This is a genomic window from Rhizobium oryzicola, from assembly GCF_030504645.1.
GTDB classification, from domain to species: Bacteria; Pseudomonadota; Alphaproteobacteria; order Rhizobiales; family Rhizobiaceae; genus Neorhizobium; species Neorhizobium oryzicola.
This window is the reverse complement of the sequence record NZ_JAUKWQ010000001.1, coordinates 563,263-619,269: the sequence shown is the minus strand read 5'-3', so window position 1 is coordinate 619,269 and position 56,007 is coordinate 563,263. Positions and strand designations below refer to the sequence as shown.

The 56,007-nt window shown below is 58.3% G+C and carries 58 protein-coding genes (2 of these 58 cut by a window edge); 17 read left to right on the top strand and 41 right to left on the bottom strand.

Annotated features, from left to right (window positions below):
* The 7 genes from Q2T52_RS03060 to Q2T52_RS03030 form a co-directional block, all read left to right on the top strand.
* Window positions 1-711 carry the 3' portion of a glutamine synthetase family protein gene (locus tag Q2T52_RS03060; protein WP_302075197.1) on the top strand. The gene continues 699 nt to the left of window position 1, outside the view, so only the last 711 of its 1,410 coding nucleotides appear in the window; its start codon lies off the left edge, out of view; the stop codon is at window positions 709-711.
* Between the two features lie 9 nt (window positions 712-720).
* Window positions 721-2,007, top strand: a complete 1,287-nt coding sequence (locus Q2T52_RS03055; protein WP_302075196.1) for an NAD(P)/FAD-dependent oxidoreductase — start codon at window positions 721-723, stop codon at window positions 2,005-2,007.
* Between the two features lie 96 nt (window positions 2,008-2,103).
* The gene (zwf, locus tag Q2T52_RS03050) at window positions 2,104-3,576 is read left to right on the top strand and encodes a glucose-6-phosphate dehydrogenase (RefSeq protein WP_302075195.1); all 1,473 of its coding nucleotides are present in this window, start codon (window positions 2,104-2,106) and stop codon (window positions 3,574-3,576) included.
* A 4-nt stretch (window positions 3,577-3,580) separates the two neighbouring features.
* Window positions 3,581-4,279, top strand: a complete 699-nt coding sequence (gene pgl, locus Q2T52_RS03045; protein WP_302075194.1) for a 6-phosphogluconolactonase — start codon at window positions 3,581-3,583, stop codon at window positions 4,277-4,279.
* A gap of 91 nt (window positions 4,280-4,370) precedes the next feature.
* Window positions 4,371-6,191, top strand: coding sequence for a phosphogluconate dehydratase (gene edd, locus Q2T52_RS03040; protein WP_302075193.1), 1,821 nt, complete (start codon window positions 4,371-4,373; stop codon window positions 6,189-6,191).
* A 4-nt stretch (window positions 6,192-6,195) separates the two neighbouring features.
* Complete coding sequence (locus Q2T52_RS03035; RefSeq protein ID WP_302075192.1) at window positions 6,196-6,570, top strand: nuclear transport factor 2 family protein; 375 nt, start codon at window positions 6,196-6,198, stop codon at window positions 6,568-6,570.
* 132 nt (window positions 6,571-6,702) lie between these two features.
* Window positions 6,703-7,335, top strand: coding sequence for a CatB-related O-acetyltransferase (locus tag Q2T52_RS03030; RefSeq protein ID WP_302075191.1), 633 nt, complete (start codon window positions 6,703-6,705; stop codon window positions 7,333-7,335).
* A 71-nt stretch (window positions 7,336-7,406) separates the two neighbouring features.
* On the opposite strand, the gene Q2T52_RS03025 is transcribed toward Q2T52_RS03030, so the two are convergent.
* Window positions 7,407-8,138 carry an SDR family NAD(P)-dependent oxidoreductase gene (locus Q2T52_RS03025; protein ID WP_302075190.1) on the bottom strand — a complete coding sequence of 244 codons (732 nt, stop codon included), beginning with the start codon at window positions 8,136-8,138 and terminating at the stop codon, window positions 7,407-7,409.
* 82 nt (window positions 8,139-8,220) lie between these two features.
* Between Q2T52_RS03025 and Q2T52_RS03020 the strand changes: the two genes are divergently transcribed.
* Window positions 8,221-8,613 carry a winged helix-turn-helix transcriptional regulator gene (locus tag Q2T52_RS03020; protein ID WP_302075189.1) on the top strand — a complete coding sequence of 131 codons (393 nt, stop codon included), beginning with the start codon at window positions 8,221-8,223 and terminating at the stop codon, window positions 8,611-8,613.
* A gap of 82 nt (window positions 8,614-8,695) precedes the next feature.
* Window positions 8,696-10,051 (top strand): metallophosphoesterase, encoded by a 1,356-nt coding sequence (locus Q2T52_RS03015; protein WP_302075188.1) that lies wholly within the window; start codon window positions 8,696-8,698, stop codon window positions 10,049-10,051.
* 22 nt (window positions 10,052-10,073) lie between these two features.
* Here Q2T52_RS03015 and Q2T52_RS03010 read toward each other — a convergent pair whose 3' ends face one another.
* The 6 genes from Q2T52_RS03010 to Q2T52_RS02985 form a co-directional block, all read right to left on the bottom strand.
* Entirely contained in the window at window positions 10,074-10,430 is a 357-nt protein-coding gene (locus Q2T52_RS03010) for a hypothetical protein (protein ID WP_302076015.1), read from the bottom strand.
* A gap of 140 nt (window positions 10,431-10,570) precedes the next feature.
* Window positions 10,571-11,659: an ABC transporter ATP-binding protein gene (locus Q2T52_RS03005; RefSeq protein WP_302075187.1), complete on the bottom strand. Its 1,089-nt coding sequence runs from the start codon at window positions 11,657-11,659 to the stop codon at window positions 10,571-10,573.
* Between the two features lie 21 nt (window positions 11,660-11,680).
* Complete coding sequence (gene bglA / locus Q2T52_RS03000) at window positions 11,681-13,336, bottom strand: beta-galactosidase BglA (RefSeq protein WP_302075186.1); 1,656 nt, start codon at window positions 13,334-13,336, stop codon at window positions 11,681-11,683.
* 29 nt (window positions 13,337-13,365) lie between these two features.
* Window positions 13,366-14,526, bottom strand: coding sequence for a carbohydrate ABC transporter permease (locus Q2T52_RS02995; protein WP_302075185.1), 1,161 nt, complete (start codon window positions 14,524-14,526; stop codon window positions 13,366-13,368).
* A gap of 2 nt (window positions 14,527-14,528) precedes the next feature.
* A complete protein-coding gene (locus Q2T52_RS02990; protein ID WP_302075184.1) occupies window positions 14,529-15,542 on the bottom strand; it encodes a carbohydrate ABC transporter permease in 1,014 nt (337 codons plus the stop codon).
* A gap of 132 nt (window positions 15,543-15,674) precedes the next feature.
* Window positions 15,675-17,036: an ABC transporter substrate-binding protein gene (locus Q2T52_RS02985; protein WP_302075183.1), complete on the bottom strand. Its 1,362-nt coding sequence runs from the start codon at window positions 17,034-17,036 to the stop codon at window positions 15,675-15,677.
* 258 nt (window positions 17,037-17,294) lie between these two features.
* Here Q2T52_RS02985 and Q2T52_RS02980 point away from each other — a divergent pair, with 258 nt between their 5' ends.
* Window positions 17,295-18,317, top strand: coding sequence for a LacI family DNA-binding transcriptional regulator (locus Q2T52_RS02980; RefSeq protein WP_302075182.1), 1,023 nt, complete (start codon window positions 17,295-17,297; stop codon window positions 18,315-18,317).
* 21 nt (window positions 18,318-18,338) lie between these two features.
* Here the strand turns inward: Q2T52_RS02980 and folD are convergent, their stop codons facing one another.
* From folD to Q2T52_RS02855, 25 genes are all read right to left on the bottom strand, one after another.
* On the bottom strand, window positions 18,339-19,238 hold the full coding sequence (gene folD, locus Q2T52_RS02975) for a bifunctional methylenetetrahydrofolate dehydrogenase/methenyltetrahydrofolate cyclohydrolase FolD (protein ID WP_436799479.1): 900 nt from the start codon (window positions 19,236-19,238) through the stop codon (window positions 18,339-18,341).
* 113 nt (window positions 19,239-19,351) lie between these two features.
* Entirely contained in the window at window positions 19,352-21,199 is a 1,848-nt protein-coding gene (locus Q2T52_RS02970; RefSeq protein ID WP_302075181.1) for a GumC domain-containing protein, read from the bottom strand.
* Between the two features lie 95 nt (window positions 21,200-21,294).
* On the bottom strand, window positions 21,295-21,903 hold the full coding sequence (locus Q2T52_RS02965) for a hypothetical protein (protein ID WP_302075180.1): 609 nt from the start codon (window positions 21,901-21,903) through the stop codon (window positions 21,295-21,297).
* A 223-nt stretch (window positions 21,904-22,126) separates the two neighbouring features.
* Window positions 22,127-22,666: a hypothetical protein gene (locus Q2T52_RS02960; RefSeq protein ID WP_302075179.1), complete on the bottom strand. Its 540-nt coding sequence runs from the start codon at window positions 22,664-22,666 to the stop codon at window positions 22,127-22,129.
* Window positions 22,666-23,031, bottom strand: coding sequence for a hypothetical protein (locus Q2T52_RS02955; RefSeq protein WP_302076013.1), 366 nt, complete (start codon window positions 23,029-23,031; stop codon window positions 22,666-22,668). The genes Q2T52_RS02960 and Q2T52_RS02955 overlap by 1 nt, the downstream gene beginning before the upstream one ends.
* A gap of 24 nt (window positions 23,032-23,055) precedes the next feature.
* The gene (locus tag Q2T52_RS02950; protein WP_302075178.1) at window positions 23,056-23,613 is read right to left on the bottom strand and encodes a rod-binding protein; all 558 of its coding nucleotides are present in this window, start codon (window positions 23,611-23,613) and stop codon (window positions 23,056-23,058) included.
* A gap of 121 nt (window positions 23,614-23,734) precedes the next feature.
* Window positions 23,735-24,145 (bottom strand): hypothetical protein, encoded by a 411-nt coding sequence (locus tag Q2T52_RS02945; RefSeq protein ID WP_302075177.1) that lies wholly within the window; start codon window positions 24,143-24,145, stop codon window positions 23,735-23,737.
* A 7-nt stretch (window positions 24,146-24,152) separates the two neighbouring features.
* Window positions 24,153-24,905, bottom strand: coding sequence for a flagellar biosynthetic protein FliR (gene fliR / locus Q2T52_RS02940; protein ID WP_302075176.1), 753 nt, complete (start codon window positions 24,903-24,905; stop codon window positions 24,153-24,155).
* A complete protein-coding gene (gene flhA / locus Q2T52_RS02935; RefSeq protein ID WP_302075175.1) occupies window positions 24,902-26,989 on the bottom strand; it encodes a flagellar biosynthesis protein FlhA in 2,088 nt (695 codons plus the stop codon). Before flhA ends, fliR begins: the two co-directional genes overlap by 4 nt.
* Before the next feature lie 107 nt (window positions 26,990-27,096).
* A complete protein-coding gene (fliQ, locus tag Q2T52_RS02930; RefSeq protein WP_302075174.1) occupies window positions 27,097-27,363 on the bottom strand; it encodes a flagellar biosynthesis protein FliQ in 267 nt (88 codons plus the stop codon).
* 57 nt (window positions 27,364-27,420) lie between these two features.
* Entirely contained in the window at window positions 27,421-27,915 is a 495-nt protein-coding gene (gene flgD, locus Q2T52_RS02925; protein WP_302075173.1) for a flagellar hook assembly protein FlgD, read from the bottom strand.
* Window positions 27,906-28,355, bottom strand: coding sequence for a flagellar biosynthesis repressor FlbT (gene flbT, locus Q2T52_RS02920; protein WP_302075172.1), 450 nt, complete (start codon window positions 28,353-28,355; stop codon window positions 27,906-27,908). Before flbT ends, flgD begins: the two co-directional genes overlap by 10 nt.
* On the bottom strand, window positions 28,352-28,702 hold the full coding sequence (flaF, locus tag Q2T52_RS02915) for a flagellar biosynthesis regulator FlaF (RefSeq protein ID WP_302075171.1): 351 nt from the start codon (window positions 28,700-28,702) through the stop codon (window positions 28,352-28,354). The genes flbT and flaF overlap by 4 nt, the downstream gene beginning before the upstream one ends.
* Before the next feature lie 34 nt (window positions 28,703-28,736).
* Window positions 28,737-29,834 (bottom strand): flagellar hook-associated family protein, encoded by a 1,098-nt coding sequence (locus Q2T52_RS02910; protein WP_302075170.1) that lies wholly within the window; start codon window positions 29,832-29,834, stop codon window positions 28,737-28,739.
* 3 nt (window positions 29,835-29,837) lie between these two features.
* A complete protein-coding gene (flgK, locus tag Q2T52_RS02905; RefSeq protein ID WP_302075169.1) occupies window positions 29,838-31,310 on the bottom strand; it encodes a flagellar hook-associated protein FlgK in 1,473 nt (490 codons plus the stop codon).
* A gap of 36 nt (window positions 31,311-31,346) precedes the next feature.
* Window positions 31,347-32,570: a flagellar hook protein FlgE gene (locus Q2T52_RS02900; RefSeq protein ID WP_302075168.1), complete on the bottom strand. Its 1,224-nt coding sequence runs from the start codon at window positions 32,568-32,570 to the stop codon at window positions 31,347-31,349.
* 227 nt (window positions 32,571-32,797) lie between these two features.
* Window positions 32,798-33,469 (bottom strand): transcriptional activator Rem, encoded by a 672-nt coding sequence (gene rem, locus Q2T52_RS02895; protein WP_302075167.1) that lies wholly within the window; start codon window positions 33,467-33,469, stop codon window positions 32,798-32,800.
* Between the two features lie 283 nt (window positions 33,470-33,752).
* Complete coding sequence (locus tag Q2T52_RS02890; RefSeq protein WP_436799478.1) at window positions 33,753-34,316, bottom strand: transglycosylase SLT domain-containing protein; 564 nt, start codon at window positions 34,314-34,316, stop codon at window positions 33,753-33,755.
* Window positions 34,267-35,721: a flagellar hook-length control protein FliK gene (gene fliK, locus Q2T52_RS02885; RefSeq protein WP_302075166.1), complete on the bottom strand. Its 1,455-nt coding sequence runs from the start codon at window positions 35,719-35,721 to the stop codon at window positions 34,267-34,269. The genes Q2T52_RS02890 and fliK overlap by 50 nt, the downstream gene beginning before the upstream one ends.
* Complete coding sequence (gene motC / locus Q2T52_RS02880; protein WP_302075165.1) at window positions 35,718-37,001, bottom strand: chemotaxis protein MotC; 1,284 nt, start codon at window positions 36,999-37,001, stop codon at window positions 35,718-35,720. Before motC ends, fliK begins: the two co-directional genes overlap by 4 nt.
* Window positions 37,002-37,003: 2 nt before the next feature.
* Window positions 37,004-38,359, bottom strand: coding sequence for a MotB family protein (locus tag Q2T52_RS02875; protein ID WP_302076011.1), 1,356 nt, complete (start codon window positions 38,357-38,359; stop codon window positions 37,004-37,006).
* Window positions 38,350-38,994 carry a hypothetical protein gene (locus Q2T52_RS02870; RefSeq protein ID WP_302075164.1) on the bottom strand — a complete coding sequence of 215 codons (645 nt, stop codon included), beginning with the start codon at window positions 38,992-38,994 and terminating at the stop codon, window positions 38,350-38,352. The genes Q2T52_RS02875 and Q2T52_RS02870 overlap by 10 nt, the downstream gene beginning before the upstream one ends.
* A 265-nt stretch (window positions 38,995-39,259) precedes the next feature.
* On the bottom strand, window positions 39,260-40,228 hold the full coding sequence (locus Q2T52_RS02865; protein ID WP_302075163.1) for a flagellin N-terminal helical domain-containing protein: 969 nt from the start codon (window positions 40,226-40,228) through the stop codon (window positions 39,260-39,262).
* A gap of 258 nt (window positions 40,229-40,486) precedes the next feature.
* Window positions 40,487-41,428, bottom strand: coding sequence for a flagellin N-terminal helical domain-containing protein (locus Q2T52_RS02860; RefSeq protein ID WP_302075162.1), 942 nt, complete (start codon window positions 41,426-41,428; stop codon window positions 40,487-40,489).
* Between the two features lie 428 nt (window positions 41,429-41,856).
* A complete protein-coding gene (locus Q2T52_RS02855) occupies window positions 41,857-42,801 on the bottom strand; it encodes a flagellin N-terminal helical domain-containing protein (protein WP_302075161.1) in 945 nt (314 codons plus the stop codon).
* A gap of 401 nt (window positions 42,802-43,202) precedes the next feature.
* Here Q2T52_RS02855 and Q2T52_RS02850 point away from each other — a divergent pair, with 401 nt between their 5' ends.
* From Q2T52_RS02850 to Q2T52_RS02820, 7 genes are all read left to right on the top strand, one after another.
* Complete coding sequence (locus Q2T52_RS02850) at window positions 43,203-45,041, top strand: O-linked N-acetylglucosamine transferase, SPINDLY family protein (protein WP_302075160.1); 1,839 nt, start codon at window positions 43,203-43,205, stop codon at window positions 45,039-45,041.
* Window positions 45,042-45,054: 13 nt separating this feature from the next.
* Window positions 45,055-46,137, top strand: a complete 1,083-nt coding sequence (locus tag Q2T52_RS02845) for a GSCFA domain-containing protein (RefSeq protein WP_302075159.1) — start codon at window positions 45,055-45,057, stop codon at window positions 46,135-46,137.
* Complete coding sequence (locus tag Q2T52_RS02840; protein ID WP_302075158.1) at window positions 46,130-46,858, top strand: hypothetical protein; 729 nt, start codon at window positions 46,130-46,132, stop codon at window positions 46,856-46,858. The genes Q2T52_RS02845 and Q2T52_RS02840 overlap by 8 nt, the downstream gene beginning before the upstream one ends.
* 125 nt (window positions 46,859-46,983) lie before the next feature.
* Window positions 46,984-48,510 (top strand): CDP-glycerol glycerophosphotransferase family protein, encoded by a 1,527-nt coding sequence (locus tag Q2T52_RS02835; protein WP_302075157.1) that lies wholly within the window; start codon window positions 46,984-46,986, stop codon window positions 48,508-48,510.
* A gap of 2 nt (window positions 48,511-48,512) precedes the next feature.
* Window positions 48,513-49,187 carry an HAD family hydrolase gene (locus Q2T52_RS02830; RefSeq protein ID WP_302075156.1) on the top strand — a complete coding sequence of 225 codons (675 nt, stop codon included), beginning with the start codon at window positions 48,513-48,515 and terminating at the stop codon, window positions 49,185-49,187.
* Entirely contained in the window at window positions 49,163-49,828 is a 666-nt protein-coding gene (locus Q2T52_RS02825) for an NTP transferase domain-containing protein (protein ID WP_302075155.1), read from the top strand. Before Q2T52_RS02830 ends, Q2T52_RS02825 begins: the two co-directional genes overlap by 25 nt.
* 30 nt (window positions 49,829-49,858) lie before the next feature.
* The gene (locus tag Q2T52_RS02820) at window positions 49,859-50,593 is read left to right on the top strand and encodes a class I SAM-dependent methyltransferase (RefSeq protein WP_302075154.1); all 735 of its coding nucleotides are present in this window, start codon (window positions 49,859-49,861) and stop codon (window positions 50,591-50,593) included.
* 41 nt (window positions 50,594-50,634) lie between these two features.
* Here Q2T52_RS02820 and fliP read toward each other — a convergent pair whose 3' ends face one another.
* The 9 genes in view from fliP to flgC are tightly spaced (at most 20 nt apart) and all read right to left on the bottom strand, a layout consistent with a single transcriptional unit that may run on beyond the window.
* Window positions 50,635-51,372 (bottom strand): flagellar type III secretion system pore protein FliP, encoded by a 738-nt coding sequence (fliP, locus tag Q2T52_RS02815; RefSeq protein WP_302075153.1) that lies wholly within the window; start codon window positions 51,370-51,372, stop codon window positions 50,635-50,637.
* Window positions 51,369-51,911 carry a flagellar basal body-associated FliL family protein gene (locus Q2T52_RS02810; RefSeq protein WP_302075152.1) on the bottom strand — a complete coding sequence of 181 codons (543 nt, stop codon included), beginning with the start codon at window positions 51,909-51,911 and terminating at the stop codon, window positions 51,369-51,371. Before Q2T52_RS02810 ends, fliP begins: the two co-directional genes overlap by 4 nt.
* 20 nt (window positions 51,912-51,931) lie before the next feature.
* Window positions 51,932-52,642, bottom strand: coding sequence for a flagellar basal body L-ring protein FlgH (gene flgH / locus Q2T52_RS02805; RefSeq protein ID WP_302075151.1), 711 nt, complete (start codon window positions 52,640-52,642; stop codon window positions 51,932-51,934).
* Window positions 52,639-53,172, bottom strand: a complete 534-nt coding sequence (locus Q2T52_RS02800) for a MotE family protein (RefSeq protein WP_302075150.1) — start codon at window positions 53,170-53,172, stop codon at window positions 52,639-52,641. The genes flgH and Q2T52_RS02800 overlap by 4 nt, the downstream gene beginning before the upstream one ends.
* Before the next feature lie 11 nt (window positions 53,173-53,183).
* Window positions 53,184-54,302, bottom strand: a complete 1,119-nt coding sequence (locus Q2T52_RS02795) for a flagellar basal body P-ring protein FlgI (RefSeq protein ID WP_302076010.1) — start codon at window positions 54,300-54,302, stop codon at window positions 53,184-53,186.
* A complete protein-coding gene (gene flgA / locus Q2T52_RS02790; protein WP_302075149.1) occupies window positions 54,302-54,784 on the bottom strand; it encodes a flagellar basal body P-ring formation chaperone FlgA in 483 nt (160 codons plus the stop codon). Before flgA ends, Q2T52_RS02795 begins: the two co-directional genes overlap by 1 nt.
* Window positions 54,785-54,802: 18 nt before the next feature.
* Complete coding sequence (flgG, locus tag Q2T52_RS02785) at window positions 54,803-55,591, bottom strand: flagellar basal-body rod protein FlgG (RefSeq protein ID WP_302075148.1); 789 nt, start codon at window positions 55,589-55,591, stop codon at window positions 54,803-54,805.
* 18 nt (window positions 55,592-55,609) lie between these two features.
* Complete coding sequence (fliE, locus tag Q2T52_RS02780) at window positions 55,610-55,951, bottom strand: flagellar hook-basal body complex protein FliE (RefSeq protein ID WP_302075147.1); 342 nt, start codon at window positions 55,949-55,951, stop codon at window positions 55,610-55,612.
* On the bottom strand, window positions 55,948-56,007 hold the final stretch of the coding sequence (flgC, locus tag Q2T52_RS02775) for a flagellar basal body rod protein FlgC (protein ID WP_302075146.1). 363 nt of this gene lie beyond the right edge of the window; only the last 60 of its 423 coding nucleotides appear in the window; the start codon falls outside the window, past its right edge; it ends in the stop codon at window positions 55,948-55,950. Before flgC ends, fliE begins: the two co-directional genes overlap by 4 nt.

Genomic DNA, 56,007 nt, shown 5'->3' with positions numbered 1-56,007 from the left:
CGTCACGGCGACCCGGTACAGCTGGCGGACCAGGTGTTCCTGTTCAAGCGCACCATCCGCGAGGCAGCGCTGAAGCACGGCATCTACGCAACCTTCATGGCAAAGCCCATGCAGGGCCAACCGGGATCTGCCATGCACATCCACCAATCCGTGGTGGATGCAAAGACCGGCAAGAACATCTTCTCGAACCCAGACGGTTCGCCCTCGCGCGAGTTCTTCCATTTCATCGGCGGCATGCAGAAATATGTGCCAAGCGCGCTGGTGATGCTGGCGCCTTACGTCAACTCCTATCGCCGCCTGACGCCAGACATGGCCTGCCCGGTCAACAATGCCTGGGGCTATGACAATCGCACGACCGCCTTCCGCGTGCCGATTTCGGATGCCGCGGCAAGGCGTGTCGAAAACCGCCTGCCGAGTTCCGATGCCAATCCCTATCTCGCGCTTGCGGCCTCGCTCGCCTGCGGTTGGCTTGGCATCATGCGGGAAATCGAACCGACAGAACCGACCTATGACACGGCGAACGAAGGTTCGATCGATCTGCCGCGCGGGCTGCTGGAAGCCGTTGCCCTGCTGGAAGATGAACCGGCTTTCGAGGAAGTCTTCGGCAAAGAGTTCATCGGTATCTATGCAGGCGTGAAGCGTGGAGAATTCGAAACCTTCATGCAGGTGATCAGCCCTTGGGAGCGGGAATTCCTGCTGCTGAACGTGTGAGGCCCTGAAATGGCATGGCAGAGCCCGATTGCGCCCGGCATTTCCTGGTACCAGGAGAGCGCCGGGGATAGACCCACCTATCCCGCGCTGGATGGCTCGATCTCTGTGGATGTCGCCATTGTCGGCGGCGGCTTCACGGGATTGCAGGCTGCCTATAACCTCGTCAAGCGCGGCGTGTCGGTGGTGCTGATCGAGGCCAGCCGTTTCGGCGACGGCGCATCCGGCCGCAATGGCGGACAGCTTGGTTCCGGCCAAAGGGCCTGGCCGGACGAGTTGGAGCCGGAACTGGGCTATGAGCGCTCCCGCGCGCTGTTCGACATGGCAGAAAATGCCAAGCGCCATCTCCTGGAATTTGCTGAAATCCATGGCATCGACATGGAGTTCATGCCAGGCCAGATGAACGTTGCGCACAAGCCGGGACATGAGGACGATTACCACCGCGTGGCCGACATGCTGGCGACGCGCTACGATTATCCGCATGTCCGCTTCATGGATCGGGAGGAGACATCCGAAAGGCTCGGCTCCAGCCGCTATCATCATGGCGTGCGCGATGCCGGCACCGGCCATATCCACCCGCTCAAGCTGCTGATCGGCCTCGCCCGCGTGGCATCAGAAGCGGGAGCGCGTCTTTGCGAGATGACGCCTGCGACCGGCATCACCCAAGTCTCGGGGAAGACGCGCATCGACACCCCGAAAGGCACGATTACCGCAGACCGGGTGCTGCTCGCCACCAATGCCTATATCGGCAATCTTGAAAGAGAGACGGCGGCGCATGTTATGCCGATCCGCTCCTTCATCGGCGCAACCGTGCCGCTCGACCGCTTTCCTTCCATCATTCCGGGCTCGGAGGCCGTGGCAGACTCGCGTTTCGTGGTGCGCTACTTCCGCAAGAGCCGCGATGGACGCCTGCTATTTGGCGGTCGCGAAGCCTATACGGCTGACAGTCCCCGCGACATTTCGCGGCACATCCGCAAGCAAATCGCCGAGATCTATCCGGAACTGAAGGATATCGAGATCACCCATTCCTGGGGCGGCTCAGTCGGCATCACCATGCCGCGCAAGCCCTTCGTGCGGGAGGTGATGCCGGGCGTCACCTCGATTGCCGGCTATTCCGGTCATGGCGTGATGCTGTCAAATTATGCCGGCAAGATGTACGCCGATTCCCTTGTCGGCAACACCAGTGAACTCGAACTGTTCAAGGAGTTGAAAATACCGCCATTTCCGGGCGGAGCGCGCTTTCGAAGCCCGCTCCTCTTTCTCGCGCTTACCTGGTACGCCCTGCGCGACCGGCTCTGAGCTTCTCCAGCCAACGTTTTGGCCCGCAAGGGCTGGCGTTTTTAAATCGATTAGATTATGAGTGTCCCCAACCTCGAGACTTCGAAAGAGTTAGGCATGAGCAGCCAAATCATCCCCGTTGAGCCCTTCGATTACGTCGTCTTCGGCGGCACCGGCGACCTGGCCGAACGCAAGCTTCTGCCTGCGCTTTATCACCGCCAGATCGAAGGTCAGTTCTCCGAGCCAACGCGCATCATCGGCGCTTCGCGCAGTGCGCTTTCCCACGAGGATTTCCGCAAATTCGCCAATGATGCCCTGAAGGAACACCTGAAGTCCGGCGAATATGACGAGGCGGAAGTGGCGAAGTTTCTCGCCCGTCTCTTCTATGTATCCGTCGACGCAAAGGCCGACAGCGGCTGGGACCAGCTGAAGAAGCTGCTGGATGACGGCAAGGACCGCGTACGGGCTTTCTATCTCGCCGTTTCCCCCGCGATCTTCGGCGCGATCTCCGAAAAGATCCGTGACCACAAGCTGATCACAAAGTCCACCCGCATCGTGGTGGAGAAGCCGATTGGCCGTAACCTTGCCTCTGCGCTGGAACTGAACGACACGATCGGCAAGGTGTTCAAGGAAGAGCAGATCTTCCGCATCGATCACTATCTTGGCAAGGAAACGGTGCAGAACCTGATGGCGCTGCGCTTTGCCAACGCGCTCTACGAGCCGCTGTGGAATGCTCAGTATATCGACCATGTGCAGATCTCCGTCGCAGAATCCGTCGGCCTCGAAGGCCGCGCCGGTTACTACGATACGGCTGGCGCCCTGCGTGATATGGTGCAGAACCACATTCTTCAGCTGCTCTGCCTCGTTGCCATGGAAGTTCCTTCCTCCATGGACTCTGAGGCTGTCCGAGACGAGAAGCTGAAAGTGCTGCGCGCCCTGAAGCCGATCACCTCGGACAATGTCGAGCAGATGACCGTGCGCGGCCAGTATCGCGCCGGCGCCTCCTCTGGCGGGCCGGTCAAGGGCTATCTGGAAGAGCTGGAAGGCGGCGTTTCCAACACGGAAACCTTCGTCGCCATCAAGGCCGAGATCAACAACTGGCGCTGGGCGGGCGTACCCTTCTACATCCGCACGGGCAAACGGCTGGCGAGCCGCATGTCCGAGATCGTTATCACCTTCAAGCCGATCCCGCACAACATCTTCGACGCTGCCGCTGGCCGCATCGTCGCCAACCAGCTGATTATCCGCCTGCAGCCGGATGAGGGCGTCAAGCAGTCGCTGATGATTAAGGACCCCGGTCCGGGCGGCATGCGTCTGCGCAATGTCTCGCTCGACATGAGCTTTGCCGATGCCTTCGGCGTGCGCAACCCGGATGCCTATGAGCGCCTGTTGATGGACGTGATCCGTTCCAACCAGACGCTTTTCATGCGCCGCGACGAAGTGGAAGCCGCGTGGAAGTGGGTCGACCCGATCCTGAAGGGTTGGGAAAGCACGAACCAGCCCGCGCAGGGCTACACCGCCGGCACCTGGGGCCCGAGCCAAGCCATCGCGCTGATCGAGCGCGACGGTCGCACCTGGCATGAAGGTTGATCGCATGACATCACGCTTTCATTCCTTCCCGGATGCAGGTGCCTTGGCTGAGGGTTTGGCCGACACGGTTGCCGCCAAGCTTTCCGAAGCCATCGCAGCTCGTGGAACAGCCTCCATCGCCGTTTCCGGCGGCTCAACGCCGAAGCGCTTCTTCGAAGCGCTTTCGGGCCGTGATCTTGCCTGGGACAAGGTGACAATTACGCTTGTGGACGAGCGCTTCGTGCCCGCAGACAATCCGCGTTCCAACCACTTGCTGGTCGCGACGCACCTTCTGAAGGACAAGGCCGCGCAGGCGACCTTCCTGCCGCTCTTCCGCAATTTGCCTTCTGCCCTGCAGGCAGCGGCGATCGCCACCGACGAGACCGCTGACATCGGCAACCCGTTCGACGTGGTCATTCTCGGAATGGGTGGCGACGGCCATACAGCCTCCTTCTTCCCCGGCGGCAATCATCTAGAGCGAGTGATTGCTTCCGACGTGCCGCGCGGCGTGATGACGATGATGGCTGACGGTGCCGGTGAGGAGCGTCTGACCTTTACCTTCTCTAGCCTTGCGGATGCCCGTTTTCTAGCGCTCCACATCGAGGGAGAAGGCAAGCGCGAAGTGCTGGAAAAGGCACAGAGCGGCACAGACGAGCTGGAGATGCCGATCCGCGCCGTGCTGAACCGTGCATCGACGCCGCTCGATATCTACTGGGCGCCCTGAGGGCGCCAGCGGGAGAGAATGCTTCCGCGAGAATGACGACTGCTTGCTGGCGGGACCCAAGCCGCCGGCGGTGCTACTGGAGAACAGGATCATGGCCGCCCATTCGACGATCGAAGCCATCACCAAGCGCATTGTGGAACGCTCCAAGCCGACGCGCGAACCCTATCTGGAGCGCGTTCGCAACGCTTCCAGTAAAGGCGTCAGGCGCAGCGTGCTTGCCTGCGCCAATCTCGCGCATGGCTTTGCCGTCTGTTCCCCCGGGGACAAGGCGGCGCTGGCCGGCGACATTGTCCCCAATCTCGGCATCATCACCGCCTATAATGACATGCTGTCGGCTCACCAGCCTTTCGAGTATTTCCCCGATCTCATCCGTAAGGCGGCGGCGGAAGTGGGCGGCGTGGCGCAGGTTGCAGGCGGCGTTCCTGCCATGTGTGATGGTGTGACGCAGGGCCAGCCGGGCATGGAACTTTCGCTGTTTTCCCGCGATGCGATTGCCATGGCGGCGGGAATTGGCCTCAGCCACAACATGTTCGATGCAGCGGTTTTCCTCGGCGTCTGCGACAAGATCGTGCCCGGCTTGATGATTGCCGCACTGGCATTCGGGCATCTGCCATCCGTCTTCATTCCCGCAGGTCCCATGACATCCGGCCTGCCGAATGACGAGAAGAACCGCATTCGTCAGCTCTATGCGGAAGGCAAGGTTGGCCGCGCCGAGCTGCTGGAATCGGAATCCAAATCCTATCACGGCCCGGGCACCTGCACCTTCTACGGCACCGCCAATTCCAACCAGATGCTGATGGAAATCATGGGCTTTCACATGCCCGGCGCATCCTTCGTCAATCCTGGTACGCCGCTGCGCGATGCACTGACCCGCGAAGCGACCAAGCGGGCGCTCGCCATTACTGCTCTCGGCAATGAATTTACGCCCGCCGGCGAAATGATCGACGAGCGTTCGATCGTCAATGGCGTGGTTGGCCTGCATGCCACGGGCGGTTCGACCAACCACACCATGCACCTGATTGCCATGGCACGCGCGGGGGGCATCCAGCTGACCTGGCAGGATATTTCCGACCTCTCCGATGTCGTGCCACTGCTCGCTCGCGTCTATCCGAACGGCTCTGCGGACGTAAACCATTTCCACGCCGCCGGCGGCATGGGCTTTTTGATCAAGCAGCTGCTGAAGGCGGGGCTGGTGCATGATGACGTGCGCACCGTCTATGGCCATGGCCTTGCCGCCTACACCATCGAGCCGCATCTGAATACAGATGGCACCGTGCAGCGCCTGCCCTCGCCGGAACAGAGCGCCGATCCGAAGGTGCTGTCGCAGATCGAAGCGCCTTTCCAGCCCAATGGCGGCCTGAAAATGCTGACCGGCAATATGGGCAAGGCCGTGGTCAAGATTTCAGCCGTGAAACCGGAGCGGCACATCGTTGAGGCACCTGCCGTGGTTTTCCACGATCAGCAGGAGATGCTGGATGCCTTCAAGGACGGCAAGCTGAACCGCGACTTCATTGCCGTGGTGCGCTTCCAGGGGCCAAAGGCGAACGGCATGCCGGAACTGCACAAACTGACCCCGTCGCTCGGCGTGCTGCAGGACCGCGGCCACAAGGTGGCGCTGATTACCGACGGGCGCATGTCGGGTGCTTCTGGCAAGGTGCCTGCCGCCATTCATGTGACGCCTGAGGCTGTCGACGGCGGACCGATTGCCCGTATCAAGGATGGCGACATGATCCGCCTCGATGCCGTGGCCGGCACGTTGGAGGTTCTGGTGGACGCAGTCGAATTTGCTGCGCGGCCACTCGCCCAAGCCGATCTCTCCGGCAACGAGTTCGGCATGGGCCGCGAACTGTTTGCGCCCTTCCGCCACCATGTCGGCCGGGCTGATACCGGTGCCAGCGTGTTTTTTGGGTGAGGTCATGAGCGTGTCCGATCAGGACATCGTACACCCTGTCCGAATGCAGCTCGATGCCTATAACGCACGGGACATTGAAGCCTTCATGCCGTGGTGGGCGGATGATTGCCTCTACTATGCCTTTCCCGAACAGCTTCTAGCCTCGGGCAAGGCCGCCATCCGCGAGCGCCATGTCGAGCGCTTCCGCGAGGCGAACCTCTACGGCAAGCTGCTGAACCGCATGGTGATGGGCAACATGGTCATCGACCACGAAACCGTAACCCGCACTTTCCCGGAAGGCCCGGGCGAAATCGATGTGATCTGCATTTATGAAATTGCAGACGGCAAGATCGCCCAAGCCTGGTTCAAGATGGGTGAGAAGCGGTTGAGCGCCTCATAAGTCGCTCGGCGAGGACTGTTGGCGAGGACCGTTTCGCATCAAATCTATTCATCGTGTCGATAGCCGCCGGATGATGGATTTCGCTGACGAAGATCCATAGCGTGGGCCCAAGTTCGGACCGCTGGAGTTTCCATGGCTCTTCTCGACGCAGACGCCCGTCACCCGATTACCTTGCCTGATGGCACCCTCTATCGGGATACTGTTTACCTGAAAAACGTCATCGATCATCCGCGCATCAAGGTGGGCGACTTCAGCTACTATACCCATTCCGGAAAGCCCGAAGATACGGCTGCAATCCTTGCTCCGTACCTGGGACATTCAGTCCGCGAAAGGCTGGTCATCGGAAAGTTCGTCCAGATTGCCAGGGGAAGCTACTTCATTACCAGTTCGGCCAATCATCCGATGACAGGCTTCACCACCTATCCGTTCCGCATCTTCAAACCGGAAACCTTCGGTTATAAAGACCTGCCGGTAAGGGATACGGTCGTTGAGCACGATGTGTGGATCGGCCACAATGCGGCGATCATGCCGGGCGTTAGGATCGGGACTGGTGCTATTGTCGCAGCGGCCTCAGTGGTGGCCCGAGATGTGCCGCCTTATGCGGTGGTCGGAGGAAATCCCGCATCTCTGATCCGGATGCGCTATTCCGACGACATCATCAGTGAACTGCTTTCCATCGCATGGTGGGATTGGTCGCTCGACAAGATCGAAGCCAACCTTGACGCTCTGACCCTTGGCGACATGGAAGCCCTTCGACGGGCGTGACGATCGTCGCCGATGACAGCGCCAGAGCAGAACCCGACCCGCTCGGATCGGGTACTGCCTTTCAATTGGCTTCAGACCTGCCCCAAGCCGCCGTCGACACAGAGTTCGGCACCGGCGATGTAGCTTGCCTCTTCGCTCAACAGGAAAAGTGCGGCGGCTGCCACTTCAGAGGGCCGCGCCATGCGCCCCATGGGAATGGGCGAGACCAGCGCCGCGCGCATGTCCTCCGGCACTGCCGCCATCATTTCCGTATCCGTTGGTCCGGGCGCAACCACATTAACGCGTATGCCCTTGGGCGCCAGTTCCGCGGTCCAGGTGCGGGCGTAGGAACGAACGGCCGCTTTGGTGGCGGCATAGGTCCCGTAGGTCGCATAGCCTGCACTATCGGCGATGGACCCGACGAGGACGACCGAGCCGCCATTCGTCATTGCGGGCAGCGCCGCCTGAAGGCCGAACACCATTCCTCGGACGTTGACATCGAAGTGGCGGTAGAAATGGTCAGGCGTGATATCGAAGATGTCAGCAGGTTCGGAAAGACCCGCGTTCAGCACAAGCGCATCAACACGGCCGTATGCTGCGCGTACGCTTTCGACCGCCTTCACCATATCCTCTGGCGCGCTGGCATCGGCGGCAATGCCGACTGCCTCATTACCTATACGGCTCGCTGCCTTCTCAGCGTCCTCGCTGCGACGACTGGTGATGAAAATCTTCGCCCCTTCGGCAGATAACCGCTCTGCAATTGCCAAGCCGATACCCTTGGCGCCCCCGACGATCAGGGCCACCTTATTACTCATTCGAGCCATCGTGAATTCCTTTCAATGGATGGTCCCGACATGATATACGCTGGATATCTGATATCAATTACGCACCTGGAATAGCCTAGATATGAACGAGTATACCGACCTGGAAGCACTATCTCTGTGCGCCTTTGAGGACATGGCGAAGGTTCGCCCAGTGCTGGACAAGATCGCCGACAAATGGACGATCCTGATCCTCATCGTGATCTGTCCCAAGCCATCGCGATTCAACGAGATCAAGCGGAGACTCGATGGGATAACCCACAAGGCCCTGGCCGACGCGTTGAAGAGGCTGGAGCGGAACGGCCTTGTGACGCGCACCGTCCTGCCCACACAGCCGATCGGCGTGGAATATGCCATCACCCCGCTCGGCCATTCCCTGCGGCAACCGTTCGAAGCTCTGTGTGCATGGGCGGCCGCCAACGGCGAAAAGGTTGAGGAAGCGACGCTGCGCTATGACAATGCGGGAATGAGACGCTGACTTCGCCTGTCCCGAACCCTTGCGTCACACCCCTGTAGCAGAGCATTGTTAGGCGCGGACATATCAGAGAAGGATTGCCATCATGATGCTGAAGCGCCGCGCCGCCCTCGCCCTCCTATCCTCCACTGCTCTGCTATCCCTGGCAGGTATTCCGGCGCAGGCCGCAGATCCGGGTGTCGATCTCATCATTCTCTCGGACCTGCATTCGGCCTATGAGCGGATGGCCGAGCTTCTACAGGCGGTGCAGGCGCGGATTTCCGCGGCCAAGCGTCCGCAGGTCATTCTCTTCAACGGCGACCTGTTCGAGTCCGGCAATGTGGTGACGACGCGCTCCGGCGGCGAAGCGGACTGGGCCTTCCTCGGCGCGCTGGCGAAACTCGCGCCTGTCGTGTTCAACATCGGAAACCACGAGCCGGATCTCGACAATGATCTCGCGCATTTCGTCGAGCGGGCGCGTGGCGTTGGCGTCACAGTGCTGACCAACATCATCGACAAGCGCAGCGGCAAACCTTATGCGGACGCCGGGACCACGCTTTCCACCGGCAGCGTGACGCTAACTATCGCAGCACTTGGCACCAATGCACTCGGCACCTATCCGAAGCCGACGCGTGAGATGCTGGATATTCCGCAACCGGTCGAATGGGCGCGCGCCAACCTGCCATCCATGCTGAAGAGCGACGGCATCAACATCGTCATGAGCCATGCGGGCGTGGTGCCGGATCGCGATATCCTGCCAATGCTGCCGGATGGCACGCTGATGATCGGCGGCCATGACCACCTGACGCTGGTGCATGAACAGGGCAAGACACGCTATGTTCATACCGGCTCCTGGGCCTCGCTGTTCACAGTCGCCACCCTTGCCGGACCGGGCGAAGCCGCCAAGATCGAACAGATCGCGGTCGAGCGAGATGGATCTGCGGCACCGGATCTGAAGGCGGTGATTGCGACTGTTCTCGCCAAGCATCTGACCGACGAGGACAGAAGCGTCGTGGCGCACACAGTGAAGGCGCAGACGCTGGGCGAAACCGCCCGCTTCACCGCTTCCGCCATTGCCGCCAAAGTGGGTGCCGATATCGGCTTTATCGGCCATACCTCGTTCGGCACCGGCCTGCCGAAGGGCGATGTGACGCGCTTTGACTATAACGCCGCCGTGCGCTTCGAAGGCAAGATCATGAAGGCAGAGGTGGACGCGTCCGTGCTCGCCGACATTCTCAAGCGCTGCAACCAGGATGGCAATGTGGCCCTCTCCGCCCGCACAGGCGATTTCCTCTACGCCGTGCCGGACAAAACGGGTGACAAGAAAACCTATGTGATTGCCTGCAACGACTGGTCGGCGATCAACCGCAAGGCCTATTTCGGCCGTGAGGATCTGGCATTTACCGAAGTGCCGGATTTGAAGTTGAAGGCGCTGGTGGCCGAGGCGCTTAGCAAGACGTAAGCGAGAGGGAGCGGAAGCTCCCTTACCAGGCTCTCACATCCAGCTTCTTGTCCTTGTGCGCCGGATGCGTCGAGAAGATGAAGATGCGGTCCAGCTCCTTTTGAGTCAACAGGCGCAGGAAGCGCACATCGATCGTATTGTTGGCATTCTGGCGCATCAGCACGCAGCCGATCTTCATGATGCGCGCATCCGGAATATCGAGAACAAATTCCTTAGGCAGGTTGGTCTGGGTGAGAAGCGCCAGAACCGCGCCGCTCATGGAAATGCGGATGACATCGCAACGGCGCGCCGCCATGTGCATGACGTGCTTCTCGGTGAATTCGATGCGGCCGGCGTTCATCGTGTCTTCCATCTTGAACCGCGCTTCGCGGTCATACATGAAGGACTCTTCTTTTTTGAGATAGGTCATCGCAGCCTCGGAACTCATTACGCATCCTAGGGCCTTGACTGTAGGTGCCGAACCTTAATTTTGAGTATGGAACGAGAGGGTCAAGTCTTCATGACCCGCCGGCCGCAGATTCAGCGTCGGTAGCTTTGACCATTCAAATCAAACAGATGCATCTTGTGTGGATCGGCCGTGAAGCGAACGGATGCCCCCTTCTCCACCTTGGCGATGCCGGGAAGCTTGGCAATGATCGGCTCGTCGCCATCCAGCCCGTCGATATAGAGCAGCGTGACTTCCCCCAACGCCTCGACGATGGAAATGCGTCCTTCGAAGAGATAGTCATCACCTGTCGCAATCGACAGATCCTCCGGCCGGATGCCGAATTTCGCCGGCTTGCCTTCCTCGCCTGAAGGCGTTGCGATCGGCACAGACACGACCTTGCCGCCCTTCAGATCAACCTCAGTGACCGCGCCGCTCACCTTGACGGTCGCCGGTATCACGTTCATGGCGGGCGAACCGATGAAGCGGGCAACGAACAGGTTCTGCGGGCGTTCGTAAAGCTCCAGCGGTGCGCCGACCTGCTCGATCTTGCCTGCTGAGAGAACGACGATCCGATCTGCCAGCGTCATGGCTTCCACCTGATCATGCGTCACATAGATCATGGTAGTATCGAGCATGCTTTCCTTCAGCTTGGCGATCTCGATGCGGGTCGCGACGCGCAGCGCCGCATCGAGGTTCGAGAGCGGCTCGTCAAACAGGAACACCTTGGGGTCACGGCAGATGGCACGACCGATCGCAACACGCTGGCGCTGGCCGCCGGACAATGCCTTGGGCAGCCGCTCCAGATATTGCGTGAGTTGGAGGATGTCGGCAGCGGCACGAACCCGTCGATCGATTTCCTGCTTGTTTTCGCCGGCAATGCGCATGCCGAAAGCCATGTTGTCATAGACGGTCATATGCGGGTAAAGCGCATAGGACTGGAAGACCATGGCAATGCCGCGCTTGGAAGGCGGCACTTCGTTGACGCGCTGCCCATCAATCAGCATGTCGCCGCTGGTGATTTCCTCCAGCCCTGCAATCATCCGCAAAAGGGTGGATTTCCCACAGCCGGAGGGGCCGACAAAGACCACGAATTCGCCTTCCGCGATATCGAGGTCGATGCCATGCAAAACCTTCACTTGGCCATAGGCCTTGCGAATATCTTTCAGAACCACTCCGGCCATGTCTCTCTCCCCTTTTGTCTCTTATGCAGATCGCGCGAAGAAGGCGCCCCAGGCGGGCAGATGCACCGTCCGGCCTTGCACATCGCTTTCCATGCCATGGCCGACGAGAACCGACCAATCGCCATCCGGCAGTTCACTTGCGACTGGTTCGGCGCTCATGTTGAACAGGCACAGAACCGTCTCATTGCCGAAGGAGCGCGTGTAGCTGAGCAGCGATCCGCTGACCGGCTGGAACTCGATGTCGCCCTTGGCAAAGGCCAGATGCTGCCGACGGAAGGCCAGGAAGCGGCGATAATGCTCCAGCACTGAGTCCGGATCGCCATACTGGGCGCTCACCGCGCGCAACTGATGCTCGACCGGGATCGGCAACCAGGTTTTTTCGGAGGTCGAGAAGCCCGCCTGCAGCGCCTGCGCATCCCAGACCATCGGTGTGCGGCAGCCGTCGCGGCCCTTGAATTCCGGCCAGAACTGGATGCCGTAGGGATCCTGCAAATCAGCATAGGCGATATCGGCTTCCGTCAGGCCCAATTCCTCGCCCTGATAGATGCAGATGGAGCCGCGCTGGGTCAGCAGAATGGCCGCCAGAAGCTTGGCATAGGCATCGCGATCCAGAACCTCGGCACCCCAGCGGCTGACATGGCGCACCACATCATGGTTGGAAAAAGCCCAGCAGGCCCAGCCTTCAGGGGCGGCAGCAGAAAAGGCCTGCTGCACTTCCGCCACGCGCTCGGCCGTCAGCAAGTCCGGCGCCAGGAACTCAAAGCCGTAGCACATCTGCATCTTGTCGCCGCCGGAGGTGTATTCGCCGACGATCTCCAGTCCGCGCTGGCTATCCCCCACTTCGCCCACGGCGGCAATCGCCGGAAATTCGTCCAGCACGGCGCGGAAGCGCTTGAGGAAGGCGATGTTTTCCGGGCGGTTCTTGTCGTAAAGGTGTTCCTGGAAGTTATAGGGATTGACCGCCGGCGCCGTCGAGGCATTGCGCCGTTCCGGCGCCAGCGCCGGGTTGTCCCGCAATTCCCGGTCATGGAAATAGAAGTTGATAGTGTCCAGCCGGAAACCGTCGACGCCGCGCTTCAGCCAGAACCGCACCACATCCAGCAGCGCATCCTGAACCTCCGGGTTGTGCAGGTTCAAGTCCGGCTGCGAGGTCAGGAAGTTGTGCATGTAATACTGCATGCGCGTCGGGTCCCAATGCCAGGCCGACCCGCCGAAAATGGACAGCCAGTTGTTGGGCGGCGTGCCATCGGGCTTCGCATCGGCCCAGACATACCAGTCCGCCTTGGGGTTGACGCGGCTGGAGCGGCTTTCGATGAACCAAGCGTGGTGATCCGAACTGTGCGAGATGACGAGATCGATCATCACCTTGATCTTGAGCCGATGGGCCTCGGCGATCAGCGCATCGAAATCGGAGAGCGACCCGAACATCGGATCGACATCCGTGTAGTTCGAGACGTCATATCCGAAATCGCGCATGGGCGAAGGGAAGAAAGGCGAGATCCAGATCGCATCCGCGCCGAGTGCTGCGATATGCGGCAGGCGAGCGGTGATGCCCTTGAGGTCACCAACGCCGTCGCCGTTGGAATCCTGGTAGGAGCGCGGATAGATCTGGTAGATGACCGCGCCACGCCACCAATCGGCATCGGGGGTGTCGGTCGTCTGGGAAGAGGCAATCATGGAAGGACAATCCTGAGTGAAGGCGATGTTCAGCCGCCCTTGACCGAACCGGCAAGGAGACCGCGCACCAGATAGCGTTGCAGGCAGAAGAAAACGAGAAGCGGAACGATGATGGTAATGAAGGCGGAGGCGGTGAGAATTTCCCAATTGCCGCCGCGCGAGCCGAGCAGCGCGTTCAGCGCACCCGTCAGCACCAGCTGGTCACGACCAGTGCCGAGGAAGACGATGGCGACCAGAAGGTCGTTCCAGACCCAGAGGAACTGGAAGATGGCGAAGGAAGCGAGTGCCGGAAAGGACAGCGGCAGCACGATCTTGAGGAAGATCTCGAAATCGGAGGCGCCATCCACGCGCGCCGATTCCATGATCTCCTTCGGTAGCCCTGCGATATAATTGCGCAGGAGATAGATGGCGAGCGGCATGCCGAAGGCGGTGTGCGCCAGCCAGATGCCGGCATAGGTCTTGGACGGAACCCCGAAGATGTTGCCGATCTCGTTATAGAGACGAAGCAGCGGGATCAGCGACATCTGGAGGGGCACGACGATCAGGCCGACGACGACGGCAATGATCAGCGCGCGGCCGGAAAACTGCATCCAGGACAGCGCATAGGCCGCAAAGGCGGAGATCAGGATCGGGATGATCGTTGCGGGAATGGTGACGGTCAGCGAATTGATGAAGGCTTGGCCGAGCCCTTCCGAGTTCAGCACCGTGCGGTAATTGTCGAGCGAAAAGGTCGGCGGCACGGTGACCGTTAGATAGATGCGCTTGGGCCTCCCTTCAAAAGCCGTGGCCTTGCTTTGCACATAGGTGCCGTCACCGTTGATCAACAGGCTTTCGCCCTCACCGAGATCAACCGTCTGGCCGACCTTGTAAGCAGCAGGTTCCTGCACGCGGGTACCAAAGGCCTGCACCTTGCCGGTGGCACCATTTTCGAAGACAGAGCCCGATATGACGAACTTGCCGCCCTCCTGCTTGGCGGTTGCGGGATCGCCGAGGCGCACGGCCGAGGTTTGCGATGAACCGACGAATGCCGTCCACCAGCCAGACGTGGTGATCTGGTTCTTGTCGCGGATGGAGGTGACGAGAATGCCGAGTGTCGGGATCAGCCAGAGGATGACGATCAACAGAACGGAGACATGGACGATCAGGCGCGGCAGGCCGATGCGGCGAAGTTTCAGGCTGATGGCCGTCATGATCAATGCCCCCCTGCGTCGCGATTTGCCTGGCGGATGTTCCAGATCATGATCGGTGTGACGGCCGCCATGATGACGAGCGCTATGACGGCACTTCGCCCGCTATCCCCACCGCCGCGGAACATCCAGTCGAACATCAGGTTGGCCAGCACCATCGTATCCCACTGGCCGTTGGTCATGGTCAGAACGATATCGAAGACCTTGAGGACCAGGATGGTGATGGTGGTCCAGACGACGGCGATCGTGCCCCAGATCTGCGGCACCATGATCTTCCAGAAGATCTGCCAGCCATTGGCGCCATCGATGACGGCAGCCTCGATGGTTTCCTCGGGAATGCCGCGCAGGGCTGCCGAGAGGATGACCATGGCAAAGCCCGTCTGGATCCAGATGAGGATGACCATCAGGAAGAAATTGTTCCAGAACGGCATGGAGATCCACACCTGCGGATTGCCGCCGAGCGAGGTGACGATGGCGTTGAGGAGGCCGATCTGGGCATCATTGCCACCGCGATACTCGTAGATGAACTTCCAGATGACGGAGGCGCCGACGAAGGAGATCGCCATCGGCATGAAGACGATGCTTTTCGCGATATTGCCCCACCAGATGCGGTCGGTCAAAACGGCAATCACAAGGCCGAAGAAGGTGCAGGCGGCCGGCACCACGGCAAGCCAGAGAATATTGTTGAAGATCGATTGCCGGAAACCGGCATCAAAGAAGGCCCAGCGGTAATTGGCGAAGCCGACGAAATCCTGCCCTGCCCGATCGTAGAAGGACAGAATGAAGGTCGCGATGACCGGATAGACCAGATAGACGCCGAGCAGAATGAGGGCTGGGCCGAGAAACAGCCAGGGCCGAACCGCAGCGCGTCGGTTGAGATTGCGCGAAGCGCCGATGACATCGCCATCGCGGACCGGAAAAACAAGCTGCAGCGCCTTGTCCGACAGCCAGTAATAGAGCGCGCAGATAAACACACCGACGACCATCACGCCGACGGCAGACAGGATCTGTGCAAACATTCCCCCTCCTCTGCGGCCTTGTCGGCCACGCCGCTACCCAAGCGGATTTCCGGTTTTTCTACCGGACAGTTTTCTTGGCTCTGATATGCGCGCCGCCGGTCACGGCAGCGCGCATCCGGAGTTTGCCAGCGCTTATTTCAGGCCGTCCCAGGCTTTCTGGATGTCGTCGCCAACCGCCTTTGCGGACTTGCCACCCACGAAATCGACCATGCCCGTCCAGAAGGCACCCGCACCGATCTTGCCCGGCATCAGGTCTGAGCCGTCGAAGCGGAAGGTCGTGGCCGAGGTCAGGATCTGGCCCTGCTTGCGCAACGCATCATTGCCGTAGGCCTGGAGATTCACCGCCTTGTAGGGCGTCAGGAACCCGGACTGGGCCATCCAGACCTCATGCGCGATCGGGGTTTTCAGGAATTCGACGAAAGCGCGAGCCGCTGGCGAATCTTTGGTGATGGCAACGAGAGTACCGGCACCAAGGACAGGCGTTCCAAGCTCCGGCTTGGAGGCGTAGGTGGGCATGTAGAAGAAGTCCGCATCCGTGCCGAGCTTGGTGCCCTGCGGGAAGAAGCTCGGAATGAACGAGGCCTGGTGATGCAGGTAGCATTTCGGGGGAATGCCGAAGAGACCCTTTGGACTGTCGCGGAAGTCAGTCGAGGCGACGGCAGCAACGCCGCCGGACACATATTTGTCGTTCTTGGCGAACTTGCCGAATTCCTCGATGACGCTGACGACCTTCGGATCATTGAACTTGACCGAATTGTTGACCCAGCCGTCATAGGTCTCCGGCGTGTTCATGCGCAGCATCAGGTCTTCCACCCAGTCGGTGGCCGGCCAGCCGGTGGCACCACCAGAACCCAGACCGATGCACCAGGGCGTGCCGCCATCCTTGACGATCTTGTCGGAGAGCGCGATCAGCTCTTCCATCGTCTTCGGCACCTTGTAACCGGCTTCCTCGAAATTCTCCGGCACGTACCAGACCAGTGACTTCAGGTCAGCCTTGTAAGGGAAGGCGAAAAAGGCAGACTTGCCGTCCTTGCCCTTATAGGTACCGTAGCTGATCCAGCTCTCACCCGCGCCATAGTTCTGCTTGACCCAGTCGCTGTACTCATTGCCCAGCGGCACGAGGAAGCCCTTGGCAGCGAGGTCCTGAAACAGGCCTGGCTGCGGCAAGATGGCAATGTTCGGCGGCGAGCCGGCCTGGGTATCAATGACAATCTGCTGCTCGTAGTTTTCAGAAGAAGAATAGGTGGCGTTGGCCCCCGTCGCGGCATTGAAATAAGCGAGAACGCTCTTGAACAGAACTTCGTCATCGCCGCGCCACGGCCCAAAAATGGTCAGCGTCTGGCCCTTAACATCGGCGTGCTTCGCCTTGAAGTCATCATAGCTCTTCCAGTTGAAGCGAGCCTCCTGGCCCGGCGCAAACTTCAGGTCGGCAGCGGATGCGGAACCAGCCAAAAGCCCAAGCGCCGCCACGCCCATCAGCAGATATGTCTTCATCAATAATCCCTCCCGTCCAGATTACGGTCTTCCTACCAGGACCGCTCAAAAGCTTTCAAAGCGCTTTGAATGTAATCAGCCATGGCGATGCCGGATGAGTCAAGAGGATTTGCAAATTCCCCCCACTCACCTTGTTCATCATCATCTAGGGCGGGTTTTGCGAAGTTCCACTTGCCTATTTTCGAACGTCTCAGAGCCTGATAGTCTTCAAAGCGCTTTGGGTGGGAGGATGTCTGAAGCAATTGGGAGCAGCATTCCTTGAACTTGAAACAACTGTCCGAACGTCTCGGACTTTCACAGACGACGATCAGCCGTGCACTGAACGGATACCCTGAGGTGAACGAGGACACACGGCGCCGAGTGATGGCGGCAGCCACCGAAACGGGTTACCGACCGAACCGTGCTGCACGGCGTCTTGCCACCGGCAAGGCCGGCTCGCTCGGGCTGGTGATGCCCGTTTCCAGCGGCATGGCATCCGACATTCACTTCGCCGAGTTCCAGGCGGGTCTCGCAGAGGAATGTCTCAATCACGAATTCCACTTCGTGATCGTGCCGGCACAGCCGAATGCAGAGGCGCAGGCCATCCGGGCACTTGTCTCAAGCGGCAGCGTGGACGGCTATTATCTCGCCTATATGCGCGAGAATGATCCGCGGCTGGAAATGGCGAAGTCATTGCCCTTCCCGTTTATCGTCCATGGGAGATCGCTGGGGGCAGAGGAGAACTACCCCTACCTCGACGTCGATAACGAAGGGGCATTCCGACAGGCAACGCAATTACTACTCGATCTTGGCCACCGCAAAATAGCGTTGCTGAACGGACCGGAGGATCTGGATTTTGCCCAGCGCCGCAGGTTGGGCGTCGAGAAGGCACTTGCAGCGGCGGACCTTGCACTCGATCCGAAGATGACGAGCCACACATGGATGACTGATCATAACGGGCATGCAGAGATGGTGCGGCTGCTCGGCAGCGCCGAAAGACCAACCGCCGTGCTCTGTGCCAGCACAGTCCTGGCGCTCGGCGCGGTGCGCGCCATCCAGCAGGCGGGTTTGCGGCTGGGCAAGGATATTTCCCTGATTGCCCATGACGACGAGTTGATGCTGCTAAAGCCGGAAAACTTCACCGTGCCGCTGACCACGACCCGGTCATCCCTCAGGGAAGCCGGGCGGCGGATCGCCCAGCGCCTGATTGCCGCCATAGAGGAACCCGAAACGCCATCGCCGCTGGGCGAAATCTGGCAGGCGGAATTGATTATCCGTGCCTCGACGGGACCTGCCCCCTGAGATGGGCAGGCCTTTCTATTTTTAGAACGTCGGGCTCGGACGCCCAAGCGAGCGATAGGCTGCGACGACCGTATTGGCCATCAGCATGGCAATTGTCATGGGACCAACGCCGCCCGGAACCGGTGTAATGGCACCGGCGACGTCTGCGCAGGCTTCGAAGTCCACGTCGCCCACGAGGCGGGTCTTGCCCTCCCCCTTTTCCGGCGCATCAACACGATTGATCCCGACATCAATGACCGTGGCGCCGGGCTTCAACCAGTCCGCCTTGACCATTAACGGGCGGCCAACAGCAGCCACGAGAATATCCGCCTGACGGCAGATGGAGGCCAGATCCTTGGTGCGGGAATGGGCCATGGTGACGGTCGCGTTGGCGGCCAGCAGCAGCAGGCCCATGGGCTTGCCGAACAGGTTGGAGCGGCCGATCACGACAGCATTGAGACCGGACAGATCCTTCCCGTGAATGTTCTTCACCAGGATCATCGCGCCCGCCGGCGTGCAGGAGATCAGACCGCTTTCCAGATCACCCGCCGCAAGCTTGCCGGCGTTCACCACGTTCAAGCCATCGACATCCTTTTCCGGCAGGATCATCTGGATGACAGGCTCGGAATTGAGATGGCGCGGCAGGGGAAGCTGCACCAGAATGCCATGCACGGCAGGATCCGCATTCAGCTTGGCCACCAACGACTCCAACTGGTCCTGCGTCGTCGCTTCCGGCAGTGTATACTGCATGGAGTTGAAGCCGCACTGCTTGGCCATACGGCCCTTGGCGCCTACATAGGCATGGCTTGCCGGGTCATCGCCGACAATGATGACCGCCAGACCGGGACGAATGCCTGCTTCACGCTCCAACCGTTCGGCGGCTTCAGTGACGATACCGGTAACAACCGATGCGGATTGCTTTCCGTCGATAATAACTGCCACGTTCCTGTTCTCCCGACTAAGCACCAGCCTCAAGCGCTCAACCCGTTGCTCTGTGTGTTTACACAGCCGTATGGGGGCAAAAGGAGGTTATTGCAAGAGCGGCAGAGTGCTGTTCAGGCAGCGCGATCCTGGCTTCCGTAATGCGACAACTCGCGACGAAGCCGCTGAAGCTCCTCATGAAGATCGCGCAGCTCCTCCGGGTCCACGCCCGCCGGTGCGGCATCATGCGTAGTCTCCCAATCATTCTCCAGCTGTGAGGCCGGAACCAGATCCCGGTTCAGGATACCTGCGACCAGCGATGGCAGTGGTGCGGCGAGCGCATCCGCTTGTTGGCGGTTCTCCATCAGAACCTTCTTGATCTGCTCGGTCAGCGGCAGGTCGTTTGCCATCACGCGCTGCTCCATCTTCTCGATGGGACGGCTAATCGGCGGCGTGAGAACCGGTGCAGCCGCTGGTCTGGCTGCAAGCGGCTTGGCCGGTGCAGGTACACGGGCGCTGGGCTCGCGCCTCAGTGACTGGCTTGCCTGCTTCATTGCCGGCAATTCAACAGGTGGCAGTTGATGCGGCGATGTCTGGGAGAGTTTTGGAAGAGCAACGGGCTTGGGCTGTGACACGGGCTGAGGCTCCGTGCGAGCGTGTGAAACGGAGACACACGGAACGGAGCGCGTTTTCAGCATGAGCAGGAAAAATGCTCCCAGCGAACAGACAAGCCCTGCCCATAGACTGTAGGCCCAGAATGGATAACCCCGCGCAACCGCTGCCTGCGCGCGCGCCGGAGCAATTACGGTCGAGGAAATGACAGGCGTTTGACCCGCAGCTTCCTCGCGGCGCAACGCTTCCAGATAGGTCTTACGGGCCGTATCGACAGCTGCCTCCAATTGAGCCCGCTTGCGCATGGCCTCCGAGACGGGTTTTGCCTCAAGGCTTGCAAGCTTGGCATCCAAGGCCTGTTTTTCCTGAGAAAGCGCCGCCTCCTGCTGCTTCAGGCTCGCCGTCAGCGCCTTCATGGTCCGTTCAATGCCCGCATCGGCATCATCAAGGGCGGCCTTGGCGGCAATGAAGCGTGGATGCCGCGGCCCCAGATCGACAGACATCTGGTCAAGCTGCAGCTTGGCGTCGGCGCGCTTGCGGCGAGCGAGATCAAGACTTGAGCCGTTGAGCGTGTCTGGTAGCCCCTTGGCAATGACATCCGCGATCTTCAGACCGGAAATGGCAGTCATTTGATCGGCGAGGCTTGCCGAGCGCTGATCAAGACGGGCCTTCTCCTCATCCAGAACACGTCTTTCCGCCTCGGCACGGCGCATGGCCGCAAGAGCTCCCTCATCGGCTCCATCAGCATCGAGAGCGGATTGCGACGTCTCCAGCGCCACCCGCGCCTTTGCAACAGCATCGCTTTCCTGGCGCGCCGAGGTTTGCGCGATCTCGTCCTGCAACTCCTCTGCCACCAGATTGGCGATACGGGCCGCAGTGATAGAATTTGTGGAACGACCACGAACCGCTAAACCGGTATTGCCAGGAACGATGTCGATCCTACCGGAGACTCGCTCACGCAGTTCCTGCTCGGCGGCTTTGACCGTCATTTCACGCCGCGAGAACAGCTCGGAAACGAAGCGCCATGTGGTGGGTGTTGCAGAAGCAAATTCCGGATCGCTGCCCAGATCCATTGCATGAATGATACGATCGAGATGATCTGCGTCGCGGACCTTGCCGGCGGCGGCAGTCATGATCGCCTGCCGGTTGGCCTTGGCACTAGCCTCGGCACGCACCTCAAGCCGCGTTTCGGCAGTGTAGCTTTCGAACATGTCAGCGGGGAAAACCAAAGGAAGCGCGGCGCCAAAGAGGCCACACATGATCACGATCGCGAGATGCGCAGACGAGAGGGTCGCACGTAAGCCTTCCTGCCCTGCGGAGGGCACCGCAAGGCGGCCGGAATAAGCCTGGGGCAAATTGGAGACATCCATGGCGCTCAACCGTTTCTGCAGCACGTCAGCGACGAGCCTAATGGTTAAGCCATGCTAAAATTTTTCGGCAAACAAATCGTTAATAACATCAGTCTTTAGGTATCAAAGACACGGCCTGCGTGCAGAACGAGCCCGTCGTGACGAAATGCCAGAAAGCTGTCCAGGCGCACTTCCGACTGCCAGTCTGCGGAGTCGACCAACAGGATATCGCAATCCGCACGTTCCAGGATCTCATCCGAATGGGAACGTCCATGCCTGTCGAGGTTCTCGGGAAGAACGATCACGGTAAAACTATGCCACGGTGCATGCTTTGCAAGGGCATTACCCGCTCTCTCCAGCCGTTGACGATCGCCCCCCACAAGAGCGATCTTTCGCCCTTCCTGCATGTAGGTCAGAAATGACCGCACAAGCTGGCCAGGCTCAAAGGCGGCCCAAGCTTTTCTGGGAGACATGAATTGCAGACCAACTGCGGCCAGCCGATCTGACGGCAGCAAGATCCGCCGAGCGAGAAGTGAGCGGCAACGCCGATCAAGCAACGCCCTTGCAACCATCGAACGATTGACGAAGGTGACAGGCCGGCAGCCAAGCCGAACATTCGCGGCCGCATCCAGCAGGGCCAGCGTTTCTCCCCACCCCATTTTTACGGCGCGATGGCGGCGAAGGTCTTGTTGTTCAGCCGTCTTTGCCTGGACAAGCGCGTTCACGCGAAAGCCCTCCCACTGTCCCGCAAAGGAACGGAGTGTCGTCCGTTATCGGATTTGAAAGTATTTTTGCAGGCGTGCCTTGGCATGGACTGTCTCAAAAAGGGCGAACCAGGAGTACGATTGCCCCTGACTATATAACAGCCCTCTGAAACTCGGCTTAAGGGTCAAACTCGAATCCGATGCGATCGATTCGACAATTGTTAATCCATGCGCTCGGGAAATGTCAGTGCCCGGCCTTTTCGGGCTCCTGCACCTTCACGCCCTCAACAATCTTCGTTGCCTTAACCTGCTTGGATGGCGGGCGCTCGCCGTTGTTGCGGATGTCGTCCTTGGAGAGGTAATCCAGTTGTTCGACCAGCACTTCGTTGATGTAGGCGTCACCCAGCTTCTTGTTCAAGCCTTCCTTCACCATGCTGCGGAAATCGTCCAGCTTGAAGGCGGCCGGATTGCTCAGGTTGACCATCTTGTTCCCCACCAGAAGCGTAAACAACTGGTCCGTCATCAATTCGGTCACCGGCAACTGCACGTCCTTCACCTTCTCCTTATCCATCATGAAGGAGATGCGCGTGATGAAATAACCCTGTACCGACCCGTTTGCGAGCATCGGCACGTTGATCGTTTCACCTTTCACCAGTTGAGACTGCTCCTTCTTCAGGGCAGCCTCATCCACCGGCGGCTTTGGGGCCGACATTTGCACAGAGAAATACACCGCCCCGAGCGTGACAGCACAAACCCAAAGGCCGGTGAGAAGGAGCTTGATCATTACGTCTCGCTGTACAGGAACTGTTCCTGGGTGTAGGTGCCGTCGCCATCGGCGTCGCGCGCAGCATTCTTCAGGAGGTCGGCGACAGTACGCACGGCATGCAGATGAGCTTCAACGCGACGCGCGTTCAAGGCCAGCTTGTCCTTGAGAGAGTGCATCTGCTCGATGTGGTTGACGGCAAGATCCTGCGGATTTGTGGTGCGAAACAGCATCGTCAGTTCGTACAGGCAGCGGCTCTTGTGCGCATTCGATACCTTCAGATCAAACTGAGGATCGTTCCCGATACGCTCGTTTTCATTATCAATGATCATCTCAAGTCGACCAAGCACCGTCTTGATGCGATAATCATTCGAGATCATTTCCATGTCTTCCGCCCCGGTTCTTGTCATTTATGCCTCGCTGCGTTTTTCAGCGGGTGCAAGGTCGAATACCTTGCGTTCAAAATCATTGAGCATGCTCATGGCACGACTGCGGTCGTTTTCGTCCGTCTGCGCATTGACAACGCCTTCATTGCGCACCTTCTGAAGCGATTGCGAGAACACCTGCTGAGCAATGCCGATACCGCCACTCTTGGAGATTTCGTCGGCAATTTTTTCCGACATCATGCTTTTCCAGAAGTCGCCGGCAGAACCTTTGCCGTAAACATCTTCGCTATTGCTCGGCATCATCGAATTCACGAAGTTCTGCAGCACGGTTGCCTCGAACTTTCGGTACTCTTCTGGCATCTCGGCTGATTTCGCCTTCGTGGCGCGGCCCAGACCAGCCTTGGTGGCAGCGCCATCAAGAAGGTCGACCGCCGCATCAAATCCCTTGCCTGCCGCCGCAAGACTGCTGGCGGCGAAGCTTGCCTTGTTTGCTTTCAACTTTGCCTGGGCAGCCTGGACCTCTGCCGGGTCCGCAGCACGCAGGACATCCATCACCAGATCGGTTGCAGGAGAAATCGCCACGTCAGTTCCCTTTCATTCAAGTGGGGGAACTATGCTTTTTGAACCTTGCTGCAGGCTGGCGTCATCCCCCTCAAATTTCATGAATTTTTCACGAGAAGGAAAAGAATGGACGAAAACTGCGTCAGTATGTTTTGCCTTTGCCGGGCAAAAGCGTGATTTCCAGCAGATCGTAGATCGCGTTGTCATCCCTTTCGCGATCCTCGAGCGCCCTTGCCTCTTTCATATTGTCCTCAAGGCGATCGCCCTTGGTTCGCTCCTGCATCACCCGCATTTCCTGCACCTGCTGCATGCCCTCCAGCTGACGGTCCCTTGCCGTCAGCCGCTGCATGCGCTCGGCGTAAAGCTTCGTAAAGGGTATGTGTTCGGGGGACATGGAGGCAATTGCAACGGAGATGTTCGAGATCGTTTCGGTAATTTCCGACCGCTGGCGAGTGAGTTCCGCAAGCTCACCCTCCGCCATCTTTTCAATATGGCGCTGCACGGTCACGAGGCGCTTCAGTTTCTTGGACCGGGATTGCTGATCGCCTGCCATGAGCACCTCAGAAGGCGTTGAAGACGGTTAGGAAACCATCGGAAAACTGACGAACCATGGCCGCGATGGCGAGATACAACATGAACAGTCCCCCCATGACCAGGAAGGGTGTCGAGATGAAATACACGGGCACCTGCTGCGCAAGCTTGTTGATGAGGCCAATCGCCACGTTGAACAACAGACCGTAGACGAGAAAAGGGCTCGCCAAGCGCAGCATGATGAAGGTCGAGGCCCTCAGCGTGTCCGTCATGGTGATCAGCATCTTCTGCGGTTCCATGATGGCACCGACGGGCGTTGCAGAATAGGAATCAATCAACGCGCTGAAGACGATGTGATGGAAATCCAGAATGAAGAGGAGCATCAACCCACAGAAGGTCACGAGGTTGGTGACAGCCGTTTCCGATGTCTCTTCGAGAAGATCGTGACCGGCCGGCGACGTCAATCCGATGGACATCGTCAAGATCGAGCCAGCGAACTGAAGGCCAAGTACATAGAGCCTGGCGATCATCCCGTAGGTCGCACCGATCATGGTTTCTGTGGCGACGAGCCCGAAATAGGTGGGGCCTGGCGACGAGGCGCGCGGATAAATCACATCCCACAGGATCGGCAGCATAGCCATCGAAACGGCGATCGCCATCAAAAGCCGGACATTCCCCGGAAGCCGCGCGCTGGAAAACCCAGGCATCACCATAATGCACGCGCCCACCCGGCAGAACGCCAGGAAGAGCGCGAGAATGGTGCCCTGAGGGTCAGGTATCATGAAATTGAGCCGAGTATCTTGATTTCCAGGCCTTTCGCCAGTTCGACATGCGACAGAACAGGCAAAGTGGCGAACAATCGTTCGATGATCATCCTGACATAGGAACGCGTTTCAGGCGAGGTCACAAGAACGAAAGGCAGGCCCTTATCCATAAATTCCCTGATGACGCGGCTGGCCTGTTCGCTGAACTCTTCCAATGCGCGCGGATCGATGTCGAATTCCACGACGTCGCCCTTGGCATCGCGCTTGAGTGCCTGATGGAACAGCAGATCCCATTTGGAGCCGAGACGCAGGACGCGCAGCACGCCGTTGTCCGCCAGATCGCCGCAGAGCTGCTGTGACATGCGCACGCGTACATGCTCGACGATCTGTTCCGTCTTGCGCACATGGGGTGCGAGTTCGGCCACGGCTTCCAGAATAAGGTGGAGGTTGCGGATAGACACGCGTTCCGCCAGCAACAGCTTGAGCACCGCCTGTAGGCCCGAATAGGACATGTGCGAGGAGCAGATCTCGTCGGCCAGCTTCTTGTATTCCGGATCCATGCGATCGATCAGGATCTTCACGTCCTTGTAGGACAGCAGTTGCGGCAGATTGTTTCGCAACACTTCGCTGACATGCGTCAGAACCACCGAGACGTTATCGATCGGATGGAAGCCTTCGCGCTTCAGATCTTCAGCAAACGCTTCCAAAATGGAGACGGCGGGCATGCCGAAGGCGGGTTCGCGGATCTCGTCGCCGGGAATGCTGGGTTTGCGGCCTGAGCCGGTGACAACAAGAACTTCGCCGACGCGCAATGTATTGGACGCAATTGTCGTACCGTGGATGCGGATCTGATAGGACTTCTCCGGGATGGAGATATCGTCTGCCACCTTGATTTCCGGAACGACGAACCCGTATTGCGATGCGAACTTCTTGCGCATCTTGCCAACACGGAAAGCCAGCTCCTGATGGGCGCCGAGAAGACGGGTCGACACCTGCTTGCCAAGCGCGAGCTCGATTTCCGCCGTCTTCAGAACGGACTTGACGGAATCCTTTTCGGCCTCCTTGGTCTGGTTGACCTTGCGCTCTTCGCTTTCGCGGCGCGCCTTGCTCTCGGCCTCGGCACGGCGCGGAACAATCCAGGCGCCAAAGCCCAGAACACCGCCCAGAAGAACGAAGGGCACCAAAGGCAGGCCGGGAACCAGCGCCAGGATGCCCATCAGGCCTGCCGATACAGACAGAGCGCGCGGATAGCCACCCAGCTGATTGATGACGGCCTGGTCTGCAGTACCGGGCGTACCCGTGCGCGATACGAGCATACCGGCAGCGAGAGAAACGATCAGCGCCGGAACCTGCGAAACGATACCGTCACCGACGGAGAGCTTGACGAAGACGTCGGCTGCCTGACCGATCTGCATGCCATGGCGGAAATAGCCGATGATGATACCGCCGAAGACGTTGATCGCCGTGATGATCAGACCTGCGACCGCGTCACCACGAACGAACTTGGATGCACCGTCCATGGCACCGAAGAACATGCTTTCTTCTTCGAGTTCCTGACGGCGACGCTGAGCCTCCTTTTCATCGATGATACCGGCCGAGAGGTCTGCGTCGATCGACATCTGCTTGCCAGGGATAGCATCCAAGGTGAAACGAGCGCCAACTTCCGCGATACGCGTGGCACCCTTGGTGATGACGATGAAGTTGACCGTGACCAGGATCAGGAAGACGATCACCCCGATCATGAAGTCGCCGGACATGACGAGCGATGCAAAGCCCGCAATCACGCCGCCCGCTGCGTCATGCCCTTCATGCCCGTGCGAAAGGATCACACGTGTCGTTGCAATGTTCAGCGACAGGCGGATCATCGTTGCGATCAGCAGAATGGTCGGGAAGGAGGAGAAATCCAGAGGGCGCTGGATCCACAAGGCAACCATCAGGATCAAGACCGAGAAGGCGATGGAGATTGCCAGGCCAATATCGATCAAAAAGGGCGGGATCGGCAGGAAGAGAATGCACAGGATGGCTATGATGCCAAGCGCAAAGCCAATATCGCGACCACTCGGATTAACCTTGGGCAGGGAGAGTGCAGGTGGTTGTGCCATGATGCATCCGTCTCTTCATGAGAAGGCGGCAGAACGATCATGGTCCTGCCTATTCCGCATCAGCCTTAGCAGCCGAAGCTTGCGCGAGGATGGGCATTCCGGGTACGTCAGAACCCGGATTGCACTCGCGAAAATACGAGCTGTGAGAAAAGGTATATCTGGCTGCCAATGAACGGCGCGGCCAGACCGATGCTGAGCAGGATGGCAACGATCTTCGGCACGAAGGTCAGCGTCATTTCCTGGATCTGCGTCAGCGCCTGCAGAAAGGCGATAGCCACGCCCACCACCATGGCAGCGAGAACGGCGGGGCCGGATGCGATGAGAACGGTTCTCATCGCTGCCTGCATGATTTCAAGTGCATCGGCCTCGTTCATCGAGCCTCTCTACCCCCGAATCATTCGGGGTCCAATTCGTCAGCCGCTTTTACGCGTCTAGTTGCCGGAGGTCGAGTTGGGATTTGCCGCAGTGTTGGTGCTGTCGGTCTTGGCCGCCGCCGGTACCGGGATCGGCGAATCGGAGACGATGACACCGGCCTGCACCAGCACCTTCTTGCCGCCGTCCGTTACAGCCATAAGACCGTCAGAGTAGACCTGGGCTTGGGTAACCTTGCCCGTGACGCTATTATCGGCGCTCATAATGTACTTGCCGACCAGATCGCCAGCGCGCGTCAAGGCTTCGGCCTGCAGCATGCTCTTCAGATGGTTGTTCGTCTGGATCGTCTGCTCGACCTGCGAGAAAGATGCCAGCTGCGAGATCTGCTGGGTGGCATCCATAGGCTTGGTCGGATCCTGGTTCTTCATCTGCGCGATCAGAAGCTTCAGAAAGCTGTCGTAATTGACGCTCGCCTTGTTGGCGTCAGTCGTCGATGCCGCGGCATTCGCCCAAGGGTTCGCCGAATTGACAGCTGATGTTGCGTCTACCGCCATGGCGCAATCTCCTTGCGGATTTGCTCCACCGTTGCCGGCGTCATTTCCTGGTTGTTCAAGATGCGATCTTCGATCGGGTAGAGCGAGCGGATAGCCTTGAGAGCATCGAAGGCGCGGTCGGTGGCGACCATGGCATCAATGCGCTTCAGCTCCGCCAGAACCTCTTCGTCCTGGAAGCAGGTGAGCAGCATGGTGATCGACTTGCGGAACATGGCCAAAGATTGTTCCTTGCCCGCCGGGTTGATCAGCATCATCTGTGCGATGAAGTACAGCTGGCGTAGCGGCGTGGTCGCATCCTCGAGCTGGAGAACATGGTTTTCCAGAAGAAAAGTCACGTCATTCAGAAATTCGAGTGCGACCTTACGATCGACGCGCAGAACCGCTCCGTTGATAAAGATTCTTTCGCCAGATTTCAGCGAGATGCGCAGCGTACTTTTCATTTAAGTCCATCCCTGATGATGGTTGTCACGTCGATAATGCCTTGGTAGTTCTCGGACTCGCGCCGGCGGACCTGCTCACATTCCTTGAGGATCCAGATAGCGATCGAGATCAGATTGGCCCGCAGCTCTGTATTGAGTTCGTTTTCGGGCTGTCTGAGATCCTCAATGAAGCGGATCCACACACGCCGCGTGTAAAAAAGCGCCTCGATGGCGGCGCGCCCATAGCCACCTTCATCATCACGAGCAGCTTTGAGTAGTTCTATAGACCGGTCCAGTGCTTGCCGTTCACGAGTTTTGGCGTCAGCGACGTCATCCTCCATGATCTCGGCATATGAAAACTGGTACATTCATGTATCCTTCATTTTCACCGAACTCCTCCGATCATCGGAGGTAGTTGACAAGGCTCAACTGTTGAATTCGCGATGTCAGTGTGTAGGCAGCTTCCAGCAACGCCTTGAGCGAGCTCACGCGGGTTGAAGCTTCGTAGGCATCGACACCCTGCAGATCGTTCAGGTGGGTATCGATAATCTTCTTCTGGGCGTCGAGTGAGTCATTGGCCACTTTCACTCGCTCTGCGGAGAGACCAAGCGCCGAACGCAGCGCGATGATACCGCTTCCAGGGTTGTTGGCTCTGCCGATGGCATTCGTCGCGGATGCCGCAACGACCGAGCGTACATCCGATGGGATCGCTTCCGTCAGAAACTTGGTCGCAATGACAGAGCCGAACATGAAGTTGCGAAAGGCCGGATCATTGGCATTCGTCGATGTCTGTACGACTTCGGTGCTGCTGATACGGCTGGTCATGTTCGTATCACTGGCATTCGAGACATAGGTAGACCAGAAATCCTTACCCGCCATGCCGGCATGCGGCGGATCGGTCAACATGGTCTTTCCGTCAAACTTGTCTTTCAGGTCCGAAAGGAAGGAACTCATCTGCGCCGGGGTCATGGCCGAAGCCGAAGCAATACCATTGCTGGAAAGGTACTGGTTCAACTCGTCGTCGACAGCCTGCGAGAAAGTCGAGCCAGCTTCCGTATATGAGGCCATCGGCTTGATATCGGTATTGGTGCCGGCAAACAAATATTCACCGCCAACCGCGGTGTTGGCACGATCCGTAAACAGGTTGATGGCATTGTTGATTGATTGCTGCAAGCTGCCGAGCGTCTGCGTGCTTCCGGTCAACGAGGTCAGTGCGGCCTGGACCTGCTGGGCGGCGGACGACATGTCGGCAAGCGCCTTGTCGGAATTGTCCAGCCGGTTGGTCGCAACCGAATTGCTCGTCTTCTGCGTTTCAATCCGCAGAACGTCGCGGCTGAGATCGAGGCTGCGGGCGGTCTTTTCAGCAAGCGCCACACCCATGTCCGCATGGACACCGGTCGTCACTTCCTTATTGGCCTGCACCAGATCCTTCTGCGCCTTGGACATGGCTGCGAGAAGACTGGACTGAACCGACAGGCTGGAATTGAACGAGGTTTTCATCGATTACCCTACCGAGGAAAGAAGAGACTTCAACATCTCATCAATTGTGGTGACCAGTTTCGATGCCGCCTTGTAAGACTGTTCGATGTCGAGCAGCAGTGACAGTTCTTCGTCGAGACTGACGCCGGTCTTGCTGGAATAGGCTTCCTGCGCACGTGTCTGCATGGCCGACTTCGTCTCGTTGGCGGAAGTCGCTGTGCTGCGCAGGGTTTCCAGCCAGGACGCCGAGTTGGAAGAAAGGCTCATCAGACTGGTGGTGCCGCCAATATCCGTGGCTGGATCGACCGTTAGCGGCGCCTTCATGTTCTGGGCATACTTGTCCAGCAGCTTGGAATAGCCAGCGTCACCCTTCGTGTTGACGATGTAGGCCGAGGGGGTTGCCGGATTGCCGTCGTCGTCGTTGATGCCGCCATCACGCAAAAGGCTCGGCTTGTCCTTAACCGCCTTGTTGACGGAAATGGTATAGGCAAGACCGGCCACGACCGTTCCCGTCGTATCAACGGTATCATCAACCCCATTGGTGAAAAGGCCAGCCTTGGCCGGAAGTGTGCCGTCGGGACCGGTTTCCGCGAAGGAGACGATCATGCCGCGGGCAATTTCATCGAGCTGACTCTGGAACTTCGGTGCGATATCGTCGCGGATCTGCAGAAGTGCCTGAAGCTTGCCGTTCGCGGTCGTATCACCACCGTTTCCTGTCGGCACAACCACACCATCGATGAAAATGGAGTTGCCGGTGGTTTTCGCATCATAGGTCTGGGTGGGCGCAAAGCTCACGGTACGCGCCTGCTTCTCGAACAGCACCGTGCCGTCGGAAGTGTACAGCGCCATATCGCCGTGCTCCCGCGTTACGGTCGAGACACCGACAATGTCCGTGATCTGCTTCAGCAGCGTTTCACGCGTATCGAGCGCGTTGTTCGGGTCGCCGCCCGTTACGTTGGCACCGACCACCTGGTTGTTCGCTGCCTCGAACTGCTGAAGAAGACCGTTCAGCTTGTCGACCTGCAGCTTGATTTCGGCATCGGCACGCGTGCGAATGTTCTGCACCTCCTGGGAGGTGTTGTTGAGCGTATCGACGGCGTCCTGTGCCGACGACACGACGCTTGATGCAAATGTGCTGCTGCTTGGCGAACCGGCATAGGACTGGAGCTTGTTGAACAGCGTCCCGAGCCTGGTGCTCATCGCGTTTTCATAGTCGTTGCCGCCCATGATATCGCGAATTTCCTGAAGTCCGGAAAGAAGCCTCGTCTGACCGGATGCAATCGAATTGCTCTCGACGAACTGTCGCAGAAGCGATGTGTTCTGCGACCGTTCCGTAAGTGCCACCTGCGCACCATTGCCCGCAGTCGTCAGCACCGCCGTACGCTTTACGTAATTGGCGTTCTGTGCGTTCGAAATATTCGTCGATGTCACCGACGTTTGAATGCCGGTGTTGTTGAAGATCGACTGGGCTGTAGACAATGCAGTGGAAAGCGACATGATTTATTTAGCCTTTGCTAAAATTCTTACGCAGCATTACCTCTTGAGGTTCACGAGAACGTCGAGAAGTTCGGAACCGGTCTGGAAGACCTTGGAGTTGGCTGTGTAGTTACGCTGTGCCTCGATCATGACCGTCAGCTCTTCGGCGATGTCGACGTTGGAATTTTCCAGCGTACCGGACTTGATCTCGCCATAGCCGCTGTTGCCGGCATAGCCCATGACGACGACGCCTGATGTATTGCTCTGGGTGTAGACGTTGCCCGCCTGTGGCGTGAGATTATTTGGACTCTGCACATTGGCCATGGCGATGCGGTAGGTCGGGATAGACTGGCCGTTCTTGTAGAGAATGGACACGACACCATCCTTGCCGATCTGCACCTTATCAACACCGCTGGCGCCCTGACCGTTGATGCTGCCGGTCATCGAATACGCTGCACCTTTTTCGGTGAGCCCGGTAATATCAATATCGATGGCATTTAGATCCCCCCCTACATTGCTCGTTGCCGCAGGAAATGCCGCAGTCGTCAGTTTAGAAGGCGTCTTTAGCGTGCCATCCAAGTTAAATGTTATCGGGGTAGAAGCGAGCAGAGACTGAGGGGCGCCAGTGTTATCCGGTGCAGTGATAGTAGCATTCCAAGTGTCTGGGGTGGTTGCGTCTTTTTCAAACGTTACAGTCAAAGTGCGTGCGTTACCCTTCGAGTCATAAGCGACGAGGGACGATGAATGTTTAGTGAGCGTGGCGTCGCCGTCAGGAAGATTGCCTGACATACTACCCAATGTAGACGGCGTTGACTTCAAGCCACCGGCATTCACGTTGATGTCGCTCAGGCCCTGGAAGCCGTTGATGACGATGGTCGGATCCGTGGTCGAGGAATAGGGATAGCCCTGCAGCGTGAAGCCAGCGGCGTTCTTCAGAGTGCCATCCGCCTGCACTTCGAAATTGCCGGCGCGGGTCATGTAGTTCGCACCATCGGTGCTCTTCACGATAAAGAAACCGTCGCCATTGATGGCAAGGTCAGTTGCCGATGTCGTATAGCTGAATGAGCCCTGCTGTTTGATCGAATAGCGCGTCGTGGTGTCGACGCCGCCCGAATCGTAGGACCCGCCAGCCGAAGGCATGATCATGGACGAAAACGAGCTCGAGGCCTTCTTGTAACCGGAGGTGTTGGCGTTGGCGATGTTGTCGCCGACGTTACCCAGGCGGTTGGCCTGAGCGTTCATGCCGGAAACCCCCGTACGCATCGTTCCGAAAAGGCTCATGTCAAATTCCTCGTGTTGCCTATGCTGTGGACAGTAGATGACGGGCCTTGCGTGAAGCTGTCTGTTTGGGTCCTTTCTGAGTATGCGGCAGGTTGTTTTGCCGATGGGACCAGGATGCACGGCATGCATTGTGCAGACAAAATACAACCCCGGAAATCCTCGTCGATTTCCGGGGTTCTTTAAGACTAATATTCTCTAAATTTCAGGAGCTTGAGACCTAAATTGTCTCATTCCCAATCAATGCAGTAGCCCAGGAAGCGCTTGGAGTCGACCGGGTCGAAACCGAGCTTCTTGCGCAGCTTCTTGCGCAGCTTGCTGATGTGGCTTTCAACCACGTTCTCTTCGACCTCTTCGTCGAAGATGCCGTAGATCGCGTTGAAGATCTGGGTCTTGGAAACGCGACGGCCACGGTTGGCGACTAGGTATTCCAGAATGCGGCGCTCGCGGCGCGGCAACGGGAACACGTCGCCATTGATCTCTGGATCGCGACCGTCAGAGAAGACGCGAATGGGACCGATGTCGGTGAAATTTGCAATCGCCTTCAGGCGACGGCGAATGGCCGCGGCCCGCGCCAGGATCTCCCGCGGGTGAACCGGCTTGCGTACGACGTCATCGACGCCGCTGTCGAACAGTGCAAGCGTGGCCTCCAGGGAAGGCTGATCGCTGACAGCGATGACGGGTGCCTGCGAACGATCCCGGATTGCTCGGGGAAGTTCCAGGGCCGTTTCCGTCTGGCCGATCAGAAATGCTTCGACTGCCGCGATATCGGAGTCTGCGGCCGTCGTGACCCATTCCCCGAACTCTCTGGGGTCAAACCCCGTTGAAGGTACACCCTCGCGACCAAATAGTGAGGTGTACCCGTCTTTCACGAGCTCTCGCTCATCAACCACTACGATCATTCGTCCGCCTCCGAATCAGTGTGGTGCCTCGATGGACTATGGGTACGAATCGGGGGGTTTTTGAACAACTACGCAAAATTAACCATAGCTTTTAATAGTTGATTAACGGTCGCCTTCCGATTTGCTCTATATGTAGTAGGTCGATTAAAATTCGACACAAATTTTCGGTGGAAAAGTTAACGGAGAACAAAATAGCATTTGCATTGCCTTGATTCTGCCAAATCAGTGAAACGCCAATCCCCCGCCAAAAACGAGCGTAGGTCAATCAATTTTTGGTTGTATTTTATCGACAGAACTGCGCAGCCGTCGGGGTCCACTTTCCGTATCCGGTCGCCACCAAGTTGGCGATGACACGGCACACATACTGCTTTTGCGCAGGATCGTTATTGGGTCCCGCATGGTATCTGGCTACCGCCATCGTCCAGGTTTCATGCCTGTCATGAAGATTACGCAGGAACTTCGCCGCATATTCCACATTGCTTCTGGGGTCGAACATCTGCTCGACCGAGGCAAAATTCTCGCCATGGAAACGATGGTTGATTTGCATGCAGCCGATATCGATCAGCACGCGACCTTCCATCTTTGCCGCCCGAAACGCCTGCAGTGCGGCTAGCTCGTTGTCCGGAAAGACCGCCTTTCCCTCGACGTTCATCGCCCAGGGATAGAGGCTGCCCTTGCGCCCCGTTTCCGTCAGGCCGACCGAATAGAGGATGCCTTCAGGGATGCCGTATTTGGCCGCCGCATTCTGGATCTCTCGTTCGCAGGCACCTGCCGCGCCAGTTTGGACTGCCTGCAGATCAGAGGTAAATGTGACCAGAGCGAGCGCCGCCAGAAGCGGAAGACGCATCAGTATCCGTCGCAATGTCATTCTCCAAGCTTCCCGCAGCACCGCCGAAGCCGATATTGCCTTGTGATTGGGATTGCCCGCGATTGCCGCCAGCCTCCTGCCTTTGACCCGATCCAAGCGCCTGCTGGCCAAGGTCACCCTGCTGCGCGCTGGCATCTGCCTGCGCCGCCGGCGTGATGCTGACGGTGACCTGGTCGACGGCGAAGCCCTGGGCGCGGAGCGCATCCAGCATACCGCTGCTGTCGTCCTTGAGCTGCTTGTAGGCCGAATGGTTCTCGACCGTCAGGTGAACGTTCAGTTCGTCTCCCACGAGCCTCAGCGTCGCCGTGACGTTGCCAAGATCGATCGGCGTCATCTGCAGCTTCAGCGTATTGACCACATTACCGGTGCTGCTCTGTGCGGCTGCGTTCGTCAGTGCCGACCCAGGCTGCATGGCCGCCGTCCACTCGGGATCGCTCGACATGGCTGCCGTCAGGGAGGCACCGTTCGGGGATTGATTGAAACCGAGATAGCGACGTGCATCGAGCACCATGATGCCCTCTGCATTGGCGGCGTTGCCAAGCTTGGTCTCCATCACGGCGCGACCATCCTGGTTAGCGCCAATCGTGGCATCCATGCTGACGCCGCGCGACGACACGAAGCGGAAGGCACGATCTCCGGCATTGCCCTTGTCATCAGGGCCAGTATCCTCAGACGCGCCCTGTTGACCGAGCAGGGACGCCAGTTGCGCATCCTGTTTTGGATGGACACCGTCCACGCTCTTGTCAGCATCGCCGACAGCGCGTGCAGATGTGGCGGTACGGGCCGTTTCGTTACCCTTTGCGCCTTTCTCCGGGTGGGCGCCGGCGTCTCCGGCAGCCTTGGCTGCGTGACCCGCAAGAAGATTGAGAACAGATCCGACGTCGGCGGCATCCGTCGCATTTCTCGCATCGACAGCCTCATCGCCAGCCTTCTTCTCGGCATCGGACAGTTTATCGGTCTTATCCTTGCCGCCGATCAAACGCGTCTTGTCCAGTAGCGGCTTGCCATCTTTCGTCAGCAGACCCTTTTGCGCCGCGACCTCGCCCTTCAGGTCGATCGCAACATCTGGCTGACCTTGGCCGCCATCCTTTAAGAGAGATTGCTTTGCCTGCTGTAGTGCTGCGGCACGGAGCGCATTCGCAACCTTGAGATCAATGCGGGGTGTCGCCGCGGCGGCATCCTGAGGAAGAACCTCTTTGCCTGCTGTCGTAGCAGAATCATCAGCCTGCGCCTGCGCGCCCCTGCGACCGCCTTGCCCCAGGCTGGTGAGCGCATCGCTGAAACCGCTGTCTTTTCCGTCAACGGCCTTGCTACCCGCACCACCAAGCTTAGTGACAGGCGCGGTATCGCTCGCGCCAGTTAGTCCGGCTAGGTCAGCACTCATCGCGGCTTCTCTCCCTCCTTGAGCATTTTGTCGATCGCCGTCAATGCGGATTGTCCCCTATCGACATAGGTCTGGAAGTCGGGATCGAGCTTCTGGGAGGGGCCGCCAGCATTTTGGGCTGTAGTGGATCCTGACCCCTGCACATCATTGCTGGGCTTGGCGGAAACATCGACCGCCGCGGATTGGGGTTGAATATTGCCGTTCTTGTCTTGCCCGAGGCTGTTCAATGTCGGCGGGCGGACAACTTCCTCACCGATGCGGCGGGCAGCCTCGCGAATTGCCCGGTCTTCAGGCGTCAGTTCGCTTTCTGGAATATTGGCAATCGCGCTCAACACGTCATTGACGCGATCCGTGGAAAGATTGGCGACGCCGCCATAGAGCTTGGCGATGGCATCGAATGAGGTACGTGCCGAAGCGCCTCGCTCTTCCGCCTTGCGGGAAGCGAGAGACGCCAGCTCGTTCTTACCATCAATAGCGGCCTGACGTGCGATACGAACCAGAATGGACTTTGCCCGGTCATTATCCATGAACTCGAGCGTATCTTCTATATCTTCCTCAGTGATCTCACCAAAATGCTTTACGACCAATTTGACGAAGAGATCCGCAAACTGGCTGGCATACGGAGAATGCACGAAGCGGCGCGCATATTTGCGAGCATAGGAGAGGCCCTGCTCCACAAGATCGACATCCACGGCAATCGCCAGCGAACGGCGGAGCGCTGCCTCTTCGACAATCGTTCCCGGAGCACCAAGCCGCGCCCAATCGTAATATTGAAGAGCGTCCTTAGGTTCCTTGCCGATCACGACATTGCCAGCGATCAGGGCCAGATATGGGCCGATACGCTGGTTGCGGTATTCCGGAACCATGCCGATCAGGGTCTTCTGGATCAGGCTTCCCTTGCCGCTCAGATATTTCCGCAGCACATCGGTCACGCGGTTGTCGAAGTGGCCTGACGTATCCTTCGCTGCAATATAATCCAATGTGGCGGGATTGCCGCCGCTCATAGCGTAAATGAGGGTCGCATCCACATTGCGGGGATCGTCGAAGACGGCTGTGCTGACCGTACGCAATCGCTTGTCGAGCGTGCCCAGCATGAAACGCTGCATCTCGCCAGCCGAATGGTCGCCCATGATGACCGTATCCTGCACGAACTGCAGGGACCGAAGCATCTGGTAGGGTTCGAGATTATCTGCCTGCTGCGCAAACGCCGGCTCAACCGCGAGACTGCAGGCCAAAGCCGTCGCGGCCAGCAGGAGAGTGCGTTGATCCGCGCGCCACATCGTCAACCCTTGTCGCTCTGGAGCAGGATTTCAATGCGGCGGTTCTGATCAGCCATGGGGTTGTCTACCACCTGCGGCCGCCTGTCGGCAAAGCCGGAGATCTGCTTCACGCGCGTTTCCGCCAAGCCGCCATTGACAAGCATGTAATAGGCGCTCTGGGCGCGTGCGGACGAAAGCCGCCAGTTATCGTTGCTGCTGCCCTTAAACTGGCGCGCATCCGTATGCCCGCGGATGACCACGTCACCCTTGCGCTCCTTGAGGATGCTGCCAATCTTTTCCATGGCCAGAACCATTTCACGCTTGGGCACCGCCGATCCGATATTGAACATCGGGGCCTGGCTTTGGTCGGATATCGTAATCAGCATGCCGCCCTCTGCCGGCGTCACGATCAGGCCTTCCGCCAGCTTGCCGGAAACACCGGCGATCTGGTTTTCGATGGCCTGGCGCAATTCCTGGGCGTCTTTCTGCTGCTGTGCCGTCTGGGCGGGACCACCCGCATCCTGCTTGTCAGCCGCGTCCGTCTTCACCTTTGCAATGGAGGCCGGATCAGGACGTGGCTGGGGGATGGCAGCTGCCAACTGCGTGGGGCTTGGAACGAGATCCTGAGGCTTGGCGGGTGTCGCTGGCGCCTGGGCGGCCGGTGTCGCCGCCGGCTGCTCGGTTGCGGCCTGGGATGGATTGGGAATCTGCGGCATCGGCGGCAGCATTTCCTGCGGAACGTCCGGTGATGGATCGGTCGGCGTCTTCTGTGCAGGTGCCTTCTGCTGCACATCGGCGCGCGTCACCTCGATCTGCTTCGTCCAGAAATCGGGATCGAAAGGATCACGATAGGCCTGTCCACCATCAGCACCGGTTGCCGGCCCCGATTGTGCAGCACCGCCCTCGCCCTTGGCGCTGACATTGGCCTGCTGCCCCACTTCCTGCGCAATCTCGGCCAGAACCGAATAAGGGTTCTGGAAGAAGTCGGCTTCGGAATAGTTGGTTTCTTCGCCGGAACTGCTCGTCTGGTCCTCACCTGTCGCGGCGGCAGAACCGACCTTGTCGGCATCCGCCTTGACCTTGGAGCGCTCCTTCTTCTCTTGCCCTTCAGAGGATTCAACAGGCTTCTGCAAGCCCTTCTTGGCAGGAGTCGAATCAGAGAGTTTTATGGGATTGAAGTAGCTGGCGACCGAAGCCGTAGTCTTCTGGTTGGCGGCATTGACGAGCCACATAACAAGAAAGAAGGCCATCATGGCCGTCATGAAGTCGGCATAGGCGATCTTCCAGGCGCCACCGTGATGGCCGCCATGACCGCCGCCATGCTTCTTGACGATGATGATCTCGTTCTTGCCGTGGTGATGATTTTCACTCATCCCAATACCTTCTTCAGGCTCGCGCTCCATGCCGAGAGGCGGGAAACGAGCACCGCGTCGTCGATATCAACGGAAACGTCGATGTCCTCGACTTCAACATGTTTGATGGCGCCTGCGCCATCGCCGATCTTTTCAACCAGCTTTTCAAAGAGAGGCAGGCTGCAATGGACCGTCAGCACAACGGCTTCACCTGAGAACAATGCCTGGCGCAGAGCATCACTCATCTCATCAAGCGCATTTTCCAGGATCTTCTCTTCAAGAACGGGCGCAAGTACAGATGCAACCTCATCACTGACGGCCTGCGCAACCGCGACCACCGAGCGCTCCATCAAGCTCTTGAGGCGCCCCGCAATGTCGTATTCGACAATGTTGCGTAGCGAGTTGAGTTCACGCGTGTGGCTCATCACGAGTTTTTCGCGTTCAGCCTTCCACTTTTCCTCAGCTTCGGCCAAAGCAGAAGCATGACCTTCCTCGAAGGCAGCAGCCCTCACTGCATCGAGATCAACTCTGACCGGTTCCGGCTCGGGCTCGAAAGGAAAATCCAGCGACAGATCGTCAACCGGGCTTTCGATGACCGCAGGCGGAAGTGCAGACTGAGCCTCGCCGAAATCCTTGAGGTAGCGGGCAATCGATGATGTCATCGGCCGGTTCCCTTCCTGCAGGCGACCTGCGGCTTCATGCTTCGGTCTCCTTCCAAAAGAACGAAACAAGGGAGAATGGCCGCGATCATGTTACTGTCCTGTTAAAGTCCCGCGCCGCACCATCCGGTCACAGATGTAGAGCGTGCACTTGGCGAAACCTTAGGAAGCCAAACTTGTGCGAAAATGAAGCTGCTGGACCGCGACAGGGCAAATCGCGATCCAGCATTGCCGAACGCCGATGACCCACGGCCCAGCGGCAAGCCTTTTACGACTTGAACAGCGACAGAATATTCTGCGCGTTGGTGTTTGCAATCGAGAGCGCCTGGATGCCAAGCTGCTGCTGCGTCTGCAAGGCCTTAAGACGAGTGGATTCCTCGTTCATGTCGGCATCCACCAGACGACCTACACCCTTGTCGATTGTATCACGGAGCGTGGAGACGAAGTTGTTCTGCATGTCGATACGGCTGCTGATAGCACCCAATGTAGATGCAGAATCCGTCAAGCGCTGCAGCATGTTTTCCACGGCCTGCAACATTCCAGAAAGCTGATCCTTCGTGGTGTTGACACCGAGCTTGATTTCGCTGCCGACACCCATTTGCGTGGAGCCGGCATTGATAAGATAATAAGACACCGTGGTTGTGCCGCCGCCCGCAGTTGGCTGAGCAACCGCCCAATCCTTGGTCAGAAGGCCGCGACCGGCACTGTAACCATCGATCATGATCGAGGCGGAAGCATTGTAGTCCAGCGTCGTCAGGGAAACGCCGCCATCCGGCGAGCGGTTAAAAGAAGCGACGATTTGCTTGACGGAGGCACCGGCGCTGGAGGTGTTGTACAACCAGTTTTCACCGGAGAAGGAGGCGGACTTTGAAATGGAGCTCAGCTGATTCTTAAGCTCGGTCAATTCCTTGTCGATCTTGGTCTTGTCGACACCTGGCTCACTGGCGGCAGTGATCTTGGACTTGATCTTGGTGACGACGTCGATGGCCGATTTCAGGCCCGTATAGGCCGTATCCGTCTTGGCCGCTCCCAATCCCAGAGCATCCTGTACGGTCGACAGCGTGGCGTTGTCGGAGCGCATGGTGGTCGCGATCGACCAATAGGCGGCATTATCTGCAGCTTTTTCAACACGGTAGCCGGATGAGATGCGGCTTTGCACCGTCTCCATGTCGGAGTTGATTGCACGCAGCGTCTGAAGCGCTGCCATAGCGCCGGTATTCGTAATAATGCTGGTCATGAAGAGATGCCCCTTGGCTGTTGCGGGACATACCGGAGCTTCCACCGGTAACGCAGGCTGGCATCATGCTCGTCGGTCAAACTTTCTTGCCCTGTTGACCGACCCGACGTTCTTAATAAACGGTTAACGTTTATATGGTTAACAAATAGTTAACACAAGACGCCGAATGACCCTATTGCGAAAAGTTAATGAAAGAAAAACACAAAAAAGCCCCGCGTATGCCGCGAGGCCTTGGAATTTTGATCAGTCTGCCAGGTGTTACTGGAAGAGCTTCAGGATATTCTGCGAGTCGTTGTTGGCGATCGACAGAGCCTGGATGCCGAGCTGCTGCTGTGTCTGCAGAGCCTTGAGACGGGTCGATTCCTCGTTCATGTCGGCATCAACCAGCTTACCGACGCCGGTCTTGATGGAACCCATCAGATCGGACACGAAGCTCTTCTGAAGATCGATACCCTTGTTGAGGGCGCCGATGTCGGCGGCAGCATCCGTCATATCGCGGAGAACCTTGTCAACACCGGACAGAGCCTTAGACAAGCCAGCAGTGTCGAGCGTGGTCAGATCGAGCTTCAGGACGGAGTAGGTCAGAGCAACCGTGGCGCCGGTTGAGCTCTTGTAGGTCATGTTGTTCGACAGGAGGCCGTTACCGGACGTTGCGAAGGCGCCGGTGGAATCCACTTGGATCAGCGAAGAACGTTTCGTATCGAACTGCAGCGTGGTGAGGCTGACATTGCCCTGGTCGTCGCGGTTGAAGGAGCCGACAATAGATTGTGTGCCAGCGCCGGCCGTACCGACATGGTAAACCCAGTTCTGACCGGAGAAGGAAGCAGACTTGGAAATCGAAAGCAGCTGGTTCTGCAGCTGGACGATTTCCTTCTGGATCTTGCCCTTGTCAACGCCCGGTTCGGAAGCAGCCGTGATCTTCTTCTTGATTTCGTCGACAACGGAGATCGAGGAATTGAGAGCCGTATAGGCGACGTCAGTGGTCGCAGCGCCGAGACCAAGTGCGTCCTGAACCGTGCTCAGCGCATTGTTGTCAGAGCGCATGGTCGTTGCGATCGACCAGTAAGCAGCGTTATCCTTTGCTGCCCCAATCTTGTAGCCCGACGAAATGCGGTTCTGTGTCGTCTCCATGTTGTCAGAGATGGAGCGGAGGGTAGAAAGAGCTGCAATGGCAGCGGTGTTGGTCAGGATGCTGGTCATATCAGGTTGCCCCTCAGTGCGGAACGAAAGATCAGGGTCATTCCGGTTTCTCTCCGGCAAGAGGTGAGCTGCTTCATGCTCGTCTCAATTGAACTCATCCGTTCAAGAGACGCACCGCTTGAGTGAGGTCAGTTAACCTTATTGTGGTTAATGAAGCGTAAAGCGGATGGGGCAAATCTATTAACGCCGAAATTCACACTTCAACTCAGAAAATAACACTTATAAATCAATGGCTTAAAAACATGATTTTTTATCTGATCAACGACATTGATAGAGCGTAAAAAGTTATGATTAACGCACGCAGGCATTAACTGTGCTGCTGCGCCTTTTCGCGCCTCAGTCGCTTCGTGCGGCTGGTTGCCACCTGAAAGCGCAAAAGGCCCCGCGTTGCCGCGGGGCCTCCCAAACTTCGGGGAACGTCTGATCTGTTACTGGAACAGACGCAGGATGTTCTGCGAGTCGCTGTTGGCAATCGAGAGAGCCTGGATGCCAAGCTGCTGCTGCGTCTGCAGAGCCTTGAGGCGGGTGGACTCTTCGTTCATGTCGGCGTCAACCAGCTTGCCTACGCCCTTCTTGATGGAGTCCATCAGGTCGGAAACGAAGCTCTTCTGCAGGTCGATACCCTTGTTGAGGGCACCAACGTCAGCCGCTGCGTTGGTCATCTTCTGCAGAACGGCGTCAACGCCCTTCAAAGCGTTGGAGAGTGCCGTCGAGTCCATGTTCGTGATGTTCAGCGTCAGTACGGAAACGCCGCTGATCGTCGCGGTGGAGCCCTGTGCGTTCTTGTAGGTCATGTCGGTCGACAGCAGGGCCGAACCGCTCGTTGCGTAGTTGCCCGCAGAGTTGACTTCGATCAGCGAGGAGTTTGCCGTGTTGAAGTCGAGCTTGGTCAGGCTGACATTGCCGGAATTATCGCGGTTGAAGGAGCCAACGATCGAAGACGTACCAGCTGCGGAGTTTGCAGTGTGGTAAACCCAGTTCTGGCCGGAGAACGAAGCGGACTTCGCGATCGAGACCAGCTGATCCTGCAGCTTCTTGATTTCCTTCTGGACCTTGTCCTTGTCAACGCCAGGCTGCGAAGCGGCGGTGAGCTTTGTCTTGATGGTGTCGACAACGCTGATCGACGAGTTAAGAGCCGTATAAGCAACGTCAGTGGTTGCTGCACCCAGACCAAGCGCATCCGAAACGGTGCTCAGCGACTTGTTGTCAGAGCGCATGGTCGTTGCGATCGACCAGTAAGCTGCGTTATCCGATGCGCTCTCTACCTTTGCACCGGAAGAAATACGGTTCTGCGTCGTAGACATCTCATCGTTGATGGAGCGCAGCGTAGCAAGTGCTGCGATTGCACCCTGGTTCGTGAGAATGCTGGTCATGAAACATAGTCCCTTGCTTGACTGAATACTAATGGGGGACATACCGGGCTATTACCGGTTATGACGTCTGGCCTCATGCCCACTCGGTTCCGCATCTTCAAAGGAAACCAAACGCGTCATGTGAGCTTTACACTGGCAGACAATCATTGCAGATTCCTTAAGTGCCCGAATCAAATTGTTCGAATCACCAAATCCGATCAGATCTCCAACAAGATCTCCACAGGGCACCGGCTTGGGGCAAGCTACACATATTAGGCTGAACGCAGGTGGCGCATTTGTCCGCCTGAACGATGATTTCAGCCTGGAGTTTACCGGTGAACCCTGAGAGCCTTTTTACAGAAGCCTCCAAAAGCTTTCGTCGCGGCCGATATACGGAAGCCCTGGATTCTTTGAACAGGCTAATGGACCACAACCGGGACGTCAAAACCTACAGCCTACTCGCTAAAACCCTGGTTGCACTAGGATTTCGGGAAGAAGCGGCACGTACTTACGTTCTCGCGGCGGAACTCGGTGGATCGAGATCCGAAGACTATTACGTCGAGGCGATGAAGCTCTACTATGACCTCGATCAGGATGATGTTGCCCTCAGCCTGGGGCTGCCGCTTCTGGAGCGCGCCCAGCGTGACGCCGATGTGGCCTTCATGATTGCCACGCTGTTTCTCAAGCGCGGCGAGAAGGATCTGGTTCGCGTTTTCCTCCCCGTCCTGTCGAAAAGCAGCGTCTCAAAGCATAACAGTCTGGCTTACCTTCTGCTGACGGGCGCACCGGAAGATGTTCAGGATCGGGAGACGATTTCCAACCTGCTGCAGCGGATGCCGCGCAGTATCATCCTGATCCTTGCCTACCTGGTTTTCATGCGGGAAATCAACGACTACTGGGAAATCGAGCGGCTTGAGCCGGAACTCAAGCGGATGTTCTTGCGCGATGCGCGCCAGACGCTGCAGATCGAGGCCCCCTTTTACAATCTGCACTGGCTGGCCGACGAAGCGCAGAACAAGTTTGCCGGTTACCGGAAGGACGCATTTCCTGCGGAATACCCGCAGGAAAGACACAGCATGCCGCATGACTGGGGCAAGAAGATCCGCATCGGCTATCTCTCCTCGGACCTATGGCCACACCATGCCACGATGAAGCTGTTCCGCGCGGTTCTGAAGATGCACGATCCGGAACGTTTCGATGTGACTCTGTTCTGCTACACGCCTGAGGAACATCTGGGAGAGGACATTGACCGCAGCGACTGGGGCAGGATCGTCACCATCCGCGACATGAGCGATGCCGAAGCGGCACAGGCCATTCGCGAAAACGAGATCGATATCCTCGTGGAGATGAAGGGCCACACTCGCAACAGCCGCCCGTTCATCCTCAATCACAAACCGGCGCCCATTCAAGCGGCGTGGCTCGGCTTCCCCGGCACAACAGTCAATGTCGATCTCGATTACATCATCGGCGATCACTACGTGCTGCCCGATCGTTCAAAGCCGCATTACTGGGAAAAGTTCTGCCGCCTGCCGGAAAGCTACCAGCCGAATGACCCGTACAGCCGCCCGCAATCCGAGCTGTTCACGCGCCAGGATGCAAACCTGCCGGAGGATGCTTTCGTCTTTGCATCCTTTAATGCCACGCGAAAAATTTCCCTGGAGAACATCAACCTCTGGATCCGCCTCCTGAAGGCAACGCCGAACAGCGTGTTGTGGATGTTGTGCAAGGACCAGAAGGCGCATGACAACATACTGCGGAAATTCGCGGAGGCCGGCATAGATCGCAAGCGCATCGTCTTTACCGGTGTTGTGCCTTACGAGGCGCATTTGTCACGCCTGAAGCTGGCCGATCTGGGTCTTGATACGTTCCCGGTCAATGGTCATACCACAACCTCCGAACAGCTTTGGGCAGGTCTGCCTGTGCTGACGGTGAAGGGCACCCACTTCGCCTCACGCGTTTCGGAAAGCCTGCTGCAATCGATCGGTATGCCGGAAACCATTGCCGACTCCCAGGAAGACTATTTGAAGCGCGCCGTCGATCTCTATGAGAACCGCGACAAGGTGAAACTGCTCAAGCAGCGCTTGGAAGACAACCGGTGGATCAAGCCGCTGTTTGACGTCGAGCGCTTCACTCGTCACCTTGAAAAAGCCTACGAAATGATGGTGGAACGCGCGAAGGCTGGTCTGGAGCCTGATCATATCGATGTGCCTGCGCTGCCGGCTCGCGAAAAACCGTTCGCACAGCCCACCCTGCCGGAATGAACGAAAGGGCAGAATGGTGACCAATCGCGATGCGCCGCCGCACCCGTATCAGGATCTGCCGGATCGGCAGGTCTGGCGCAAGGCGGTGGCGGACACCCATCCGCTGCAGCTCGACGGAATCTATCGACGCAAGTTCGACGTGTCGCCAGAAGCCCGCATCAGCACCGCCGGTAGCTGCTTCGCGCAGCACATCGCAAAAGCGCTCAAGCGAAACGGTTTCAATTTCCAGGATTTCGAGCCAGCCCCGAGCCTGTTTCCCGCGCACCGGATGCCCGCCTATAATTACGGCGTCTATTCCGCACGATACTGCAACATTTATACGGCGCGTCAGATGCTCCAGACCTTTGAGCGGGCCATGGGCCTGTTCAAGCCGACGGAAGAGATATGGGAGAAGGATGGCGGTGTTGCCGATCCATTCCGTCCGCTTGTGGAGCCGGAACCCTTTGAGAGTGTGGAAGAACTGATGCATGCACGGCGAGCGCATCTCGCCTCAGTTCAAGCGATGTTCTACAACACCGACATCTTCATCTTCACGCTGGGCCTCACGGAAGCCTGGATATCGAAGCGTGACGGCGCGGTCTTTCCGCTTTGCCCCGGCACGGTGGCGGGCCAGTTCCGTGAGGAAGAGCACGCATTTCGCAACTTCACCCATGCGGAAATCTTGCAGGACATGCTGTCGCTCATCCGCCATCTTCGCGCAATCAATGGGCAGATGCGGTTCATCCTGACAGTGTCGCCCGTTCCTCTAACGGCAACCAAGACCGGCCAGCATGTCCTTGCCGCGACCACCTATTCCAAATCGGTGCTGCGCGGGGTGGCGGGAGAGCTGGCGGCGGAACTGGATTTCGTCGATTACTTCCCCTCCTACGAGATCATCACCGCCCCCTCCATGCGCGGCATGTTCTACGACAACAATCTGCGCACCGTGAATTCAAGCGGCGTGGATTACGTGATGTCGCACTTCCTGGCGGAACACGCCCCGGGCGCTGTCAAGCACGAGAATGGGATTGCCGCCAGAAGCAAGAAGGATCTGACAGGCGATCTCGAAGGCGTCTGTGAGGAGATGATGCAGGCGCAAGGGCTGGGCTATGCTTGAAATCATCGGCGATTCCCACCTCATCGCGCTCATGGATGCGGCAAATGCCGTCGGCCCGCAGCGGCTCGCCAGCCGGCACGGCCCGATCCGTATGGCGCAACTGGGTCATGGCTACCACTTTCTGGAACCGTTCTTTACGGTGGACTCCGCAGCCGTGCATTTCACGCACGCAGATGCGCGACGCATTTTCGAAACGATCAACGACGGCGACACTGGCGGTATCCGCGCCAACGACCCCCGCCGATTCGTCTTCATGTTTGGCTTCTATCCCAGCTATGGCTTCAACGCCGAGCATTGGACGATCCATACGGCTGCTCCCTGGGTGCAGGATCGGCTCTTCGTCACGAAGAGCGCCTTCAACGCCGTCATCGACGAAACGCTGACGCAACCTCTGGCATTCTTCAAATGCTTGAAAGAGCGCAATGTCAGGTTCTCGGTCGCCTCCTGCTGCCCGGCGCCGGCCAGCTATCATGTGCTGGCGAAGAAGACGAACTTTGCCGATGGCGAAGTGGCCTTTATCTATAATCGCTTTCGCGACCGCATGGCGGGCTATCTCGACGAGCTTGGCATCCCCTATCACCTTCCTCCCGCCGAGATCTATGATCAGGATGGTGCGATGCTGGATCGTTTTTCGAAAAGCCCCGGCGATTACCATGCCAACCTGGAATACGGCATCAAGATGCTCGCAAAGATCCTGCAGGAAACGGAGCTTCTTGATTGAAACGCCGTGGCCGATGCTCGGCACGAGTCAGTCTGAGGCAAGCTCAAGCCCCTAAGTTTTGCCCAGCAAAAATGCGCTCATGTTGACACGATGCGCCCGCACAAAGACATGCGAGAGGGATTTCAATGACGGAGACCAATCCATCGACCGCGGCAGGTTCGACGGCGAGTGCCGCGCAAGTTGCCAAGCTCGAACAGCAGGTCGCCGCCCTTAGCGAACGCATCGATGTGCAGGGCGCTGTGCAGCTTGAAATCGCCAAGCTTCTGCAGTCCTTCCACGCAGCGCAGACAGAGTTGCCGCAGCAGATCGCCGAAATCCTTCGTGAAGCCATCATGGGCATTGCGACGGAAACGGCACCTATGCTGCACGAGACTGTCAACAATCTCGAAATGCGGCTCAACAATATCCTGGCCAACATGCATCCACTGAAGCAGGTTACCAACCTGACGCTGCGGCGCATGAGCTATGAAGGCGGCAAGATCCGCTGCGTCTTCATCGTCCAGTCGATTGCGATGTGGGATGCATTGGCAGACATCTATTGGGCCATGACCAAAGACGAGCGGTTCCACCCGATGGTGGTGTCGATCGACCAGAGCCATCTCGCCCGTGCCGAGTTTACCGGTGAAGAGGATGTCCATAAAGGCCTGATGGAGATGAACATCCCCCATCTTCGCCTCAACTTGAACTCGCTGGACGCGCTGGACATTTTGCGCAACCTTTCGCCGGACGTGATCTTCCGCCAACAACAATGGGATGCGCCGGTACCTCCGGGTCTGCGGACGCCTGAAATCACCTTCGCCCGCATCTGCGTCGTGCCATACGGCATGGGCGTTTTGGCCAATCCGCGCGCGACGGATGAAACCGACGAAGCCTATGACAACAATTACGATCAGGTCTATCATCGCCTGGCCTGGCGCATCTTCTGCGAAACGGAGCAGACGCGCTGCTATTATACGTCCTTCGACCACTCCGATCCCGACAAGTTCATCCTGACCGGCTATCCCAAGCTGGACAAGCTGATGGAAGCGAAGGGAAAAGGCAGCTGGCCCATCCCCGAGCCGAACGGCCGCAGCTTCCGTATCATCTGGGCGCCGCATCATTCGCTCGTTATCCAGCATCAGGGCTTTGGCGTCTTCCACCGGATCTATCGCCAGATGCTGGACTGGGCTCGTATGCGTCCGGATATCCAGATCGTGTTCAAGCCGCATCCGGCACTGGATCACACGGCCCGTCACCTGCCGCCCGAAGTCGGACTGGATTACGACGACTTCCTGCGGACATGGTCGGCTTTGCCAAACTGCGCCGTCTATACGGGCAATTATGGCGAGTTGTTCGATGCTTCCGACCTGATGATCACGGATGGCGTCTCGTTCCTGACGGAATATCATTTGTTTGAAAAGCCGCTGATCTTCCTCGATTCCGGCGCCCGGCCGCGCTTCAACGCACTTGGCCGCCTGGCAGAAGCCGCGGCAGACCGGGTGGATACGTTCGAGGAAATGCGTGAAGCAGCACTCGGCTACAAAAACGGCAAGGCCTTCCCTTTCGAGAAGGAGCGGCAGGAACTCTTGCGCGTGCTGCGGCCACGCAGTGAGCCCGCCTCTGAAATCATTCTAAATTCCATCGCCGAAGGCATTTATTCATCGAGGATCTGAGCATGGTTCGCTCCAGCACATTGGCCACGGCACCCCAAATCGAACGCCGCACCTTTGGTGCTGCGGCTCCCGAAAAGCGAACGGCCTTCGCCTTCGATCTTGATGGCACAATTACCCGCAGCGAACTTCTGCCGATGATCGCCTCCGAACTCGGACTGGAGGCGGAAATGCGCCTATTGACCGAGCTGACCATGGCCGGCACGATCCCCTTTGAGGATTCATTTCGGCTGCGGTTCGCGATCCTTAGAACCGCCGGTCTCGACCGCATCCGTTCAGTGGTGGCGGAAGTGGAGTTCGATCCGCACATCGAGGCCTTCATCCGGGAGAACCGGGATCGCTGCTTCGTGGTCACGGGCAATCTGGATGCCTGGGTACAGCCGTTGCAGGAGCGCCTTGGCTGCCGCTTCTTCACCTCGACTGCCATGATGGATGACGCCGGCAATGTTACGGGTCTTGCGAGTGTCATGCGCAAGAACGTCGCGGCGCTCGAACTGAAAGAGCAGTTCGATCGTCTGGTTGCCATCGGCGACGGCTTCAATGACGTGCCGATGTTCGACGTTGCGGATGTGGGTGTCGCCTTTTACGGCATCCACAATGCTCCGGATGCGCTTCTCTCTGTCGCCAATTACGTTGCATTGGATGGTAAATCGCTATGTCGATTGTTAAGCACGCTGTAATCGCGGCCGCGGGCCTCGGATCCCGCCTGGGTCAAGGCAAGCCAAAGTGCCTTGTCGAAATCGAAGGCGTCAAAATCATCAAGCACATCCTGAAGCAGCTGGATCAGGTGGAAGACGTCCGCGTGATTGTGGGCTTCGAAGAAAAGGCCGTAATTGCCGAATTGAAGCAATTGGGCAGGGATGTAATCGTCGTTCGCAACCCGAGCTTTCGCTCTACCACGACGCTGCATAGCTACACGATGGGGTGCCAGCACCTGACCGGCGACTGCCTGTTTATGGACGGCGACCTGCTGCTCGAGCCAGAAAGCTTTACCGCATTCCTGGCGAGCCTCGAAGCGGGCGTACCCAAACTCGCCCTCACCAAGACCAAGACCAAGGATGCCGTCTTCGCCATCATGGAGGAGGAGCGCATCGTCGGGTTCCGACGTCAGGAGCCGACGGAATTCGAATGGTCGAATATCGCCTGGTTGCCGGTCGATACCTTCAGCACAATCGGTAACACGGCCGTTTACGAGCACCTGATGCAGTTCCTGCCAATCGCCGGTCACGAGATTATTTCTTATGAGATCGATACCAGCGAGGACATGGCGCTTGCCCTCAGCAACACCGATCTGTTCGGCCTGAAGAAACTCGCAGGCTGACCGCCCTGCCCTATCGAATGACGTGAGCCCATGACGAGATTGTACGACCAGGCCGTAGATATCGATCCAGCGCGGGTCCGGCAATTCTTCGATGACCGGGCAAAGCGGGAAAAGAACGCCATCAATGCGGTGATGCTGCAATCGGAGGGGTCTTCGATTGCCATCGAACGCGATCGTTATGAGCGCGAAAACCTGCTGCCGTCGCTGCCGCAACCCGGCAAGATCCTCGATCTCGGCTGTGGTGCCGGCCGGCTCGCAACCCATTATGCGCCTCATGGCCATACCTATATGGGGATCGACTTCTCCAGCGAGCTGATCGTCAAGGGTCGGGAATTGCATGGCGACAACCCGAAGGTCCTGTTCGAGATCGCCGAAGTCCCGAAGATCGACGTGGCCAACCTGCCTGTGCAGCCGCCATTCGACCTGATTGTCGTGACCGGACTTCTCATCTATCTGAACGATGGCGCCGTAACGGAAACGCTCCGTCTGCTTGGTGAACTGGCGGCGCCCACGGCGACCATCTATCTGCGGGAATCCGTCTCCGACATCGAGACACGCCTGACGCTGAAGGACTTCTATTCCGAGGAATTGAAGGAATATTATAACGGCGTCTATCGCACTCGCGCCGAACTGAAGGCGGAATTCGCAAAGACGCTGGAGCACGACAGGTTCGCAATTGCCGCCGAAGGCTATGTCTTCCAGGGCGCTCTGCGCAACCGCGTTGAAACAACGCAGTACTTCTACCGTTTCGAGCGCAATCAGTAACAGGAACTTGGTGAGCGGACTGTCCGGTCACAAGACGATCGTCAATGGAACGAGCGCACCAGGCTGCCGACCAGAAGATTCCAGCCGTCGATCAGCACGAAGAAGAGAATCTTGAACGGCAGCGAGATCGAGGTCGGCGGCAGCATCATCATGCCCATCGCCATGGTGATTGCCGCAACGATCATGTCAATCACGAGAAACGGCAGCACGATCAGGAAGCCGATTTCGAAACCTCGCCTGATTTCCGACAGCATGAAAGCCGGGATCAGGACGCGGTAGTCGATCGCCTCAGGCGTTCCAACCGACTGGTTCTTCTCCCGCGCAATCTCGACGAACAAGGAGAGATCCTTATCGCGGGTGTTTGCGGTCATGAAAGCGCGAAACGGCTCGGCGATGCGTTGAACGGCAACGGTTTCATTGATCTGGTTCTGCAAGAGCGGCTGAACGCCGTCGTTCCATGCCTTATCGAAGGTGGGCGACATGACGTAGAAGGTCATGAACAGCGCCATCGAGACAAGCACCAGGTTTGACGGTGCGGTCGACAGGCCCATGCCTGAGCGCAGGATCGAAAAGGCGATAATGAAGCGCGGGAAGCTGGTCACCATGACCAGAATGCCGGGCGCGACCGAAAGAACGGTCAGCAGCCCGAATGTACGAATGATCCATGCCGCCGCCGAACCATTGATCGGCACGTTCAGGAGATCTGCCGGAGACTGCTGGGCAAGGGCAAGCCCCGGCAAAGCCAGCAATACGGCAAGAGAGATAAGGACTCGAATCATTCGATCACGAAGGTTCTAAACATCACCTTCGATACTTTGCCTTGCGAACGCAGGTCAACACGTTCCTGAATGTCGTCCTTAAGATATTGAAAGCCCCGCGGGCCTTCTATCTGCTGCAGCGAGACCGTGCGCAGATAGCCGAGGATATCCTGGTGGATTTCCTCCGAGAGACCGAGCTCTGGCGGACCGTTGAAGGCCAGCGCCACTTCCAGCCGGATCCAGCTGTTGGAGGGATAAGCGAGATTGGTGGTGATCGGCTCCAGAGCCACGACACCATTGGCGGCCGTGGAGATCTTGGGCAGACCTGCATCCTTCTTGCCCTTGCCCTCCTTCTCGCCGGCGGCTTCGGCTGCCGCCTCTTCCTTCTTCTTGGCCGCGGCCTGCTCGGCGGCAGGGTCCTTCGGCGCAATCATGCTGCCAATGACCCAGCCTCCGCCGGCACCGGCGAGCGTGACGATCGCAACCGCTGCAATGGTGGGCACGAGCCCACCTTTCTTTTTCGCCTCTGGGGCTTCGGCCGCTGCATCATCAAGAGACATGGTATGCGAACTCCATCAGGTCAGAACGGCGAATACAGGTCGACCACCTGCTGACCGATCGGCGGCTGCTGCACTTCCATCATGCGGCCACGGCCGCCATAGGAGATGCGAGCTTCCGCGATCCTGTCGTAGGAGATCATATTCTTCGCATCGACATCCTGCGGGCGGACGATACCAGCCACATTCAGGATACGGATCTCGTGGTTGACGCGTACTTCCTGCGAGCCGCTGATCAGGAGATTGCCGTTTTCCAGAATTCCGGTCACGACAGCAGCCACCAGCAGGTTGAGCTTTTCGGAGCGCTTGATCGTACCCTTGCCCTTGGAGTCCGTATTGGAGTCGGTGCTCATGTCACCATCGGTCTTCGGGCCCATGCCAAGGATGTTGGCTTTCACGCCCCACTTCAAACCTGTCTTGTTGGTGCGGTTACGCTCGGTTTCGTTGTCGAAATCCGCCTTGTCGTTGATCTGGATGGAGACCGTCAGAATGTCGCCGACATTCAGCGCGCGTGCATCCTTGAACAGCGCGGCCTGGCTGTCGCTCCACAACGAATAGCCGCTCGCCATATGGCGCGGCTGCTTCGGATAGGAGGACATCTGTGGCGCCTGCGCATACTGAAGCCCGCTACCAATCGGGCTCATCGACGGCGCATTGCCGATTTCCTTGACTGTCTGGCTCCCGCAGCTGGTAAGAAGAAGTAGGGCCAGCAGAGCCGGTGCACGCCGCGTCATGAGCGATCCTTCGATGTCTTGGGGTCGGCCGCACTGGACATGATCTGGGAGATGGAACCCGCTTTTTTCGGATCCATTTCGCTCAAGATCAGCCCGGACTGGCGTGCCGGCAATTTCATGATGATGGCCGCAGCCAACTCGAGATTCATCTGCTCGAGACGCGGTGCGGCGGCATCGGGTTTCATGGTCTTGTAGATATCGATCAAGCCAGCTTCGGCCTGCGCGAGGAAATCGTTCCGTCGCTTCAGCCAGTCCTGATATTCGGCCTTGCGGGCTTCGAGCGTCTTGATGCGTTCGTCAACGCCGGCCTGCAGCTTTTCCAGCTCCTGCTTCTGAAGGAGATAGCGTTGGTCGCGTGCGGGATCGGCGATGTTGGTGCAGAACTTTTCGATATCGTTCTGGGTGGTTGCTGCGGGTTGGGCCTGCTGGGCATTACCCTGCGAAACCATGAACACCACGCAACCGGCAATGCCCACGCGTTGCAGCAGTTTCTGCCGCGAGGGGCTCAAGCGAGCATAGATGGAAAACATGGCGCGCACTCCTATTGGATCACGAGTTCGGCCTGCAGCGCACCCGCAGACTTGATGCCCTGCAGGATGGCGATGATGCCGTCCGGCTTCACACCGATATTGTTGAGACCCGCCACCAGCGTGCGCAGATCCGGACCGTTGAGAATTGCGACCTTGCTGCCCGACTTGGACACCGTGATATCGGTCTGCGGCTGCACCGCTGTCTGCCCATTCGAGAAAGGCTCAGGCTGGATGACCTGCGGCGTTTCGTTGACCTGGACCGTCAGCGTGCCGTAGCTGACGGCGACGCGCGAAACCTTTACATCCGCACCGATGACGATCGTGCCCGTGCGCTCGTTCACAACGACCTTTGCCGGCGTATCGGTTTCGACCACCAAATTTTCAAGTTCAGCCATCAGGCGCGTCAGATCCGCCTGCTTCGGCTTCTGGACGATGACCTCCTGGGAATCGCGCGGTTCGGCAATCGGTGAGCCATAGCGTTGCGAGGCGAAGGAGTTGACCGTATCGGCGATGCGCACGGCGGTAGAGAAATCCGGATTGCGCAGCTGGAAAACCAGATTGACGGAGTCCTTGAACTTCGAAGGCAGCTCGCGCTCGATAATTGCACCGTTCGGCACGCGACCCGAGGTGGCAACACCTTCCGTTACCGAAGCTGCCTGCCCCTGTGCCGAGAAGCCGGAGACGACAACCGCCCCTTGCGCGACGGCGTAGATCTGCCCATCAGCACCGGAAAGCGAGGTCATGACCAGTGTACCACCGCGCAGCGACGTCGCATCACCGAGCGAGCTGACGCTGACATCAAGGCGGCTGCCCGGGCTTGCAAAAGGTGGAAGGTTTGCCGTTACCATGACGGCTGCGACGTTCTTGGCGCTAGACTGGCCACCTTGCGTGGAAATGCCGAGGTTCTGCAGCATGGCGCGCATGGACTGCTCGGTAAATGGCGAGGATCGCAAGCCATCGCCCGTGCCCTGCAGACCGACGATCAAGCCATAGCCGATCAGCTGGTTGTCACGCCCGGACTGAAGTGAAGCAATATCTTTGATGCGCGCCGTGTCGGCAGCGCGCGGAGCATCCGCCGTGCCGAAGACGGACAAGAGAATGAGGCCGGCGGCCAGCCACGAACGCTTCATCATTTTGTCACTACCTGCACAGTGCCATCAGCCATGACCGTCCCCGAAACCGTGACGCCGGAATCGACGTTTCGTACGCGGATCAGGTCGCCGACCGCTGCGTTGTCCAATGGGGCGCCTGCGGCGGAAATGGTCATGTTACCGATGGAGAAGACGAGGCGAACGGTTTGCCCGCGCTTGACGGCGTAGGCCGCGCGGAGACCGGAGAGCTGGATTGTCCGACCGGGAAGCAGCGTGCGGGAACTGATCATGCCCGCAACCTGATCGATGGAGCTGGCATAGCCGGCTGCGAGGTTGGGGTTGGTCACCTCTACCTCTTTCAGGGCGTTCGCCGGAATCTCCTGGCCGGGATAAATGATCTGGTTGGGAACAACCGCCATGCCCATATCCGCACCGGCGGGCGTTGCCATGCAAAGCCCGGATGCGGAAAGAGCTACGGCAAGCGCCCTGCCTAGGATCGTTGATAACCGGCGAAACATCATGTCTGCCTCCCTGCTCAATTACTTGAGGTTCTTGCTAACGATGGATGCCATTTCGTCTGCGGTGGTGATGACTTTCGAATTCATTTCGTAGGCGCGCTGCGCGGAAATGAGGTTCGTGATCTCTTTTACGGCATCGACGTTCGAAGCTTCGAGATAACCCTGCTTAAGGTAACCGAAGCCTGGATCATCGGGCGCTGCGACCGTCGCATTGCCGGAAGCTGACGTTTCCTGAAACAGGTTATCACCCAGCGGCTTCAGGCCGGCTTCGTTGGCGAAGTTGGCAACCGTCAGCTGCCCGATCTGCGTGAAGGTGGAGGAGTTGCCAACGCGCACGCTCACCTGACCGCTGCGGCTGATCTGCGTTTCGGACACATTGGCGGGGAAAGTGATGTTCGGCACGACCGCATAACCGTCGATGGTCACGAGCTGGCCCGTGGCATTGGTATTGAAGGCACCAGAACGGGTATAGAGCGTGGTACCGTCAGGCGACTGCACCTGGAACCAGCCGCGACCGACGACCGCGAGGTCCATGTTGTTTTCCGTCTGGGTCAGCTGGCCCTGCGTGTGGATGTTGCGCACGGCAGCCGTCTGCACGCCGAGGCCGATATTGGCGCCTTCCGGCACGATGGCCTGGTTGGCACGGTTCGGAACGCCCTGTGCGCGTTCCGTCTGGTAGAGAAGGTCGGCGAATTCCGCACGCGCCCGCTTGTAGCCGGTCGTGTTGATGTTCGCGATGTTGTTGGCGATGACCTCAAGGTTGGTCTGTTGGGCATCCATGCCCGTGGCAGCGACGGAAAGCGCTCTCATGTCTTCGTCCTCAGGTCGTTAGATCTGCATTTTCGAGATTTCAAGGTAGGCGTTGACGACCTTGTCGCGGAACGCGATCGCCGTCTGGAGCGACTGCTCCGCCTGCATGACCGCATCGACCACTTCGCGGGTATTGGCCGTACCCTGAATGCCTTCGAAGGATTTGACTTCGGCCTGCTTGATATTGTGCATGGCGTCGGTCGCCATGTTGCCAAGCACGCTGGCAAAGCTCATGCCGGGATTGGTTGCCTCTGCGGGCTTCTGGGTCATGCCCAGTGCGCTGGAGGAGGTGAGGCTCGAGGCGGCGCCAATATCGCGCGTGGCCGAGAGCGAAGCTACTTTCTGAACCGCGTCAATCATTGCGAGGCTTTCAACAGGTCGATGGTGGAAGTGATGAGGTCACGCGCCTGCTTGAT

What these genes read in the sequence shown, in the direction of transcription:
- Q2T52_RS02800 (WP_302075150.1), bottom strand. Translation starts at nt 53,172, where the DNA reads ATGTTTTCCATCTATGCTCGCTTGAGCCCCTCGCGGCAGAAACTGCTG.
- Q2T52_RS02835 (WP_302075157.1), top strand. Translation starts at nt 46,984, where the DNA reads ATGACGGAGACCAATCCATCGACCGCGGCAGGTTCGACGGCGAGTGCC.
- Q2T52_RS02960 (WP_302075179.1), bottom strand. Translation starts at nt 22,666, where the DNA reads ATGATCAAGCTCCTTCTCACCGGCCTTTGGGTTTGTGCTGTCACGCTC.
- Q2T52_RS02870 (WP_302075164.1), bottom strand. Translation starts at nt 38,994, where the DNA reads ATGACATCATCGATTGCCCGCTACCTCAAGGATTTCGGCGAGGCTCAG.
- Q2T52_RS02820 (WP_302075154.1), top strand. Translation starts at nt 49,859, where the DNA reads ATGACGAGATTGTACGACCAGGCCGTAGATATCGATCCAGCGCGGGTC.
- Q2T52_RS02795 (WP_302076010.1), bottom strand. Translation starts at nt 54,302, where the DNA reads ATGAAGCGTTCGTGGCTGGCCGCCGGCCTCATTCTCTTGTCCGTCTTC.
- Q2T52_RS02865 (WP_302075163.1), bottom strand. Translation starts at nt 40,228, where the DNA reads ATGACCAGCATTATTACGAATACCGGCGCTATGGCAGCGCTTCAGACG.
- Q2T52_RS02825 (WP_302075155.1), top strand. Translation starts at nt 49,163, where the DNA reads ATGTCGATTGTTAAGCACGCTGTAATCGCGGCCGCGGGCCTCGGATCC.
- fliP (WP_302075153.1), bottom strand. Translation starts at nt 51,372, where the DNA reads ATGATTCGAGTCCTTATCTCTCTTGCCGTATTGCTGGCTTTGCCGGGG.
- fliK (WP_302075166.1), bottom strand. Translation starts at nt 35,721, where the DNA reads ATGAGTGCTGACCTAGCCGGACTAACTGGCGCGAGCGATACCGCGCCT.
- bglA (WP_302075186.1), bottom strand. Translation starts at nt 13,336, where the DNA reads ATGATTGCCTCTTCCCAGACGACCGACACCCCCGATGCCGATTGGTGG.
- flgD (WP_302075173.1), bottom strand. Translation starts at nt 27,915, where the DNA reads ATGGCGGTAGACGCAACATCAGCTGTCAATTCGGCGAACCCTTGGGCG.
- flgA (WP_302075149.1), bottom strand. Translation starts at nt 54,784, where the DNA reads ATGATGTTTCGCCGGTTATCAACGATCCTAGGCAGGGCGCTTGCCGTA.
- flgG (WP_302075148.1), bottom strand. Translation starts at nt 55,591, where the DNA reads ATGAGAGCGCTTTCCGTCGCTGCCACGGGCATGGATGCCCAACAGACC.
- Q2T52_RS03055 (WP_302075196.1), top strand. Translation starts at nt 721, where the DNA reads ATGGCATGGCAGAGCCCGATTGCGCCCGGCATTTCCTGGTACCAGGAG.
- Q2T52_RS03015 (WP_302075188.1), top strand. Translation starts at nt 8,696, where the DNA reads ATGATGCTGAAGCGCCGCGCCGCCCTCGCCCTCCTATCCTCCACTGCT.
- zwf (WP_302075195.1), top strand. Translation starts at nt 2,104, where the DNA reads ATGAGCAGCCAAATCATCCCCGTTGAGCCCTTCGATTACGTCGTCTTC.
- rem (WP_302075167.1), bottom strand. Translation starts at nt 33,469, where the DNA reads ATGATCGTAGTGGTTGATGAGCGAGAGCTCGTGAAAGACGGGTACACC.
- Q2T52_RS03030 (WP_302075191.1), top strand. Translation starts at nt 6,703, where the DNA reads ATGGCTCTTCTCGACGCAGACGCCCGTCACCCGATTACCTTGCCTGAT.
- Q2T52_RS02995 (WP_302075185.1), bottom strand. Translation starts at nt 14,526, where the DNA reads ATGACGGCCATCAGCCTGAAACTTCGCCGCATCGGCCTGCCGCGCCTG.
- Q2T52_RS02855 (WP_302075161.1), bottom strand. Translation starts at nt 42,801, where the DNA reads ATGACCAGCATTCTCACGAACCAGGGTGCAATCGCAGCACTTGCTACG.
- Q2T52_RS02900 (WP_302075168.1), bottom strand. Translation starts at nt 32,570, where the DNA reads ATGAGCCTTTTCGGAACGATGCGTACGGGGGTTTCCGGCATGAACGCT.
- Q2T52_RS02970 (WP_302075181.1), bottom strand. Translation starts at nt 21,199, where the DNA reads ATGGATGTCTCCAATTTGCCCCAGGCTTATTCCGGCCGCCTTGCGGTG.
- fliE (WP_302075147.1), bottom strand. Translation starts at nt 55,951, where the DNA reads ATGATTGACGCGGTTCAGAAAGTAGCTTCGCTCTCGGCCACGCGCGAT.
- Q2T52_RS02845 (WP_302075159.1), top strand. Translation starts at nt 45,055, where the DNA reads ATGGTGACCAATCGCGATGCGCCGCCGCACCCGTATCAGGATCTGCCG.
- flaF (WP_302075171.1), bottom strand. Translation starts at nt 28,702, where the DNA reads ATGTACCAGTTTTCATATGCCGAGATCATGGAGGATGACGTCGCTGAC.
- flhA (WP_302075175.1), bottom strand. Translation starts at nt 26,989, where the DNA reads ATGGCACAACCACCTGCACTCTCCCTGCCCAAGGTTAATCCGAGTGGT.
- Q2T52_RS02955 (WP_302076013.1), bottom strand. Translation starts at nt 23,031, where the DNA reads ATGGAAATGATCTCGAATGATTATCGCATCAAGACGGTGCTTGGTCGA.
- flbT (WP_302075172.1), bottom strand. Translation starts at nt 28,355, where the DNA reads ATGAAAAGTACGCTGCGCATCTCGCTGAAATCTGGCGAAAGAATCTTT.
- fliR (WP_302075176.1), bottom strand. Translation starts at nt 24,905, where the DNA reads ATGATACCTGACCCTCAGGGCACCATTCTCGCGCTCTTCCTGGCGTTC.
- Q2T52_RS03010 (WP_302076015.1), bottom strand. Translation starts at nt 10,430, where the DNA reads ATGTATGACCGCGAAGCGCGGTTCAAGATGGAAGACACGATGAACGCC.
- Q2T52_RS02910 (WP_302075170.1), bottom strand. Translation starts at nt 29,834, where the DNA reads ATGAAAACCTCGTTCAATTCCAGCCTGTCGGTTCAGTCCAGTCTTCTC.
- Q2T52_RS02860 (WP_302075162.1), bottom strand. Translation starts at nt 41,428, where the DNA reads ATGACCAGCATCCTGACCAACACCGCTGCCATTGCAGCTCTTTCTACC.
- fliQ (WP_302075174.1), bottom strand. Translation starts at nt 27,363, where the DNA reads ATGAACGAGGCCGATGCACTTGAAATCATGCAGGCAGCGATGAGAACC.
- pgl (WP_302075194.1), top strand. Translation starts at nt 3,581, where the DNA reads ATGACATCACGCTTTCATTCCTTCCCGGATGCAGGTGCCTTGGCTGAG.
- Q2T52_RS02840 (WP_302075158.1), top strand. Translation starts at nt 46,130, where the DNA reads ATGCTTGAAATCATCGGCGATTCCCACCTCATCGCGCTCATGGATGCG.
- Q2T52_RS02850 (WP_302075160.1), top strand. Translation starts at nt 43,203, where the DNA reads ATGGACCACAACCGGGACGTCAAAACCTACAGCCTACTCGCTAAAACC.
- flgH (WP_302075151.1), bottom strand. Translation starts at nt 52,642, where the DNA reads ATGACGCGGCGTGCACCGGCTCTGCTGGCCCTACTTCTTCTTACCAGC.
- Q2T52_RS02985 (WP_302075183.1), bottom strand. Translation starts at nt 17,036, where the DNA reads ATGAAGACATATCTGCTGATGGGCGTGGCGGCGCTTGGGCTTTTGGCT.
- flgK (WP_302075169.1), bottom strand. Translation starts at nt 31,310, where the DNA reads ATGTCGCTTTCCACTGCATTGTCTACAGCCCAGTCGATCTTCAACAAC.
- Q2T52_RS03025 (WP_302075190.1), bottom strand. Translation starts at nt 8,138, where the DNA reads ATGGCTCGAATGAGTAATAAGGTGGCCCTGATCGTCGGGGGCGCCAAG.
- Q2T52_RS02945 (WP_302075177.1), bottom strand. Translation starts at nt 24,145, where the DNA reads ATGGCAGGCGATCAGCAATCCCGGTCCAAGAAACTGAAGCGCCTCGTG.
- Q2T52_RS02890 (WP_436799478.1), bottom strand. Translation starts at nt 34,316, where the DNA reads ATGCGTCTTCCGCTTCTGGCGGCGCTCGCTCTGGTCACATTTACCTCT.
- Q2T52_RS02990 (WP_302075184.1), bottom strand. Translation starts at nt 15,542, where the DNA reads ATGTTTGCACAGATCCTGTCTGCCGTCGGCGTGATGGTCGTCGGTGTG.
- Q2T52_RS02830 (WP_302075156.1), top strand. Translation starts at nt 48,513, where the DNA reads ATGGTTCGCTCCAGCACATTGGCCACGGCACCCCAAATCGAACGCCGC.
- Q2T52_RS03035 (WP_302075192.1), top strand. Translation starts at nt 6,196, where the DNA reads ATGAGCGTGTCCGATCAGGACATCGTACACCCTGTCCGAATGCAGCTC.
- Q2T52_RS03005 (WP_302075187.1), bottom strand. Translation starts at nt 11,659, where the DNA reads ATGGCCGGAGTGGTTCTGAAAGATATTCGCAAGGCCTATGGCCAAGTG.
- Q2T52_RS03020 (WP_302075189.1), top strand. Translation starts at nt 8,221, where the DNA reads ATGAACGAGTATACCGACCTGGAAGCACTATCTCTGTGCGCCTTTGAG.
- edd (WP_302075193.1), top strand. Translation starts at nt 4,371, where the DNA reads ATGGCCGCCCATTCGACGATCGAAGCCATCACCAAGCGCATTGTGGAA.
- motC (WP_302075165.1), bottom strand. Translation starts at nt 37,001, where the DNA reads ATGTGGCGCGCGGATCAACGCACTCTCCTGCTGGCCGCGACGGCTTTG.
- Q2T52_RS02810 (WP_302075152.1), bottom strand. Translation starts at nt 51,911, where the DNA reads ATGTCTCTTGATGATGCAGCGGCCGAAGCCCCAGAGGCGAAAAAGAAA.